Origin of the sequence: Gordonia namibiensis NBRC 108229 (assembly GCF_000298235.1) — a bacterium.
Classification (GTDB): Bacteria; Actinomycetota; Actinomycetes; order Mycobacteriales; family Mycobacteriaceae; genus Gordonia; species Gordonia namibiensis.
Genome location: NZ_BAHE01000033.1, coordinates 1 through 49930, shown reverse-complemented (window position 1 = coordinate 49930; position 49930 = coordinate 1). Strand labels below are relative to the sequence as shown.

Here is a 49930-nt window from a genome sequence, read left to right as displayed (position 1 = left end):
GGCGCGGCGGTGGGGGCGGCGGCAGAACCGTCGCCTTGCGGACAGCGGGACGGCCCGGCACGGGTGTGACGAGAGAAGCCGCCCGCACGGCACGCTCGCGAGCGGCGGGGACGTCGTCGGCGGTCGCGGTGACCACCCCCATGCGTCGGCGATGGTAGCTCTCGGGCTTGCCGAACAGGCGGATGTCGGTCTCGGGCACCGCGAGTGCCGCCGCAACGTTCTCGAATCCGATGGCGGGCTGGTCGAGCTGCCCGTAGATCACCGCGGACGCGCCGGGCGACGCCAGGGTGACGTCGACGGGCAGGCCGAGGATCGCGCGGGCGTGCATCTCGAACTCCGACAGCCGCTGGGTCGCCATGGTGACGAGGCCGGTGTCGTGCGGCCGCGGGCTCACCTCGGAGAAGTAGACGTCGTCGCCCTGGACGAACAGTTCGACACCGAAAACACCACGGCCGGCGAGCTTTCCGTCACCGAGCGCGGTGGCGATGCGTGCCGCGATCGAGGTCGCGGAGGCATGCGCGTCCGGACTCATCTCGTGCGGCTGCCAGCTCTCGACGTAGTCGCCGTTGATCTGGCGGTGACCGATGGGGGCGCAGAAATGCGAGGTCAGCAGCCCGGTCCGCGGGTCGATCGCGCGCACCGTGAGAAGCGTGATCTCGTAGTCGAATTCGATGAACCCCTCGACGATGACGCGGTTGCCCTGGACGCGGCCGCCGGTGTTCGCGGTCTCCCACGCCGCCGCGACGTCGTCGGGTCCGCGCAGGACCGACTGCCCCTTGCCGGAGGAGGACATCACCGGCTTCACGACGCACGGGAAGCCGATCTGCCGGGCGGCGACCGTCAGCTCCTCGAGGGTGTCGGCGAAGAGGTACGGCGACGTCGGGAGGCCGAGTTCCTCATCGGCGAGGCGTCGGATGCCCTCGCGGTTCATCGTGGCGACGACAGCGCTCGCGGTCGGGATGACCTCCGCGATGCCGCGCTCGGCGACCTCGACGAGCGCCTCCGTCGCGATGGCCTCGATCTCCGGCACCACGTAGGCGGGCCGATGCTTGTCGATGACGGCGAGCAGCGCTTCCGGGTCGGTCATGTCGATGACCTCGGCGTGATGCGCGACCTGCTGGCCGGGTGCGTTGGCGTAACGATCCACGGCGACGACCTCGACGCCGAGACGCTGGAACGCGATCACGACCTCTTTGCCGAGTTCGCCCGCACCGAGCACCATCACCTTGGTCGCCGTCGGACTCAGCGGCGTACCGATGACATCCGGCGGGCCGATCGTCGGCGCCGGCTGATCCGCGCTGGTCGCGCTCTCGCTGTTCGACGTCATTCCCAAATCCTACTTGTCGCCGGTGCGGGTTCTGCCACGGTGACACCCGGTTGTGCGGGGTCGTGGTGTGGCTCTCAACCGATGACCTCGTGCACGTAGCACCACCTCCAGCTCTCGCCGGGTTCGGCGGAGCGCATGACCGGATGGGTGGTGTCGTGAAAGTGCGCGGTCGCATGCCGGCGCGGACTCGAGTCACAGCATCCGATGTACCCGCATCGCAGACACATCCGCAGGTGTGCCCAGTGGTCCTCCCCGATCGCGAGGCAGCCCTCGCAGGAAAGCCTCTCGCCCGCCGGGGGTTCCGGCACAGGTATCGAGTCGTCCGCGACCGCGGCCAGCTCGGGGCAGCGCGCCGACGGGTCCGACGCGGCGTCGGCGTCGGGTGCCGGACCCGACGAGGCGTCGCCGCGGGACGAGAACCGGCGAAAGATCTGCATGTTCACCATTATCAACATGGCCGCCGGCGATTACAGTCGCTCGGATGAGTGCATCGCTTCTGGTCATCGCGGTCGTCGCGTTGGCGGTGGCTGCTCTCTGCCGTCGCTACGGGTTGTCCTCGCCGCTGATCCTGGTCACCGTCGGCCTGGCGATCGGTTGGATCCCCGGCCTGCCGACGCCGGAGCTGAACCCCGAACTCGTACTCTTCCTCATCCTGCCGCCACTGCTGTACTCCGCTGCCCAGGAGAGCTCGTACCAGGCGATCCGAGCACGCTGGCGTGGGATCGCGGCGCTCGCTGTTGGCCTACCGCTGGTGACGACGGTCGTCGTCGGGTTCGTCGCCCATCTGACCGTCCCCAACCTCCCACTGTCCGCGGCTCTCGTGCTCGGTGCCGTGGTCGCTCCTCCGGATGCGGTGTCGGCGCAGGCGATCGGCCGTCGCCTCGGACTTCCCCGGCCGGTCATGACTCTCCTCGGCGGTGAGAGCCTCCTCAACGACGCCACGGCACTGACCGCGTTCCGCATCGCCCTCGCGGCCGCCATCGGCCTGACCACGTCACTGGGCGAGGGGTTGCTGACCTTCGCCGTCGCGGCGATCGGCGGCCTCGTGGTCGGCCTCCTCTTCGGCATGGCGGTCTCGTGGGTACGGGTCTGGTTGACCGACCCCCCGATGGAGACCGCGATCGGCATCCTGGTGCCCTTCGCCGCCTATTTCGTCGCCGAACAGCTGCACTGCTCGGGCGTGATCGGCGTGGTGACGGCCGGATTGTTCCTCGGTCAGCGGTCGGTCCGCCTCGGCTACGCCACCCGGCTTCAGGACGAAGCGGTCCGCAAGTCCATCGACGTCATCCTCGAATCCTTCGTCTTCCTGCTCATCGGCGTCCAGATGCCGTTCATCATCGAGGGCGTCGAGGGCGAATCGTGGGTTCAGGTCGCCATCGATGCCGCCGCAGTGCTCACCGCCACGATCGTCATCCGGTTCCTCTGGGTCTACCCGGCAGCCTTCCTACCGGGGGTGATCTTCCGCGGGAAGCTCGGACCGGATCCGCGCCCGACACCGGCCTCGGTCTTCGTCGTCTCCTGGGCGGGGATGCGCGGAGTGGTCTCACTCGCTGCCGCCTTCGGCATCCCGTTGACTACCGAGTCCGGCGAACCCTTCCCGGCGCGCGCCGAGATCCTGCTCCTGACGTTCGTGGTCGTGGTCGGCACTCTCCTGATCCAGGGCACCACGCTGCCCTGGGTGATCCGGAAGCTCGGCGTCACCGGCGACGAGCGCGCGCAGGATCGTCTCGCCTATGCCGCCGCCCAGGACCGGGCCTCGCGGGAGGCCGAGCGTCGACTCGAGGAGATCGCCGCCGGCCTCGCCGACGACGACCCCAGCCGTATGCAGGTGGTCCTCATGCGCAAATGGATCACCTCGCAGCGCAATGTGGCGTGGGAGGAACTCGGCCGTGGCCCCGAGACGATCGGCGAGAGCCCCACCGCCGCAGGCTCCCGTATCCGCACCGAACTCCTGCACCTGCAACGCAAGGTGTTCATCGAGGAGCGCGACGCCGGGCGCATCGACGACGAGGTTCTGCGAATCGCGCTCCGCCGACTCGACTTCGCCGAGGGACAGGGCGACCGGGACGCCTGAATGCCCTTGAGTAGCCCGGAGCCTGCGGAACCCCTTCCCGCTCCCTGAGTAGCCCGGAGCCTGCGGAGGGCGTATCGAAGGGCGAAGGGTCATCCACCTGAACGATGGCGGGGAGTTCTGCCCATGTTCCAGACGAAAAACCTGCTCTAGCTTCGGTTTCATGACAACTACGCACACCCGCCTGGCCACCGCCGGCGCCTCACTCGTCCTCGCCGCCGGCGCGCTCGCCGCCGGCACGTCCACGGCCGGCGCCGCCCCGATCGTGCCGTCGTGCGACGGCAACCAGTACACCGTCACCTCGGTCGTGACCGCGAAGTCCGCCGCCACCATCTGCCAATGGGGCAACGGTGATCTCGAATACCGGGGCGTCGCACGCAGTTCGGGAAACACCCTGTGTATCCCGGTCTCCGGCGTGTTCGAACAGGAGAACGGCAGCGGCCGTTACTACTACGTCGCCTACAACAACGGGTACAAGTACTCCGTCTTCGACGGCCTCGGCCTCAGCATCGTCGGACCCGACGGCCTCCTGATCAGCTCCGAGGACGCCATCTGACCACCTAGCCGGTGTCCGTTTCCGCAGTCGCCTTCTCCCCCAGCGTGTTCTCGAGGGTCGCCGTGCGCTCCCCCGTGGCGGCCGCGTAGACGACCGTCTCGGCCGTCCGGCCGCGCAACGACAGGGTTTCCAGCTGGGTCCAGCGACGGGCTTCGGCCGGATCGGCGGCCTCGACCGCGCGTCCCGACGCCAACGGACTCGACGGGTCGCGTTTGGCGAGTTCGGAGAGCCGCGCACTCTCGTTCACCGGGTCGCCGATCACCGTGTACTCGAAACGTTCGATGGCGCCGACGTTTCCGGCCACGACGGCCCCGTAACTCACCCCGACCCCCGCGGACAGTTCGGGCACCTCGACCGCGAGGTCGGCGACGATGCGACGTGCCGCCGCGAGTGCCGCGCCGGCCGGGTCGTCGAGTTCGATGGGCGCGCCGAAGACCGCCAGGACGGCGTCGCCCTCGAACTTGTTGACGAGTCCGTCCTTGTCCTCGACGGCTCGGACGATCACGGCGAAGAACTTGTTGAGGATCTCCACGACCTCGGTCGGACGGCGTTGCGCGGCAAGAGTCGTCGAACCGATCACGTCCACGAAGAGGGCGGCAGCCACCCGCTCGGTGCCACCGAGCTCGGGATCCGACGACAACGCCGCCTCGGCAACCTCGCGGCCGACGTGGCGTCCGAACAGGTCGCGCATCCGTTCCCGTTCCCGCAGCCCCGAGACCATCGCGTTGAAACCCACCTGCAGGTCACCGAGTTCGGTGCCGTCGTAGACGACGAGGTCGGCGTTCTCGAGATCGCCCGAGGTCACGCGGTTCATCCCGGATCGCACCGAACCGATCGGCCCGGTGATGCTCATCGACGAGAGCAGCGTCAGCAGCAGACCGGTGAACAGGGCGGTGAGGCCCAGGACCGTCACCCCGATGAAGAGGTCGAGCTTCGACGTCTCGTCGCGCCCCACTCCGAATGCCACGACCAGCAGGATGCCGATGATCGGGATCGCCGACCCGACCATCCACGACACCACCGCCCGGGTCTTCACACCGGTGCGTTTGCGGCGGTGGAATCCGGCCGAGATCAGTTCGGCCACAATGGGCCGCAGGGTGAAGTCGATGAAGAGGTACGAGATGCCCACCACGACGACGCCGCTCATACCGACGACGAAGAGCGTCTTGGGGATCAACTGCGGGTCGGCGACGCCGTACATGATCGTCAGCATCACGGTGGCACCCGCCCAGAGCAGACCCTGCACCAGCGACAGTCGCCAGGGCAGGCGCATCGTGCGGCGCGCATCGCGCTTGGTCGGGGCCTCGTCGCGGATCGCCCACCGGAGATTCCGGACGCCCACCAGGGTGCCCCAACCGATCCCGATGACGAACGCGCCGAGGATGTACACGGGTACGGCGATGTAGTTCACCCACCACAGTTCGGCGGTGAAGACCGTCGGTTGCGGGATGCCCACGGCAGCCAGAGCGGTCGCGACGACGGCGCCGAAGATGTTCGCCACCACGATCGACGTGGTCAGCAGTGTCTGGATTCGAACGCGTTGCTTGACCCCGCTCTCCTCGACCGAGCCGAGCAGAATCGACCCGTAGTCGCGGCTCCCCCGCCTCGAACGCATGCCCAAGCTAATCACGACGACCGCGTCGATCGCCCGCCCCCGGACCCGCCGATTTAGGACGAACCGGACGATCGGCGGACGCGACCTGCAGGAACGCCTTAACCTGAAGCGACATCATCGTCATCAACGGCTCGCCGAAAGCAGCGTCATGACCGCATCCGATGTCCCTACCCGCCCAGCGCCGGTCGACATGTCCCGCAACCCGTTCCTCACCGGCGTCTTCGCCCCGCAGCGTGACGAGGTGGACGCCGTCGACCTACCGGTCAGCGGGGAGATCCCGGCCGACCTGCGAGGTAGCTACCTGCGCAACGGGCCCAACATGCGCTTCGACCCGATCGGTTCGTATGTGTACCCGATCGACGGGGACGCCATGGTGCACCGCATCAGCCTCGACGGCGGGCGTGCGTCGTATCGCAACCGTTTCGTCCGTACCCCGATGGTCCTCGCGGAAGAGGCTGCCGGACATGCCATCTGGTCGGGCATCACCGACGGTTACACCCCGTCGGCAGCGGAGGTCGGCGACGAGTTGGCGGGCACGACCCGCGAATTGCCCGACATCAACATCGTGCGTCACGGCGGGCGGCTGCTGGCGATGGCCGAGGCGGACCGCCCGTACGAGATCTCACCGGCCGATCTGGCGACCGTCGGGCGAACCGACTGTGACGGTGCAATGTTCGTCGGCAGCACCGCGCACCCGAAGATCGACCCGTCGACCGGGGAAATGGTGCTGTTCAACTACGTACTCGAAGCGCCGTACCTGACCTGGGCCGTCGTCGGTCCGGATGGCCGGGCGACTCGCAAGCCGACCCCGGTCGACGGGATCGACGCCCCGATCATGATCCACGACATGGCGCTGACCAGTCGCTACATCGTGCTGTTCGTGTGCCCGCTGGTCTTCGATTTCGCGTCGGTGATGAGCGGCGGGTCGTTGCTGTCGTGGCAGCCTCAGCGCGGGACCCGCATCGCACTGATCCCACGGGACGGCACCGCGGTGCGCTGGATCGACACCGACCCGTTCTGGGTCTGGCACTTCGCCAACGCCTTCGACAATCCCGACGGCTCGGTCACCGTCGACTACGTGGAGTGGACCTATCCGGGCGGCTTCTCCGACCAGCCCACGCCCGCGACGTCGTCTCTGACGCGGGCGGTGCTCCGGCCCGACGCCGGGATCAGCAAGACCGTCCTGAACAGCGCCGAACCGGACATGGAGTTCCCGCGCGTCGACGACCGGATGCTGACGCGGGAGCATCACCGCATCGCCACCGTCGCGAAGGGCCCGCGGGACGGCACAGATCTCGACAGTCTGTGGTTCCACGACCTCGCCGCCGGGACGGAGACGGTCTGGACCCCGGGTGCCGCGATCGGCGAACCGATCTACATCCCGGGCGCCGAACGCGATTACTGGGGCGCGATCGGCACCGACCCGACCGACATGACCTCGCGGTTCTACCTGCTCAGCGCCGACGCCCCGCAGGACGGCCCGATCGCCACCGTGGACCTACCGATCCGCGTACCCGCCGGACTACACGGCGCGTGGCTGCCGAACCCCTCCGCTGCCTGAGGTGCGAGGAGCGCGACAACACCACCCTCCGCTGCCCGAGGTGCGAGGAGCGATAGCCGCCGGGCTGAGCAGCGACGAAGGAGCGTATCGAAGTCGACGAGCCACGAAGGCCTGGTGGGACGGCGTCGCGGGCCCTTCGAGGCTCGCTTCGCTCGCACCTCAGGGAGCGAGGGGGTCGCTTCGCTCGCACCTCAGGGAGCGAGGGGGTCGCTTCGCTCGCACCTCAGGGAGTTAGTGGGTCGTAGCTCAGGCGATCGCGCGACGAACGATCGTCTGATCACGTCCCGGGCCGACGCCGATGCACGAGATGTGGGCGCCGGAGAGCTCTTCGAGCCGCAGGATGTAGTTCTGCGCGTTCTGCGGCAGCTCCTCGAACGTCTTGCACTGGGAGATGTCCTCCCACCAGCCGGGCATCTCCTCGTAGATGGGCTTGGCGTGGTGGAACCCGGTCTGGGTCATCGGCATGTCCTCGATGCGCTCGCCGTCGACCTCGTAGGCCACGCAGATCGGGATCGTGTCGATGCTGGACAGCACGTCGAGCTTGGTGAGGAAGTAGTCGGTGATGCCGTTGACGCGGGTGGCGTAGCGGGCGATCACGGCGTCGAACCAACCGCAGCGACGGGCGCGGCCGGTGGTGACGCCGACCTCGCCGCCGGTCTTGGCCAGGTATGCACCCCATTCGTCGAACAGCTCGGTCGGGAACGGACCGGAGCCGACGCGCGTGGTGTAGGCCTTCAGGATGCCGAGAACCGTGGTGATCTTGTTGGGGCCGATGCCCGCGCCCACCGCGGCGCCGCCGGCGGTCGGGTTCGACGAGGTCACGTACGGGTAGGTGCCGTGGTCGACGTCGAGCAGCGTGCCCTGCGAACCCTCGAGGAGCACGGTCTCGCCGCGCTCGAGGGCCTGGTTGAGCAGCAGCCGGGTGTCGGCGATGCGGTGCTTGAAGCCTTCGGCCTGGCCGAGGACCTCGTCGACGACCTGCGCCGGGTCGAGGGCCCTGCGGTTGTAGATCTTGACCAGGATCTGGTTCTTCAGTTCGAGGGCAGCCTCGACCTTCTGCGTGAGGATCTTCTCGTCGAGCACGTCGGCGACGCGCACACCCACGCGGGCGATCTTGTCCTGGTAGCAGGGCCCGATGCCACGACCGGTGGTGCCGATCTTCTTGTTGCCGAGAAAGCGCTCGGTGACCTTGTCGATGGCCACGTGGTACGGCATCAGCAGATGTGCGTCGGCGGAGATGAGGAGGCCGGTGGTGTCGACGTCGCGGTCCTCGAGTCCGCCGAGTTCGGTGAGCAGCACACCCGGGTCGACGACGACGCCGTTGCCGATCACGTTCTGCACGCCGGGGGTGAGGATGCCGGACGGGATGAGGTGCAGGGCGAAGGTCTCACCGGAGGGGAGTACGACGGTGTGGCCGGCGTTGTTGCCGCCCTGATACCGGACAACCCAGTTGATCGAGCCGCCGAGCAGGTCGGTGGCCTTCCCTTTGCCCTCGTCGCCCCACTGGGCGCCGATAAGCACGATCGCGGCCATGATTCAGGTACTCCTTTGTGTGGCGCGCTTGAACTGATCAGAACAAACCTCACCAACACTACTGTGTTCAGGCTCCCGATACCCTATCCGCGTGTCTTTCGCCCTGATCACCCAAGCCAGTCGCGCCGACGACAAGAAGGCGATCCGTGCCGCCGTGGCCGACGCCCTGTCCGATTCCGACGTCACCCGCCTCATCGTCGAACCTCGTGTGGCCGAACGATTCGCGCCCACCCTCGCCGAGGAGGCCGACACCTTCCTGGATCAGGTGGTGGCCGCCCTGATGACCTCCGAGCGGCTCGACGTGGAAGTGGCGTATGTCTCGGCGGAGGTGACCGCGGCGACCCGCCGATACCGGCTTCCGCACGGGCCGGCCGCCCGCGAGCTCGCCGAGAACGGCACCGCGAGCCCGGTGCCCCTCATCCGCGACGACGCCGCGACGGTCGTCCTCGGCAGCGCGCGTCACCTCGGCGCCGAGGGCGCCAAGCTGCACGGTGAGTCCTACGTCGACAGCGAGCGACTCTTCGACGGCGAGGTCCGGTCCATCCTCATCGAACCCACGCTCGAGGCCCCGGGTCTGCGTGCCCAGGTCGAGCGGTTCCTGCTGCCGGGCAAGTGGTTCGCCGGACGCGCGGTGCAGACCGGCGGCACCAACATCGTGGTCGAACGCGAGGGCGTCGTGAACGAACGCGTGCTGAAGCGGTCGACGTTCTACCGGCACGTCACCGATCTGCTGCTCGTCCGACCCTGACCGGACCCGGTCAGCCGACCGGGATCGGCGCCGGCGTCGGGGCGGTCTCGTCGCCGGCGGTCTTGGCGGCGGCTTCGACCTCGGCGTCGTTGCCGGTCGTCAGGTGCAGGTCGTCGCGGCGGATCAACGACGTAGCGACGACGCTGATGACCGCGGTGAGCACGAGATAGCCGGCGGCCAGCCACGGCGACCCGGAGGCCGCACCTATCAGCGCGGTCAGGATCAGCGGGGTCAGGCCCGAGGCGTAGATGCCGGAGAACTGGTAGACCACCGACAGGCCGGTGTAGCGGACCCGGGTCGGGTACAGGCTCGCGAACAGCGTGCCCTGGGCGCCGTAGAACAGGGCGTGGATCACGCCGAACACGATCACGAGCGCGACGGTGAACCAGACGAGGTTCTCGGTTCCGAAAAGGGCGAACACCGGATAGACCGACAGCCCATAGGCCGCCATTCCAGCGAGGTAGACCGGTTTGGCGCCGTACCGGTCGGTGAGCTTTCCGGATACCGGGAGAAGGACCGCCATCACGAGGGACGCGATCGTCACGGCCACCAGGACCGGGACTTTTTCCATGTCGAGTTCGCTTGTCGCATAGGCGATCGCGAAGACGCCCCAGGTGTTGAACGCCGATCCCTCACCCCAACGGGCGAGCAGGCCCAGCACCGTGTTGCGGGTGTTCGGCGGGAGCACGACCTCGCGGATCGGTGCCGTCGACTTCTGCGCGAGTTCGGCGACCTCGGCGAAGGCCGGCGTCTCGTCGACCTTGAGCCGCACCACGAAGCCGATGACGACGAGCACGATGCTCACGAGGAAGGCGATGCGCCATCCGTAGGTCAGGAACGCGTCGTCGTCGAGCGCCACCTGGAGGAGGGCGAACACCCCCGTGCCGAGCGCGAGACCGAGGGCGAGTCCGATCTGCGGGATGCTGCCGAACAGACCGCGCTTGCGATCGGGGCTGTGCTCGACCGCGAGCAGCACGGCCCCGGCCCACTCGCCGCCGAGCGCGAAGCCCTGCACGATGCGCAGCAGGAGAAGAAGGATCGGGGCGACGACGCCGACGGCCTCCGCGGTCGGCAGCACACCCATCAGCGCGGTGGCGATGCCCATCATGACCATCGTGATCGCGAGGGTTCGCTTGCGGCCGATCCGGTCGCCGATGTGCCCGAAGATCACGCCGCCGATCGGCCGGACGACGAACCCGACCGCGAAGGTCGCGAACGACAGCAGGGTTCCGACGAAGGAACTCTGGTCCGGGAAGAACAGCTGGTTGAACACCAGGCTCGCGGCGGTCGCGTAGAGGAAAAAGTCGTACCACTCGACGGTGGTGCCGAGGAGACTCGCGGCCACGACCGTGCGGAGTCGCTTGCGGCGCTCGGCGTCGGTCTCGTGAGCCGTCGGGGACGCGGAAGTCTGCTGAGGTGAGGCCATGACCGGCTTACGGTATCGGCGACGCGCCATTCCTCGTCGACTACGAATCAGCGTGAGCGAAAACCGCCGCGCGCTTGCGCGGCACGGCCTCCGACGTTCCGCGAGTCAGGACGCGAAGTAGTCGTCGAGGGTGACCATACGCAGCTTTCGCTGACGGATGATGTCGACCAGTTTCGGATAGACCTTGGTGACGGGATCGTGGTTGGCGTGGCCGATCACCACGGTCTGCGGCCGGAAGTATTTGCGGGCGCACTGCACGAGATACTTCTCGGTGATCAGGCCGGAGTCCGACAGTGAGCCGTACCAGAGTGTCGGCATGGTGTAGCCGAGATCGGCGGCCACCGCGTCCACCGACGCGTTGTGGTAGCCGAAAGGCGGCCGATAGTAGGGCGTGCCGTCGACGCCGTACTGGTTCTTCAGGAACCGCTTGGTCCGGCCGAGTTCGTCGGCGATGCCCTTGGCCGAGAGCTCGGTGAGCGCCGGATGCGTCCAGGTGTGGTTGCCCAACTGGATTTGTCCGGATTCGACGAGCGGCCGCAGTTCTGCGCGGTGGTCGGTCCATCCGTCGAACGAACCGGTCACGAAGAAGGTGAAGCGGGCGCCGGTGTCCTGGGCGAACTTCACGTAGGCGCCGATGACGTCGGAGCTGGCACCGTCGTCGACCGTGAGTGCGATGTGCCGGCCCTTGCCCGGCAGGCCGGTGATCGGCTCGTCGGGCAGCGGCTGGCGCGTGCCGACCGCCGGCGGCAGCAGCCCTGCAGGCGACACCGACGGCGTGGGCGAGGTGGGTGCCGGCGGGGTGGGCGTGGGTGGGGTCGGGGGCGTGATCTCGGCGGCCGGGACCGGCGAGGCGCAGCCGGACAGGGTGGTCGCGGTCAGGGCACCCACCGTGCCGGCCGCGAGTATCGCGAGGAAGTCGCGTCGTTCCATGCCGGGAATTTAAGGCATACCCGACATTTTCGACTCACCGACGCGGACTCACCACGTCATCTCGTCACGACATCGTCCCTGATCGTCGTTGTCGACCTGCACTGTGGCGTGCTCGAGACCGTGGCGGGCCAGGACGGCCTGCGCGGCGGGCAGCACCTCCGAGTTCGGCCGGGTGCTGCCCAGGTGCACGGTGGCGACGTCCATGCCGGTGGTCAGGGTCCAGACGTGCAGGTCGTGGACATCGTCGACGGTGGGGATACCGGCGAGGTCGGAGCGCAGCGTCTCCACGTCGATGTGTGCCGGCGCCTGCTGGTTGAGGATGCGCAGCGCGTCGATCGCCAGCCGGAGCGCACGCGGCACCACCCACAGGGCGATGAGGACCGCGACCACGATGTCGGCGTAGCCCCAGCCGGTGGTCAGCGCGACGATGCCGGCGATCAGGACCCCGACGCTGCCGACGGCGTCGGCCAGGACTTCGAGGTAGGCGCCGCGGACGGCGATGGACTCCTTGGCGTCGGCGCGGAGCAGGAGCATCACCCCGAGGTTCACCGCCAGACCCAGCAGGGCGACGATGATCAGCGTCAGGCCGGGGACCTGCGGATCGTTCCCGATGCGCTCGATCGCCTCGATCAGGACGAAGGCCGCGACTCCGATGAGCAGTACCGCATTGGCGACGGCGGTGAACACCTCGGCACGATGCCACCCGAAGCTACGGGTGTCGGTGGTCCGGCCGTGACGACCCAGCAGCAACGCGATCAGACCCATGATCAGTGCGACGACGTCGGTGAGCATGTGCCCCGCGTCGGCGATCAGGGCGAGCGAGTTGACCAGGATGCCGGTGACGAGCTCCACGACGAAGAACCCGCCGATGAGCGCGACCGCAAGCGCCATCGGCCACAGCCGCCGCTCCCCTGCGGCACCGGCGCCCGGGGTGTGGGAATGCGAATGTGAGTGACCCATGATGGCGGTCAATATATGCGGAAGTTCGCATATGTGGCAACAGGCCTACCGCGCTCCGTTGTGTCGGCCTCAGCTTCGGAGGGTGGCGAGCGCCGACGAGCGTCGTAGGCCGGCGATCATCAGCAGATCGACGAGCAGGGACCGGATCTCCGCGAGCAGCGCGGCCTCGGAGAGGTGGCTGTTCACGGCCAGGTCCGTCCGCGCCTTGCGCACGATCGAGCGGATGACGCGAGCGGCCTCGACGGGGTCGGGATCCGCGCCGGGATCGGCCAGCATCATCTCCCGGAGCACCTCGAACGCGCCGCCCACGTCGTCGATGATCTCGATGATCGCCGGCTGCACCCGCTCTCCGCGCTGGGTGACGGCCAGGGATCTACGCGCGATGATCCGGAAGTTGCGGACCGCGTTGTCGATCGGGTCGGCGGTCCTCACCAGTCGGTCGAGCCGGTCGCGCGAACTCCAGTACAGCGGCGAGATGCGGGTGACCTCGCGGCCGCCGGTCATGTCGGTGCGCATCTTGTTGATGGCCGCCTGAGTACCGCGCGCGGTCTCGAGCGCAGCGGCGATCGTGTCCGCATCGCCGGCGCGCAGCCCCTCGGCGACCGACCGCGCCGTGTCCCGGATGGTGAGCAGCACACCGGCCGCGTCTTCTCGCGCCCGGTTGGCCGGGTTCACCGGGAACAGCGCGGCCACGAGTATCCCGAGCACCCCGCCGATCAGCGCGTCGAGCGCACGATGGAATCCGGCGACCCCGCCGGGCGGCAGCAGGGTCGCGACCAGGACCGCCGACGACGCCGCCTGCATGGGGATCAGCAGCCCGTCGTCGAGCACGACCGCCAGCGACATCGCCAGGATGACGACCACCATGATCTGCCAGGCGCCCTCACCGACCCAGCCGATGAAGAGGTCGCCGACGAGGATGCCGATCGCGACGCCGCCGACGAGCTCGACCGACCGGCGCCAGCGGCGTCCCAGACCCAGTCCCAGCGATATGACCGCCGCAATGGGGGCGAAGAACGGGTCGGGGTGCGCGAAGACGTGCGTCGCGACCCACCAGGCGATTCCCGCCGCCAGCGCACACTGGACGATCGGGATCAGGGAGATCCTCAGACGACGAAGGCGTCGTCTCAGCGTTGCAGGCAGGGAGTCATAGACCCTGCGCGGGAACGAACCGCTCGCGGCTGCCGACATTCGACGAGTCGCGGGTTGGTCAGACCAGGCCGAGCTCGGCGGCCGCCCTGGGGTCGCTGTCGTTGAGGAGGTCGAGGCAGCGCACGTGCTCGTCCTCTTCCCCGATCAGTTCGGCGGCCCGGGCGAGAGCGCCTACGCATCGCAGGAATCCGCGGTTGGGTTCATGACTCCACGGGACGGGACCGAAGCCCTTCCAACCGTGCCGACGCAGCTGGTCGAGCCCGCGGTGGTAACCGGTCCGCGCGTAGGCGTAGGCGGCGATGACCGCACCGGTGTCGCCGGCCTCGCCGGCTGCGGTCGAGGTCTCGAGGGCCGCCTCGGCGAGATACGCCCAGGCGATGGAGGCGGTGGGATGGGCGGCCGCGACCTCGGCCGGGACTGCCCCGTTGAGCAGGTCCGACTCGGCGTCGTCGTCGCCGGTGAGCAGAACCGGTTGCGGGCCGAGGAGATCTCCGAAAGACGTCATGTACCCATTCAAGCATCGAGGCCGCTCGGGTGACCGCATCGACCGAATGCCGTAGTGCTGGACCTGCCGACGATTCGCTAGGGTGAATGGCGCAATCGGTCCTGCCACCGGGCTACTCGGTGGCCGGGCCGAAACCATGCGATGGGCAGAATGCGGGGTGATCAGTCGATGGCTCGATCCGACAAGCCGAGAGCCGCTGTCACCAAAGCACTTTCGACGCTGCGCCAGGCCCGGGACGAACGTCGTTCACGACGGAGCGGTCAATCGGGCGCCGCCGCCGGGCCGGCCGCGGCAACCCCTGGTGGCGCGAATGCACGTCGCGACCTCACCGGCCGACCCGACGCAGGTCCGGGCGACACACCGGACACCGCCCCGGCCCGGCCACCCGAACCCGCGACGGAAACCGACCGGGATTCCCGATCGCGTCCGGACATCGCGGACACCACCCCGGATACTGTTCCGACCGGCGACGACGCCGAGAACCAGAGCACCAGCAGAGAGGGCCACGAGCAAGCCGTGGACGATCCCACCCAGAACGACACCGCCGAGAACCGGGCCGACGACGCGGCGGACACCGGCACCGACGCTTCGGACGCGCAGGCCCCCGCGGAGAAGGCCCCGGCCAAGGCGCCGAAGCCCAAGGGTGGGCGCGGGATCGACGGTGCGACTCAGATCATCAGCCGCGACAACCTGCCGTCGCCGGAGGATCTCGAGGATCTGGACTCGATCGATCCTCTCGGCACCGATGACGCAGACACTCCCGATACCGAACCGGCCGACGCGGAGGAGGCGCCGGCCGAGCCGGTGAGCAAGCCCGCCCGCCTGGGGCCGAGCGACTCCAAGACCACGGTGATCCGCCGTGAGGATCTCCCCGACCCGAGCGAGCTCGAGGATCTCGACGACATCGATGCGACCTCCGCAGCGCCCGAGCCGCAGGCCGAGGCCGAGGAAGCCGACGAGGTTGCGGCCGACGAGCCTGAGCCTGCGGGGCAGGACGACGCCGCCGAGCCGGCGGACGCAGAAGCACCGGGCACGGACGAGACGGGCGCGGGCGAGACGGAGACCGCTGAGTCGACCGGAGAGGCCGCCAACGAGACGGAGATCACGGAAACCGCCGACGCTGACGACACCGACGAGTCCCGGGCAGGCGCGGCTGCGGTCGCGGCCGGCGCCGTGGGTGCGGCGGCCGCCGGTGCTGCCGTGGCCGGTGGTACAGACGAGACCGAGGACGAGAACCCGGGCGAGGGGGTCGCCGACCAGACCGACGCCGAAGCCGAGTCCGAGGATTCCGTCGCCGACGCCGGATCAAGCCCGGCAGCAGACGAAGCCGACACCGAGATCGCAACCGAGACCGAGGAGCCCTTCGAGTCCACTGACGAGGTCGGGGAACCCGCAGCGGAGCTCGAGCCGACCGAACCCGAGGTCGCCGAACCCGAGGTAGCCGAGCCAGAAGTCGCGGAGACCGAAGAAGCAGACGGCACCCCGACCGACGACGAGGCGCCGGCAGAGGCACCCACCGAGGCGATGTCGCTGGCGAACGTCGAGGACGATCACGCGACGGCTGCGCCGGCAGACGAGCCCGCCGACGACTCCGATGCCGCCACGAAGGTCATCCCGGCTGCGGCCGCGGCTGCAGGTGCGACAGCGGCCGGAGCCAAGGCAGCGACGCCGGACGAGCGCACCGACACCGTCCCCGAACCCGCGGTCCCCGCGCCGTCGACCGGTGAGTGGACGACCACGACCCAGCAGCCGCAGGTCATCCCCGGCAGCAAGCCGTCGAAGACCACCAAGAAGCGCGGCAAGGGCCCGCTGATCGCCGTCGTCGCGCTCCTCGTGGTGATCGTGGCGGCCATCGGCGGCATCTTCGCCTACCAGAACATGACGGCCACCCCACCGGCCGACGAGGCCGCCGAGGTGGCGCTCGACTACACGACCGCGCTGTACGAGGGCGACCTCGAGACCCTGCGGTCGGTCACGTGTGGTGAGCTGCACGCCTTCTACGAGGACTTCGACGACGCCGCCTACCAGAAGACCTACGACGCGCAGAAGGCCCGCAACGAGCTCGTCCAGACCCAGGCGATCAACGCCGTCCGGGTCGTCGAGGGCGGCGATCTGGCGGTCGTCGAGGTCGTCGCGGTGCACACGAGCTCGCCGGAGACCCCCGAGACGGTGACGCTGAACCTGCAGCGCGAAGGTGATGACTGGAAGGTGTGCAACCCCACGTGACCGGCGGTCAGGGGTGGGGTCCCCCGTCGACCACACCCCCGCCGCCGCCACATGCGCCGGACCTGCTCGGGTACGACGCCCTGGCGGAGTACCAGGAGCAGTCAGCGGACGTGCCCGTGTACTTCACCCCTCGGCGCCCGACACCGCCGACCACACCGCCGCCGGTGTCGAGCGGCCCGTCGCGGCGTATCCGGCCCACCCGCCCCGGGAGTACGAGTGGACGTTCCGGGTCACGCACCGATCCCGCAGTCCTCGTCTCCGCGCTCGTGATGATCGCGCTTGCGGTGGCGGTGATGGTCGGGTTGCTGACCTCCTGACCCGGGTCACCGCCGTTTCACCTCCCACCGTTTCACTTCCCCGCCGTTTCACCTCCCGGTTGTCGGGTAAGCGCCGGATCGAACCCACGTCGAGCCCGCTGCGTGGCACCCGCTGAACTCCCGGGAGGAACGCCATGCCCCGATCACTGGCCGACCAGACCGAAGACGAACTGGGTGGACGCCGCTCCGTCCTGAGCCGCCAGAAGCGGGACCACATCGAACTGGACCGTCTCATCAAGGCCGCCGAGGGCGCCTCCGGACACGACCGCGAGGCAGTTCTGAACGAGCTGTGCCGACTCGTCTTCCCCCACGCCTTCGCCGAAGAGGCCGTGCTGTGGCCGGCGATCCGCCGCCGCCTCGCCGACGGGGAGCAGCTCACGCTCGAGATCGAGAAGGAGCACCAGGCGATCAACGAGCTCTTCACCTCGCTGGAAACCCTTGACGTCGACTCCGACGAGCACCACCGGCTGTTCGCCGAGATCGTCCGTCTTCTACGGGAAGACGTCCGCGACGAGGAGGACGTCCTGCTCCCCCGGCTACAGGAGGCGACCGACCGCGACGAACTCGTGCGCCTGGGCACGTGGTGGCAGATCGTCCGGTCCACCGCTCCCACGCGGCCGCACCCGGTGGTGGCCCGACGCCCTCCGGGTAACGCGATCGCCGCGGCACCGCTCACCGCGCTGGATCGTTTCCGCGACCTGCTCGACGCGACCGCGCGCACTGACCGACCCTGGTCGTCGGCGGCTCGCTCGACCAGTCGCATCGTCGCGACCGCCGCGGGTGCCATCGAACACATCCCGCCGCTGACGCGGGGCGAACGGCCGGCGACCAGGACATCCCACGCCGGAAAGCACCGACGCTGACCCCGGCCGTGATCGACCGGGGCCCGAAAACAGTTCTGCCCGCACCCTCGAAAGGGTGCGGACAGAAGTGTCAGACGATCAGGCGGTCAGCGACTTGCCGTTCGACTTGAGGTCGTTGCACGCCTCGACAACACGCTCGCTCATGCTGGCCTCGGCCTTCTTGGACCAGCTGCGCGGGTCGTAGACCTTCTTGTTGCCCACGTCGCCGTCGACCTTGAGGACGCCGTCGTAGTTGCTGAACATGTGGCCGGCAACCGGGCGGGTGTAGGCGTACTGGGTGTCGGTGTCGACGTTCATCTTCACCACGCCGTAGCTCAGCGCCTCGTCGATCTCGCTCTTCAGCGAGCCCGAGCCGCCGTGGAAGACGAAGTCGAAGGGCTTGGCACCGTCGGCCAGACCCAGCTTCTTGGCGGCGACCTCCTGGCCGGTGTTCAGCACGTCGGGACGCAGCTTGACGTTGCCCGGCTTGTAGACGCCGTGGACGTTGCCGAAGGTGGCGGCGAGCAGGTAGCGGTTGCCCGAGTCGCTGGCGCCCAGTGCCTCGATGGTCTTCTCGAAGTCCTCGGGGGTGGTGAACAGCTTGTCGTTGATCTCGTTCTCGACGCCATCCTCCTCACCGCCGACCACGCCGATCTCGATCTCCAGGATGATGTTGGCCGCGCCCGCCTTGGCGAGGAGCTCCTTGGCGATCTCCAGGTTCTCGTCGAGCGGCACGGCACTGCCGTCCCACATGTGCGACTGGAACAGCGGGTTCTGGCCGGCGTCGACGCGCTCCTGCGAGATCTGCAGCAGCGGACGCACGTAGGTGTCCAGCTTGTCCTTGGGGCAGTGGTCGGTGTGCAGGCCGATGAGGACGTCGTACTTGGCGGCGACGACGTGTGCGAACTCGGCGAGTGCCACGGCACCGGTCACCATGTCCTTGACACCCTGGCCCGAACCGAACTCGGCACCACCGGTCGAGAACTGGATGATGCCGTCACTGCCGGCGTCGGCGAAGCCCTTGATCGCGGCGTTGATGGTCGACGACGAGGTGCAGTTGATCGCGGGGAATGCGTAACCACCCTTCTTCGCCTTGTCGAACATCTCGGCGTACTGCTCCGGGGTTGCAATGGGCATCGACGAATCCTCCAGGGTGTTGATGTGCTCTGGTGTTCGGGTTCTCTCGCCCACGGTTGATGGGCCGTGACGAGCAGCCGGACTTCCCGCGGCCGGACTTCCCTCAGTATGGCAGGTGCCACACCGGCGGGTGCGCCCACCATTCGGCCCCGGACCTGGGCAGGGGCACCCGTCCGTAGAATCGCGGTGTGCCTCCCCCTCGATGCCCGGCCCCGCCCGATGACGCCCCCCACGCCGGCCCCGGATCCGAGCGCCCCTCCGTCGCGACGGTGGCTGCCCACGTGGGTCGTGGCGCGATGATCGGGGCGGCCGAGACCATCCCCGGTGTCTCCGGCGGCACCGTCGCCTTGATCACGGGCATCTACCACCGACTCATCGCGTCGATGACGGCCGCGACCAACGCCCCGCTGCGTCTTGTGGGCCGCGAGCCGCGCGCAGCTGCGAAGGGCGTCGACTGGTGGCTGGTGGTTCCCGTGCTCGCCGGTATGGCAGTCGCCGTCGTGGCGATCGCCGGCGTGATGGAGAGTTTCGTCACCGAGCAACCGGTGTACTCGCGCGCCCTCTTCATGGGCATGATCGCGATGTCGGTGGCCATCCCGTTGCAGGAGATCCCGCGTGGGACCCTCACCGGCGCACGGTCTAAGGCGACGGCGGTCCTGATGTTCCTCGCGATGGCGGTTCTGGTCTTCGTCCTCTCGTCGCTGCCGCGTGGTGAGGTCGGCGATCCATCCCTGTTCCTCGTGTTCCTTGCGGCATCGGTCGCGGTCTGCGCCCTTGTCCTGCCGGGCGTCTCGGGCTCCTTCTTCCTGTTGGTCGTCGGCCTCTACGCGCCGACACTCGCGGCCGTCGACGGACGCAACCTCGTTTACCTGGGCGTTTTCGCCGCGGGCGCGGTCGTCGGCCTGGCTTCTTTCGTCCAGGTCGTGGAGTGGCTGCTGCGGAACCACCACACCTGGGCGATGGTCGCGGCGGCCGGCCTGCTGTTGGGATCGCTACGGGCGTTGTGGCCGTGGCAGGACCCTGCCGACGGGTCGCCGCTGGCGGTCGCCGACGACTGGCCGGGTGCCCTCACCCTGTTCGTCCTCGGTGCGGCCGTGGTGGCAGGCGTGGCCGTCCTGCAACGCAGATTCGCCTCGTCCGACGATCCCGGCCCGGGCGAGACCGGCTGACGCCCGGGGTCGCGTCCATTTCGATCCCGGTCTCGCGAGATTCCGCCCCCGTCCGGAGCGCAGGTACTCTTGGTTCCCGTGATCGACTCCGCGCTCGCCCAGACCACGACGAACGTCGCCCTCATGCCGGGTTTTCTCGACCCGGTGACCCTGCTCGGCTACTTCGGTGCCTGGGCTTTCTGGGGGTTGTTGCTGGTCATCCTCATCGAGTCCGGAGTGCTGTTCCCGGTTCTGCCCGGTGACTCGCTGCTGTTCGTCGCCGGCATGGTCGTCGCCGCGGGCGGCAAGGAAGGCATCGACAAGTTCGCCTCGCTCTGGCAGCTGCTGATCTTCATCCCGATCGCCGCGATCATCGGCGGCCAGATCGGCTACTGGATCGGCCGGTACATCGGCACCAGCATGTTCAAACCCGACGCCCGTTTCCTGAAGGAGCGCTACCTCACCGAGGCGCACGAGTTCTTCGAGCAGCGCGGTCCGATCACGATCCTGCTGGCCCGCTTCGTGCCGATCGTGCGCACCCTGGCCCCGATCGTGGCGGGTGCTGCGCGGATGAAGTACCCGGTGTTCTTCGTCTACAACGTCATCGGCGCCATCGTCTGGGGTGCCGGCATCACCCTGCTCGGCTACTGGCTGGGCCGCTTCGAGTTCGTCCAGAAGCTGATCGAGCCGATCTTCATCGCGATCGTCCTGGTGTCGGTCCTGCCGATGTTCATCGAGTGGTACCGACGACGCCGCGTGGCCAAGGCCGCGGCAGCCGCGGGTACCGACGCCACCGAGGCGAACGCCCCGTCGGTGGCCGAGTAACCGCACTCCGCGGACCGACCAGCACCTCTGGCGAGTGGCCTGAGTCCCCGGCGGGAGGCGTGTCGAGGCAGTGCTACCAGGCCTGATCCAGATCGGCGTGCTGCCGGACCCATGCGTGCATCGCGATCCCGGCAGCGACGCCGGCGTTGATGCTGCGGGTCGACCCGAACTGCGCGATCGACACCGTCATGTCGGCCTGCCGCTGCGCGTCGTCGCTGACGCCGGGACCTTCCTGACCGAACAGCAGCACGCATTCGCGCGGCAGTTCCACGGTCTCCAGCGGGCGCGATCCCGGTGTGTTGTCGACGGCGACGACCGCCAGCCCTTCTTCTCGTGCCCAGTCGATCAGGTCGCCGACCGTCTCGTGGTGCATGAGGTGCTGATAGCGGTCGGTGACCATCGCCCCGCGACGGTTCCAGCGGCGCCGTCCGACGATGTGGACCGCCGCGACGGCGAACGCGTTCGCGGTGCGCACGACGGTGCCGATGTTGGCATCGTGGGCGAAGTTCTCGATGGCGACGTGCAGCGGGTGCCGACGCGTGTCGATGTCGGCGACGATGGCCTCGCGCTTCCAGTACCGGTACGCGTCGACGACGTTGCGGGTGTCGCCGTCCGCGAGCAGTTCGGGATCGAGATGCTCGTCGTCCGGGACCGGCTCGTCGGGATGTTCGACGGACCAGGGCCCGACACCCACCGGCGGGCCGGTGACCCATTCGGTGGGGCCTGCGACCCCGGCGTCCGGATCGGGTGTGTCAGGCAAGGCCGAGATCGCTCAGCCCGAGCAGCGAGCGGTAGGGCACGCCCAGCCCGGTGATGACCGCGTCCGCTCCGGTCGCACGGTCGACGACGGTGGCGACACCCACGACGTTGGCGCCGATCTCGCGCACGGCCTCCACCGCGGTCGAGGGCGAAGCGCCCGTCGTGCTGGTGTCCTCGACGACGAGCACGTTGCGCCCCACGATGTCTGGTCCTTCGATACGACGCTGCATCCCGTGGGTCTTCGCGGCCTTGCGCACCACGAAAGCGTCGATGTCGCGACCGTCGGCATGCATGATCGACGTCGCCACCGGGTCGGCACCGAGCGTCAGGCCGCCCACGGCGACGTAGTCCCAGTCCGCGGTCAGCTCGCGCATCAGCGCGCCGATCAGCCGGGAGGCCTCGTGATGCAGGGTCGCGCGCCGGAGGTCGACGTAGTAGTCGGCTTCCTTGCCCGAGGACAGCGTCACCTTGCCGTGCACGACGGCGAGTTCGCGGACCAGTTCTGCGAGTCGCGCCCTCGCCGCAGCGTCGACCTGGGGCGGCGTGCCGTCGGAAACCGGACTTGACGAGGACATGCGACCACTCACTCTCGAACTCTCCGGCTGTCGGCCGGTGTGCATTGGATGACGATTACCCTACGGTGCCCGCGGGGGGCGTCGGATGAGCCCTGTCGCTCAGCTGCGGTGGCGATTGGGCCGCTCGCCGGCGTCCTCGGCCCGGCGGGGCGCCTCCTCGGACTTGCGCGCTGCAGACCCTCGGACCGGCATCGGAGCCATGCCCCGGCCCGTCGTCGACGAGGTACCGGTCGCCGGCGGTGGCTTGCGAACCGGGGCAGCCGGCTTGGCTGCCGGGGACGCCTCGGTTGCGGGAGCCGCCGCGGCCTGCCGACGGCGCTTGTCGCGCATCGACTCGGTCTTCTCGTCGGCGAGTTCGGCACGCGTGGGTCCGTGCGGGTCGCGAGGATCGGGCGAGTCCTCGGGTTCGCGCATCGGGGGAAGGACGCGCAGCAGGTCGGCGAAACGCCGGACCACCTCGAGGCCGGTGTTGAGCGTGGCGGGATCGTTGGTCAGCGGCAGCGAGCCGAGCGCCCAGTTGCCCTCGTTCCACAGCACCTCGACGAACGCCGGTGCCTTGTTGGCCAGGGCGACCATCCGCCGGTCGCACACGCGACGGGCGACGTCGAGGTTGTTGGAGAACATGACGCGCGGACCCATCGCACCGAGGAGTTCGACGTCCTCCTCGGCGGGTGCCAGCACGTCTTCGTGACGCAGGTCGACGACAACGGGCGACGGCGAGGACCGGCGGACGGCGATCACGGTCGCGGTCTCGGCGAGATCGAAGACGACGGTCTCCACGCCGCCGTAGCGGCCGTAGGCGACGTCGCGGACCTCGACGTGATCGGGGACGTTCATCGTTGCCCGACGAAACACCTTGCGCAGCTTGGTGTCCGTCTCGCGGAACTTGAACTCGTGCTCATCCCCCCAGATCGCACGCTGGTGCCGCGCGACGCTCGACCGCTGCCGGTCGAGCCACAACAGGACGCCGGCACCCGCGAGTGCCACGGCGGCGATCAGGAAATAGACGGTGGTCATCGCGCTACAGCCTACTATCGGCCGGGCCGCGAGGACGTCATCCGCCCTATCGTCGTGTGGCCGATATGTAGCCGCGTTCTTTGTCGACGACGTTGACCAGCGTCTCGGCGAGGACGCCACCGTCGGCGGCGTCGTCCAGCCCGACGTATCGGCGCAGGTTCTCGAGGACCTGTTCCGACAGCGCCTCACGCCAGCCGAGCGCGTCGCCGCTCATATGGGCAGAGATCGCGACACCCGGCAGATCCCACAGCTCGCTGTCGGCGGGCAGCGGTTCGGTGGCGAACACGTCGAGCGAGGCCGCGCCGAGGTGCCCGGACCGCAGCGCGTCGATGAGCGCAGGCTCGTCGACCAGTTCGCCGCGGCCCACATTGATCAGGTGCGCGCCCGGTTTCATCGCCGCGAGCACGTCCGCGTCGATCATCCCGGCGGTCTGCGGAGTCAACGGCGCGATGGTGACCACGTTGTCGAAGTGGCCGACATGGTCGGCGAGATCGGCTGTGGCGATGACCCGACCGAAGTCGGGGTCCGACTCCCGCGCGGTGCGACCGCCGCCGACGACGTGCATCCCCACGGCACGGAGCAGCTGCGCGGTCGCGCGACCGATCCCGCCGGTCCCGATGACGAGGGCCGAACTCCGCGACGTGCCGACGGTCTCCCGGTGCTTCCAGACGTGATCGCGCTGCAGGGCCATCGACTCGTGTAATCGCTTGTCGCGGGCGAGGATCGAGGCGAGAACGAACTCGGCGATGGGCCGGTCGAAGACACCGTGCGCGTTGGTCACCACCACGTCTGACGCCTTCAGCTCGTCGAAGAGCAGCGAGTCGACACCCGCCGCGCAGACGTGCACCCACCTCAGCGATGCGGTCGCCTCACCCCAGTTGTCGGCGAGCGCGCGAGAGAAGAAGTCCCACAGCACCAGTACGTCCGCACCCGGGAGCGCCCCCGCGAGATCGTCTGCGACGCAATGGCGTATCTCGGCGAGCTCGGCGAGCTGATCGAGGTTCGATGGCGGCGCGACACCTGGGGCACCGAGGAGCGCGAGGACCGGACGTCGGGTGCTCATGCGGCCACCGTAACCCCGACACCCCTCCGCGCGTCGAGTAGCAGCGACACCCCCTCCGCTCGTTGAGTAGGCGACGCACCCCCTCCGCTCGTTGAGTAGGCGACGCACCCCCTCCGCTCGTTGAGTAGGCGACGCACCCCCTCCGCTCGTTGAGTAGGCGACACCCCTCCGCTCGTTGAGTAGGCGACGAGCGCAGCGACGAGCCGTATCGAAGCGAGCCCCCGCACCACCTTCGCTCGTTGAGTAGGCGACACTCCCTCCGCTCGTTGAGTAGGCGACGAGCGCAGCGAGGAGCCGTATCGAAGCGAGCCCCGCACCACCTTCGCTCGTTGAGTAGGCGACGAGCGCAGCGAGGAGCCGTATCGAAGCGAGCCCGCACCCCCACCGCTCCCTGATGTCGCCCACCTGACGACCGGTCGACGTCAACCCGACCGGCAGACTTCGATCGACGTCTGCCGGTCGAGTTGAGGTTCGGCGGTCGGGATCGACGCTGTCACTCCGAGACCCGACTGTCCCCAACTGTCACATTGTTGACAATCGGACGATCTGCCGTCACGGTGTACCCATGACTGCAGGCGTTGACTCCCCCACCCGCACCTACCAGACGGCCTCCCTCAGCCCTGCGCTCAAGCAGGCGACGCCCGTCGTCGTCGACCATGCGCTGGGATCGTGGATCCACGGCACCGACGGCCGCGACTACCTCGACTTCACCACCGGCATCGGTGTCACCAGCACCGGCCACTGCCACCCGCATGTCGTCGAGGCCGCGCAGGCCCAGTGCGCGAAGGTGATCCACGCCCAGTACACGACCGTCATGCATCCGCCGCTGCTCGAGCTGACCGAGCGCCTCGGTGCGGTCCTGCCCGCCGGTCTGGACTCGGTCTTCTACGCCAACTCGGGTTCGGAGGCCGTCGAGGCCGCGATCCGGCTCGCCCGGATGGCCACCGCAAAGCCGAACATCATCGTCTTCCAGGGCGGTTTCCACGGCCGCACCGTTGCGGCCGCGAGCCTCACCACCGCGGGGACCCGCTTCTCGGCCGGCTTCTCCCCACTGATGAGCGGCGTGCACATGGCGCCGTTCCCCTACGCGTTCCGCTACGGCTGGGACACCGACACCGCCGTCGACTTCGCCCTGCGCGAGCTCGACTACCTCCTCCAGTCCCGCGTCGCACCCAACGACACCGCCGCATTCCTCATCGAACCGGTCCTCGGCGACGGCGGCTACCTGCCGACGCCGCCCCGCTTCCTCCAGGGACTCCGCGAGCGCGCCGACCGTCACGGCATCCTGCTCATCATCGACGAGGTGCAGGCCGGATTCGGTCGCACCGGCAAGTTCTGGGGCCACCAGCACGCCGAGGGCCTGACCCCGGACATCATCATCACGGCCAAGGGCCTGGCGTCGGGTTTCCCGATCTCGGCGATCGCGGCGTCCACCGAGCTGATGAGCAAGGCATGGCCTGGCTCGCAGGGCGGAACCTACGGTGGCAACGCGGTGGCCGCGGCGGCTGCGATCGCGACCCTCGAGGTCATCGAGGCCGAGGGACTCGTGGAGAACGCCCGCGTGCGCGGGGAGCAGCTGCTCGCCGGCCTGCGTGAGGTGTGCGCGCCGTTCCCGGGCATCGGCGACGTCCGGGGCCTCGGCCTGATGGCCGGCATCGAATTCGTCTCCACCGATGCCGCCGGCAACAGGGTGCCCGACGCCCCTGCCGCTGTCGCGGTGCAGCAGGCCACCACTGCACAGGGGCTGCTGACGCTCACCTGCGGGCCGTCGGCCAACGTCGTCCGCCTCATCCCCGCGCTGGTCGTGACGGCCGACGAGATCGATCTCGGTGTCGCGCGGTTCGGCGCGGCGCTGCACGCCGCACTAGGTTAGGCCGGTGGACATCGCAGACGAACTCGCCGATCTCGGCATCGACGCCGACGCCTCACCCCGACGTCTGGCTGAATACTCCTACGACGCCTCGAATTACCGCATCCCGCCCCGGGCCGTGACCTTTCCGCGGTCCGGGCGCGAGGTCGCCACGATCGTCGCGCGATGCCACGACCGAGGCGTCCCGGTGATCGTGCGCGGCGGCGGTACCTCGATGGCGGGTAACGCCATCGGCGACGGCGTGGTCATCGACCTGTCCCGTCACCTGGATCAGGTGGTGTCGGTCGATGCCGAGACCTCCACCGCCGTCGCCGGTTCGGGCATCGTGCTCACCACTCTCGCCGCACAGGCGCGGACGGCGACGGACGGCCGACTGACCTTCGCCCCCGACCCGTCGTCGGCGTCCCGGGCGACCCTGGGCGGGGCGATCGGCAACGACGCCTGCGGAAACCACTCCGTCCGATACGGACGCACCAGCGATCACGTGATCGAACTCCAGCTCGTCACCGCCGACGGGATGCTGCTGACCGCGACACGCGACGGGTTGTACGCCACCGATCCCCACGACCGCGAGGCTGTGGCGCGGGCCGCCGAGATCACCGCCGCGCTACGAGAACTCGCGTCGGACAACATGGCGATCCTGCGCACCGAACTGGAGACCATCCCCCGCCAGGTTTCGGGCTATCACCTCGCACGACTGCTACCGGAGAACGGATTCGACGTCGCCCGCGCGCTCGTCGGGAGCGAAGGAACCTGCGCGATCGTGGTGTCTGCAAAGGTGCACCTCGTCCCGGTCGCCACCTCCCAGCTCCTGCTCTGCGTCGGCTATCACTCCCCCGCCGACGCCGCGCGCGATGTCCCGGCGATTCTCCCGTTCGCGCCGTCGGCCATCGAGGGCATCGATCGCAAGATCGTCGCGACGATGGCAGCCCGCCGCGGCCGGGACACGGTCGCGGGCCTTCCCGAGGGTTCGGCCTGGCTGTTCATCGACGTCGACTCCGAGAGTGCCCAGGCACAGGGCGAATCCGATGTCCCGGCAACCGCCAAACGGCTCCTCGACCACTTGCGCGGCCAGGGTCGGATGATCGACGCCACCGTCGTCGACGACCCGGCTCGTCGTAAGGCACTGTGGCGCGTCCGCGAGGACGGCGCCGGGTTGTCCTCACGTCTGGCCGACCCCGACGACGAAAGCGTCGGCGGCAACTACGAATCCTGGCCCGGCTGGGAGGATGCGGCGGTCGCCCCCGAGCGTCTGGCCGATTACCTCGACGACTTCGCCGAACTCCTCGACCGGCACAGTCTCACCGGTGTGATGTACGGCCACTTCGGTGCCGGCTGCATGCATGTCCGCATCACGTTCGACCTGCGCACCCCCGAGGGACGCACCGTGATGGACAACTTCTGCACCGACGCCGCGAGACTGGTTGTGCGGCACGGCGGTTCGTTGTCAGGTGAACACGGCGACGGCCGGGCCCGCTCGGCCCTGCTGCCGGTCATGTACTCGCCGGCGATGATGGCCGCCTTCGCCCGCTTCAAGTCGATCTGGGACCCGACGGGGAACCTCAACCCGGGCAGCATCATCGACCCGCCGTCCATCACCGCCGACCTCGCTCTCGCCGACGTCCCCCGGCGGACCTGGCCGACCACTTTCGACCTCGGCCACGGTTCCCGAAATGCGCCCCTGGAATCCGCCCTCAGCAGCGACGCTGCTGACGATACGTCGGCGGCGGCCCCCTCGGGGGCGGATGTCAGGGGCGGTTTCGAGGCCACGCCCGAACTCCCGCTCCTCGATCCCTTCGTCCACGCCGTCCAGGGCTGCATCGGTGTCGGCCGGTGCCGCGCCGACACCGGCGGCGTCATGTGCCCGAGCTACCGGGCGACCCGCGACGAGAAGGATTCGACGCGAGGGCGTGCCCGCGTCCTCCAGGACATGGTGCGCACGGCCCCATCGGTCGACGAGGGCTGGCGCTCACCCGAGGTCGCCGACGCCCTCGAATTGTGCCTGTCCTGCAAGGCATGTTCGACGGATTGCCCGACCGGCGTCGACATGGCCACCTACAAGTCGGAGTTCCTCGACCACCACTACCGCCGCCGTCTGCGCCCGCTGTCGCACTACTCCCTGGGTTGGATGCCGGCCTGGATGTCGGTGGCCGGCACGGCTGCGCCACTGATCAATCGCGCACTGTCGTCGAAGATCAGCGGTCTGGCCGCACGCGCCGGTGGCCTCGACCCTCGCCGGACGATGCCGGCCTTCGCGACCCGGCGCGCCCGCAAGGCGCATCTCGACGACCTCGCCCCGGTGACCCCGACCTCGCAGATCATCCTGTTCGTCGACTCCTTCACCCGCGCCTTCCGGCCGCAGGTGGCCGCCGCCGCCGCGGAGGTCCTGGGCGCGACGGGCGAACAGGTCGGCTGTTCCGCGGAGAACTGCTGCGCCCTCACCTGGATCTCCACCGGGCAGTTGGGCAAGGCGCGCAAGACTCTTCGACGCACCGCCGCGAGTCTCGACGACGGCACCGACCGACCCGTCGTGGTGCCCGAGCCGAGTTGTGCTGCCGCACTGGCCAAGGACCTGCCCGAACTCGTCCCCACCGACAGCGCACGTCGTGTGGCCGCCCGGGTACGCAGCTTCGCCGCCCACCTCCCGACCCTGCTCGACGCGGGATGGCAACCGCCGTCCCTGCCGGACGAGGTGACCCTCCAGACCCACTGCCACGAGTACGCGGTCTTCGGCGCACGAACCGGCACCGCCGCTCTCGAAGCACTCGGCGTCAGCGTGCACTCCGCCGACGGATGCTGCGGCGTGGCGGGTAACTTCGGCTTCGAGAAGGGCCACTACGAGGTCAGCATGGCCGTCGCGGAGAACGGACTCGCACCCGCGCTGCGCGACGACCCGAGTCGTCCCGTCGTCACCGACGGGTTCAGTTGCGCGATGGCGGTAGAACACCTCGCCACGGTCGACGACGGACTGGCCGATGCACGCGAGATACGCGGCGTCCACCTCGCCGAACTTCTCACCTCCACGACCCGACCCCCGACAACGCCCGACGAACCGAGGAGAGCCCGATCATGACGGCCATCGCCACCACCCAGGTCCCCGACGCCATCTCGTCCATCCACACCGATCTGTTCATCGACGGTGAATGGGTGCCGCCCGCCGCCGGCGACCGGTTCGACGTGCTCAATCCCGCGACCGGCGAGGTGCTCGCACAGGTGGCCGACGCCGACGCGGCCGACGCCCGCCGCGCACTCGAGACCGCGGCCGCGCATCAGGCGGAGTGGGCGGCCACCTCGCCGCGCAGCCGCAGCGAGATCCTCTACCGCGCATACGAGCTCATCATGAGCCGGGTCGACGAGATCGCCTCGGTGATGACGGCCGAGATGGGCAAGCCGCTCGCCGAGGCGAAGGGTGAGGTCGCCTACGGCGCCGAGTTCTTCCGGTGGTTCGCCGAGGAGGCCGTGCGTATCGGCGGCGACCACACCACCACCGGAGATGGCGGGACCCGCATCGTGGTGAGCAAGCAGCCCGTCGGCCCCTGCATCCTGATCACGCCGTGGAACTTCCCGCTGGCCATGGGAACCCGCAAGATCGGGCCGGCCGTCGCGGCCGGCTGCACGATGGTTCTCAAGCCCGCCGAACTCACCCCGCTGACAACGCTTCTCCTCGCCGACATCCTCGTCGAGGCGGGTCTACCTGCCGGCGTGCTGAATGTCGTCACCACCACCGATCCGTCGACGGTGGTCACCGAGTGGATGGAGAGCGGACTGGCCCGCAAGGTTAGCTTCACCGGCTCGACCGAGGTCGGCAAGACGCTGCTGCGGCAGGCCGCGGGAACGGTCATGCGCACCTCCATGGAGCTCGGCGGCAACGCCCCGTTCATCGTGTGCGCCGACGCCGACATCTCCTGCGCGGTGGACGGACTCATGCTGGCCAAGATGCGCAACACCGGCCAGGCGTGCACCGCGGCTAATCGGATCTTCGTGCACCGCAGCGTGATCGGCGAGTTCACCGAGCAGTTCACGGCGAAGATGGCCGCACTGAAGGTCGGCGACGGCGCCGCCGACGGAACGCAGGTCGGGCCGCTCGTCGAGCCCAAGGCCGTCGCGAAGGTTGCCTCACTCGTCGACGACGCGGTGTCCAAGGGCGCCTCCGTGGCCTGCGGCGGAGAAGCGCCCGAGGGCCCCGGCTTCTTTTACCCGCCGACCGTGCTGACCGGCGTAGGGCTCGACGCCGACCTGGTGCGCAACGAGATCTTCGGTCCGGTCGCGGCGATCATCCCGTTCGGCGACGCCGACAATCCTCTCGACCCGGCTGCCGACGACGAGGTGATCTCCCTCGCCAACGACACCGCATGGGGTCTCGTCGCCTACTTCTTCAGCCAGGACGTCGACCGTTGCGCTCGCCTGTCGGCAGCGTTGGAAGCCGGTATGGTCGGGGTCAACACGGGCATCGTGTCGAATCCGGCCGCACCGTTCGGCGGTGTCAAGGAGTCCGGTCTCGGCCGTGAGGGTGGCCGCGTGGGCATCGAGGAGTTCCTCGACATGAAGTACACGGCGACGCCGATCCGCCGCTGAAGACGTTCGCTGACAAGTCAATCGCCGAATGGATCGGCCCTCGAACCACCGACGTGTGAGCAAGGAGTAGCAAGCCCATGTACCTCGGTGCTCAGCTGTTCACCGACAGCGAGTACGAACAGCGCCTGACGAAGGTCCGTGAACTCATGGACCGTCAGGGGTTGTCGGCGATCATCGTCACCGACCCGGCCAACATCTTCTATCTGATCGGGTACAACGCGTGGTCGTTCTACACCCCGCAGATGCTGTTCGTCCCGATCGAGGGTGAGATGGTCTTCTACGCCCGGGAGATGGATGCCCGTGGCGCGCACCGCACGACGTGGTTGCCCGACGACCAGATCGTCGGCTACCCGGAGAGCTATGTGCACCGACCCCACGTGCATCCCTTCGACTGGGTCGCGTGGTCACTTCGTCAGCGACACGCGATCGCGCCGGCCTCACGCGGCGGCTCGGTCGGCCTGGAGATGGACTCGCACTTCTTCTCCCCCAAGGCCTATCGCGCACTCCACAACGCGATCCCCGAGTGGAAGCTGGTCGACAACTTCGAGCTCGTGAACTGGGTGCGGTCGGTGAAGTCCGAGGCCGAGGTCCAGCTGATGCGTCAGGCCGGGATGGTGTGTTCGGAGGCGATGCGTGCAGCGATCGACACGATCGACGTCGGTGTGCGGCAATGCGATGCGGCGGCGGCGATCTCGCAGGCACAGATCACCGGGACCCCGGATTACGGCGGCGACTACCCGGCGATCGTGCCGATGATGCCCACCGGCGCGGCGGCCGACACCCCCCACCTCACCTGGCATCAGGGAACTTTCGTCGAGGACGAGGCGGTGGTCATCGAGCTGACCGGCGCCCACAACCGGTACCACTGTCCGCTCGCACGGACGGTGTCGTTGGGTACTCCGCACAAGGAGCTCGACTATGTCGCGAAGGCGACCGCCGAGGGCCTGAACAACGTTCTCGAGGCGATCAAACCGGGGGTGGCGACGCGCGAACTCGCCTCCACCTGGAACTGGACCCTGGCCAAGTACGGCCTCGAAAAACCCTCGCGCCTGGGGTATTCGATCGGTATCGGGTACCCGCCGGACTGGGGCGAGCGCACCATAAGCATCCGCTCCGAGGACGAGTCCATCCTCGAGACCAACATGACCTTCCACATCGTCTGCGGAATGTGGATGGAGAACTACGGTTTCGAGCTCTCCGAATCGGTGCGGGTGAGCCCGACCGGCGTCGAGTGCTTCACGTCGTTCCCGCGCGAACTGATCCAGAAATGACCATCGACAACCCAACTGCTGCCTGAGGTGCGAAAAGCGCACGACAACCCGACTGCTGCCTGAGGTGCGAGGAGCGCAAGCGACGAGCCACGAAGGCCTGGAGAGACGAGGTGCACGACATGACCACAACGACCGAGACTGTGAACGACGTACGGCATTCCGGCCCCACGCTGCCTCTGGCCGGCCGGTCGAAGGACCTGGTCGGATCGATGATCGACTCGTCGACGTCCCTGCTGGCCGCCCAGTCTCATGACATCGTGCGCTTCGCGATGGGTTCACCGGCCGACGAGGCCGTTCCCGCCGACGAGTTCCGTCAGATCGCCGGCGAGATCCTCGACCACACGTCGTTCACCTACGGCGCCACCGAAGGCGAACCGCGGCTGCTGCAACTGCTCGTCGACTACCTCGCCACCACACCCGACCCGTCGACCCACGACCGTCTGGTGATCACCACCGGCGGCATGCAGGGCCTCGACCTCGCCTGCAAGCTGTTCGTCGACCCCGGCGACCTGGTCATAGTCGAGTCCCCGACGTACACCAACGGGAGCGCGACCGCGCTGTCCTACGGCGCACAATTGCTCGAGGTGCCCGTCGACGACGACGGTATGCAGGTCGACCAACTCGCCGATCTGGTGGCGCACACCCACAAGACCCCGAAGGCGATCTACACAATCCCCACGTTCCAGAACCCGTCCGGCGTCACGATGTCGGAGGAACGCCGCCGCGAGCTGTTGCGTCTGGCCCACACCTGGGGTTCGGTCATCATCGACGACGATCCGTACGGACTGCTCCGCTTCGCGGGCACCGACATCCCGACCTTCCAGACGCTGAGCCCCGGTGATCCGCTGATCTTCTCGGTACGGACCTTCTCCAAGATCCTGGCTCCCGGCTGGCGCGTCGGCTGGGTCGACGCCGATCCGTCGTTGCGGCAGCTGCTCATCAACGGTAAGCAGGCCATGGACACCTGCACCAACGTGCCCAACCAGCACATCGTGGCCGAGTACATCGCGCGCGGTGGCCTCGAGGACCACCTCGCCGGCATCCGGTCGCTGTACCGCGAACGCAAGGACGCCATGCTCGCCTCCATCGCCCGTCATCTCGGCGACCGCGTCGTCACCACCAACCCGGAGGGCGGCTTCTTCCTGTGGGTGACGCTGCGGGAGGAGTTCGCCGAGATCGACACCCGGGAGCTGTTCGAGATCGCCCTGGCCGACGGCGTCGCCTTCATCCCGGGCCCGGCACTGTCGCCGGGTGGCCGGTTCCGCAACTCGATGCGTCTGTGCTTCGCATCGAGCACGCCGGACCGGATCGACGAAGGTATTCGACGCCTCACGTCCAGTCTTGAGAAGATGGCACGGTGAGCGGTGAACACAATCCTGAGCTGAGTCCGACCGAGCGGTCGATTGTCGATCTGATCGACGAGGCCGCGATCACCGCGCTCACGACGGCGCTGGTGGAGGCCCCGAGCGAGAATCCCGGTGGTACCGAGGGCGCCGCCGTCGAGGTCTTGGAGAAGGCGTGCCGCGCGCTCGGGTTCGACGTCGACACCCACGAGGTGGCCGCCGGGCGGCCGAACCTGATCGCCACCCTCCCCGGCGGCGACGGCCCTGGCCTGATGTTCCTGGGCCACTCCGACGTGGTCCCCGCGGGCCCGAACTGGACCGCCGACCCGTACATCGTGCGGAACCGCGACGGCCGGCTCTACGGGCGCGGTACCACCGACATGAAGGGCGGGATCGCGTCCGTCGTGGCGGCCATGAGCGTGTTGTCGCGCGCACGCGACCACGGGGTCGAACTCTCCGGCCCGGTGCGCCTGGTGTGCACGGTCGACGAGGAGGAGCACGGCATCGGCGTGCGCGACTTCGTCGGCCGTCCCGCCGATCACGACTTCCTCGGCTGCATCGTCGCCGAACCCACCGACATGCAGATCGTCCGCGGCTGCCGGGGTGCGTCGTACATCGAGATCGACGTGACCGGTCGCGCCGCACATTCCGGCCGTCCCGCCGACGGACGCAGTGCCATCAATGCCGCCGCGGCGATCGTCGAGATCATCCGCGCCGACCACGAACACCTTCACGAGACGCTCGACGACCTGCTCGGCTGCGGCACCTGGAACGTCGGCACCATTCAGGGCGGACAGGGCATCTCGGTTGTCGCACCGACCTGCTCGCTCGGCATCGACCGTCGCCTGATGCCCTTCGAGGACCCGCATGCCATCGCCGAGGATCTTCGGAAAGCCATTCGCGACAAGAAGATCGACAGCGACGGTATCTCTGTCGACGTCCGCGTCACCATGGAGATGCCCGGTTTCGCGACCGCGGCGGATCACCCGCTCGTCACCGCTGCGGTCGGCTCGGTCACCGACGCCGGCACCGCGACCTCGGTGGGCGGATGGAGCGCTGCGTGCGACGGCGGTTTCGTCAGCCGCGATCTCGGTATCCCGTCGATCGTCCTGGGCCCCGGCAACATCAACACCGACGCACATCAGCCCGACGAGTCGGTCGCCGTCGCAGATCTCGTCACTGCGGCAAAGGCGTACACGCTCGCCGGGCTGAGGTTGCTCGGCTAGGCCTCCGACTCGGCCAGCTTCTTCTGCAGCTCCCGGAAGTCGTTCTCCTTGCTGGGGATCTCGGTGCCGCGGATCGAGCAGCCCGCGGTCTCCTTCAGGAACAACAGCGCGACCATGCCGATGGCGCAGGCGCCCATCATGTACACGGCCGGGAAGAGGTTCCAATCGGTGCTCTCCACGACGGCATCGTTGACCAATGGCGCCGTACCACCGAAGGCAGCGGTCGCGACGTTGTAGGAGATCGCGAAGCCCGCGTACCGAACCTGGGTCGGGAACATGGCCGGGAAGGTCGCCGAGATGGTGGCGAGCTGCGGAATGTAGAGCGCGCCGAGGATCACGAAAGCCACGATCGCCCAGACGAATCCCTGGCCCATCAGCCAGTACAGCGGTAGCGCAAGGACGAACAGGCCGACCAGCGATCCCCACCACATCGGTTTACGCCCAGTCGAATCCGACCACCACCCGAAGAACGGGATGAGCAACATCATCACGAGCTGCCCGATCAGGTTGACGACACTCGCCGACGTCTCGGTCAGGTTGATGGTGTTCTGCAGGTAGGTCGGCTGGTATGCCAACAGTGTGTAGTTGGCGACGTTGAGCGCGATGACCATGCCGAACATCGTGATGATCGGTCGCCGGTAGTTGACGAGCAGATCCTTGAACCGGGTCCATGCCGAACCCTTGATCTCGTCTTCCTGCTCGAGCTCCTGGAAGACCGGGGTGTCGTCCATCTGCGAGCGCAGATACAGACCGATCAGGCCCATCGGCAGCGCGAACAGGAACGGGATGCGCCATCCCCACTGGTCCATCTGCGAATCGGAAAGCCCAAGCTGCAGGAGCAGGACGAATGCCGTACCGCTGCAGAAACCGGCGAGGGTGCCGAACTCGAGGAAGGAACCGTACTTGCCGCGCTTGTTGTCCGGCGCATACTCGGCCATGAACGTTGCCGCACCGCCGTATTCGCCACCGGTCGAGAAACCCTGGATGACGCGGAGGAGGATCAGCAGGATGGGCGCCCATACACCGATCGACGCGTGGGTGGGCAACATGCCGATGAGCGCGGTGGCACCCGAGATCAACAGAATCGTCATGGCGAGAACCGATTTGCGACCGATGCGGTCGCCGATGGGTCCCCAGATCATCCCGCCGAGCGGACGGAGCACGAAGGAGATCGCGAAACCCAGCATGGTGCCGATGGTTCCGAAATCACCGGGGAAGAAAGCCTGGGTCAGGTAGACCGAGGCGGCGGCGTAGACGCCGTAGTCGTACCACTCGGTGGCGTTTCCGATGGCCGAGGCACCGATGGCCTTGTGGAGTAGTTTCCGTCCCTCGGGTGACTCCGGGTCCGGGGCGAGCTGCTCATAAGTGTCCGCTGGTGTCGTGTCGCTCATCTACGCTTCCTGAATGTCATCGGGGGCCGTAACCCGCCCCGCGCTAGGTCATTCCCCGTTGGTGGACCCCTGTGCACGGACGGCAGGCTGCTCGACCATCCATGGACATCCGGATCGCAAGCGATCAGCTTCCGGACGCGGTGAGATCGCCGGCGTCGTCGCCGTCACCGATCAATCGACGCAGCCCGTCGGCCATGTGCTCGATCATCAGCGCATCTGCCTTGGCAGAATCCCCCGCAGCTATGGCGTCCACCAACGCCTGGTGTTCGTCGATTCGTTCCTTTCCCGATGAATATGTTCCTCGCATGGCTCGCAAGCACATTCGTGTCTCCACGAGGATCGTCTCGTGCAGACGCGAAAGGCGCTGGCTTTCCGCGAGTTCCACCAGCGTCTGGTGGAATCCCATGTCCGCCTCGGCCATCCCGGCCCCGTTCGGCTCGTCGACGAACGCGCGCATTGCGTCCACGGCCTCGTCCAGCGCGGCCACCGCCTCTGGCTCGCGGTGCGCGATGACCTGTTGTACGGCAGCGCGTTCCACCGCCGTGCGCGCGACGTACATGTCGCGGATGTCGTCTCTCTCCATCGAGACGACGAACAGGCCCCGGTTGCGATGACTGACGAGCAGCCCCTCCGCGGTGAGACGTTGCATCGCCTCACGTAACGGACCGCGGCTGACGCCCAGGTCTGCAGCGAGACCTGACTCCGTCAGCTGCGACCCGGGTGGGAAGTCTCCGTTCGCAATGGCATTGTGCAACTTACGCGCGATGATCGCCGGTGTCGACTCCTGCACCAGTGGCGTAAGCACGCGGCGGCGCGTCGAACCTCCACGTTTCCCCTGGTGAGAAGTGGTACGTCGACCTCCCGGGCCGTCCACGCCCGGGTCGTCCCCATCCACTGTGATCGCCACCGTCATTCCTTCTTTCTTACCGCTCCAAGCGCGCATAGGTGAGCGTTTCACCCCGCGCGCCGCCCATCCAGACGTCGTTGCAAGCCGCCGCAAAGTCTTCCAGGCCCTCCGTGATGGTGGCGAACACGTTCCCCGGTACCCAGCCGACATCGCCGTTGACCAGCAGGTTGTTTCTTCCGTAGAAGACTGCGAGGTCGATCAGCAGCCGATGTTCGGCCGGCGCGGATGTGGGATCGTACCCATATGCGGGGTTGTCCAAAACACCGTCGAAGGTGAAGTAACACAAATCGCCCGGGATCGGGGTGATGGTAGTGTTCTCGGCACCTGGTTCCATCGGCGCGAATGCCGGTAGCAGCGTGTAGATCTCGTTGCGCGCGAACTTGCCGTGGAACACCTGGCCGCCGAGTGGCAGCGCGTCCCAGACCGCCGCGGCCGTCCGCGGCGCCTCGGCGTCGAGCATCCTCGCCACCGCCGTCACGCCTCGTTTCTCGAGTGTCACGGTGATGAATCGTTCAGCTGGCTCGGTCACGGACGATCTCCCAACATCGTGAAGCCGGCGGCCGCCTCGTAGGCCGCCGCGACCCGTAGCACGGTCGTATCCTGGTGTCGCGCAGCGACGAACTGCGCACCGGTCGGCAAACCGTCGACGAATCCACTGGGTACCGTGATCGCCGGTTGCCCCGTGAGATTGAACGGATAGCTGTAGGGCGTCCATGACGTCCAGTCCGGTGACGCCGACTCTTCCGGAACGGTGCGTCCGGCCTCGAAGGCAACCGTGGGCATCGAGGGTGTGACGAGCAGGTCGAACTCCTCGTGGAAGAGACCCATCGTGGTGCCCATCTCCATACGCAGCGCATTCGCGCTCACGAAATCGCCTGCGGTGAAGTCCCGGTGGCGTTCTAGCGCCTGGAGAAGCAGCGGATCGACCTTCTCCTCTACGCCCGGTCCGAGCCCTCGCACCACCACGTCGGCCCCGGCGAACCAGATGGTGTGGTACGCCCACGCCGGGTCGTCCCAGCCGAGGTCCACCTTCTCCACCGTGGCTCCGAGCTGTTCGAGCACCGACACGACGCGATCCGTATTGGCCTGCACTCCAGGATCGTTCGAGCCGAAGCCGAGATCGGAGCTGTACCCGATCCGCAGATCGGAGAGGTCCCGGACATCGGCGATGGCGGCCGCTGTGCTCTCGGTCGGGGTCGGCAGCGCGGACCAGTCCCGCGGATCGTGCCCACTGAGGACGTCGAGCAGCAGCGCGCAGTCGCCGACGGTCCTGGTCATCGGCCCGACGTGCGCGACCGGGGCAAACGGACTCGGCGGGTACATCGGAACCCGGCCCAGCGTGGCCTTGAATCCGACCACGCCGCAGTACGCGGCCGGTATGCGTATCGATCCGCCTCCGTCGGTTCCCACCGACAGCGGGCCGAGTCCGGCCGCCAGGGCCGCGGCAGAACCGCCGCTCGATCCGCCGGATGTCCGCAGCGTGTTCCAGGGGTTCCGGGTGATTCCGGTGCGCGGACTGTCGGTGACACCTTTCCATCCGAACTCCGGCGTGGTGACCTTGCCCAGCATGACCGCGCCGGCCTCGCGGAGTCGCGCGACCGCGGGGGCGTCGGTGTCCCAGACCATCTGATCCGGCTCGATCATCAGCGAGCCGCGCAGCGTCGGCCAGCCACGGGTGAGCAGCAGGTCCTTGATACTGACCGGCACCCCGTCGAGCGGGCCCAGTGGCGTGCCGGCCCGGAAACGCTCGGTGGAGTCCCGCGCGGCGGCGAGTGTCGAGTCCCGGTCGACGAGGCAGAATGCGTTGACGGACGGGTCGACCTGGTCGACGGCGTCGAGCAATTCGAGGGCCACCGCCTCCGGCGTCAGCTCGCCGGTCCGGTAACCGTCGGCCAGTTCGATCGCGCTGAGCCAGCGTGCCGTTCCCGACATACGCCCCCTCGTCTGTCGAAGTTGGTAGATTGTTGACAATCTACCTTGGAGGTGTGCGAGTGACAACCACCGTCGCGATGCTCTATCCCGGTCATGCTGCCGAAGACGACTACACACTCATCGAGTCCGCACTTGTGGCCTCCGGCGCAGCGGTCCGACTGCCGGTGACCATCACCGAGATCGAGTCCGACGACCACACCGTCGATGCCATGGCCGCGGTCGGCGAGCAGGAGCGTCTCGCCGAGGGCCTCCGACGCGCTCAGGTCGACGAGCCGGCGTCGGTGATGTGGGCCTGTACCTCAGGGAGTTTCGTCTACGGCCTCGACGGCGCCCGCCGCCAGGTCGCCGATATCGCCGTGCTCGCCGACCGTCCCGCGTCGTCGACCTCACTGGCCTTCGTCGAGGCATGTCACCATCTCGGCCTGTCCCGGGTCGCGATCGCCGCGACCTACCCCGCTCCCCTGGCCTCACGGTTCATCGGATTCCTCGACGACGGCGGCATCGAGGCGGTCTCGCTACGTGCCAACGACATCGAAACCGCTTCCGAGGCCGGAATCCTCGACGGCGACAGCCTTTTCGACATGATCGCGGCCGCCGACCATCCCGACGCAGAGGCGATCCTGATCCCCGACACCGCCCTGCACACCGCGATGTGGATCACCGGACTCGAAGAAAAGTTCGCCAAGCCCGTGCTGACCGCCAATCAGGTCACCGCGTGGCAGGGCCTGCGTCTCGCCGGGATCTCCGCGGTCATACCGGAATTGGGGACTCTGTTCGCCCGTTGACGGTCAGTCGATGACCGCCTTGGCCACCGTTATGCAGGTGGTGATCCACTCGCGATCGTCGGCGGTGAGATTCCGCGACGCCTTCTCCGCATCGTCGATCGCCCAGTGCGCGTTGAGGATCATGCGGACGGTGACCCAGTCGCGCGCACGGTCCGGGTCGAGGCCTGCGGCGTCGACGATCGTGTAGAAGCGCGATCGGATCACCCACCGCGGGTCCCCGCGTCGGCGATCGAGCAGCTTCCACAGCATCGGCGCGGGTTCGTAGTGTGGGTCCCCCGACATCGGTTTCGGATCGATCGCCAGCCACCGCTGCCCGCCGGACGGCGCCGCCAGCACGTTCTCGTGGTGGAGGTCGCCGTGGACGACGACGCCGACCGTCGCCGCGTCGGACAGGAAGTCCCGACCGAGCGAGAGAGCCTGTTCCACAAACCTTCTCGGGACCGGTGCATCCCGGGGCATGGTCTCGAGCCCCTCGAGCCACCGCTCGAGGTGTCGGGTGAGGGGCGTCATCCGTCCGGGAGCAGGTATGTGCAGGATGCCGTACAGGCCGGCGACGACCCGACACGCCTCGTCGTCGTCGACAGAGGTGAGGTCGGTCCGGTCCAGCCGCTCCAGGAGCAGGGCGCGTCGCCGTGGGTCGGCGCGCAGCATCCGCACCGCACCACGACCGGCCCAGTGCTGCAGGCCGAGTGCTTCCTGGGCGCCCTCGTCGTCGCCGTCGAAGGCGACCTTCAGGACCGCATGCCGGCCGTCACGACCGATCACCGGGATCACCAGTGACTCGAACCCGTGCCACAGTTCTTCCCCGTCGCGGCGGAGTTCCCAGTCGGCGAGAAGGGCTTCCGCAACGGCGGGCAACCGGCGGAGCCAGTCCACCCAGGCCGGCCCCAGCTCCGACTGGCGCGCCAGGCCCGGCGGGATCCGAAGGACTACTGGTCCCCCGCGGTGATCGCGAGACCGATGGTTCCGCCTGCACCCCGCCGCAACTTGCTGCTGAAGATCAGGACCCTGGCCAGGAGACCGTACTTCTCGATGAGCTTCTTGCGAACGTGCGCGGTGCCCTCGGCGTCGAGCACCACCCCGGTGCCGGACACCGGTTCACCGGAGAGTTTGCTACCGCGCGCATCGGTGGCCTGGACCACCACCTTCGGATTCCGCTTGAGGCGCTTCACTTTCCACGACTCGCTCTCGGTCCACACGAGTAGTCGGTCGCCGTCGAGCACCGCCCACACCGGCGAGGACACCGGGGTGCCGTCCTTGCGGTAAGTGGTGAGCTGCACGTACTTCGCAGATCCTGCCTCGCCGAATGTGTTCGTCGAATCCTGTGAGGTCATGCCGCAATGCTACGGGCGAACAATGACTGAGCGTGAGCTGTCGACCAGTCCGCGGGTGTGATCTCCCCGCCGAGCACACCGGCATCGCAGAGCGTCGCCCACGCGGTCACCTGGTTGGCGGAGAGGACCGGTTTGCCGAGCTCGGCCTCGAGGTCGGCGAGGATGTCGTAGGTCCACAGATTGGTGCAGGAGACGAAGACCGCATCGGCGTCGGGATGGTTCGCGGCACGGATGAGGTCTGCCGTCACGTGGTACGGGATCTTCCAGATCTCGTGATCACGGCCGAGGCCGGCCTGGGCCACGACGCTCCGGCCGGATTCGGCGAGGAAGTCGCAGAGCAATCCGGTGAGCGCCGCGGTGTACGGCGTTGCGACGGCGAGGGTGCCGATGTTCATCGTGTCGAGCGCCCGGATCAGCGCCTCCGATGTCGTGACAGCCCGCTCCGCGCCGGCGGCGAGCATGCAGTTGGAGATCTCGATCGCGCCCGCCATCCCGTAGACGAAACTGCCCGACGCACATGCGTAACCGAACGTCCGTGGCCCGACCGACGAGACAGCCCTGACGGCCGCCGCGATCTCGGCGTGGTTGTTGAGATCCCGGCACAGTTCGACGTCGACGGGCGCGTCGATGTAGCCGGTCCGCGTGAAATACAACGAGACCGAGTCCGGCATCCAACGCCACAACTCCCGGTCGAGAGCCATGTCGAACGGGCACACCATACCGATGCCGATTTGGGCGTTCATGCTCCGGATGATGGCACATTGTTTGATTGTCTACAATCGCTGCCGGAGTGCGACACTCACCTCGTCCCGAATGACGCATTCATAGGCGTGATCGTTGACGATCCCAGTCGCCTGCATCAGTGCGAACATCGTGGTCGGCCCCACGAAACGCCAACCACGCTTCTTGAGGTCCTTCGACATCGCGATCGACTCCGGCGAAATTGTCATCGAGTTCGGTACGTGATCACCGGCGGGGGCATATCCCCAGAAGTACGACTCGAGCGAACCGTATTCGTCGATGAGGTCGATGGCCCGCTGTGCGTTGTTGATCGCCGCCTCGATCTTGCCGCGGTGCCGGATGATGCCCGCGTCGCCCAACAGACGCATGACATCGGCGTCGGTGAACCGCGCGACCTTCTCCACGTCGAAGCCGGCGAAGGCGGCCCGGAAGTTCTCCCGTTTGAGCAGGATCGTGCGCCAACTGAGGCCCGACTGGAAGCCTTCGAGGCACACGCGCTCGAACAACGACGTATCGTCGGTGGTCGGGAATCCCCATTCGGTGTCGTGGTAGGTGGTCTCCGGCTCGCGGCCCGCCCAGAAGCAACGCAGCCGACCGTCCGGCCCCGCTATCGTGTCCTCGGACATACGTCTCCTCTCGTGGCGAGGAGGCTACGGCACGGTCACGACAGATGGCCGCCGTTATCGTTCCGTTACCAAGGATTTCGAAAGCATCCCGTTGTGTCTCTCGATGGTCACTTTCTGCCGGCGCCCGCATAGCGTTGAACTCATCGCACCGAGAGCACTCCGGCACCGACGCCCAACCCCGCTCCGGAAGCGTGACAACCCCACTGCGCCAAGGAGTTTCGTGATGCATGAATCCGACCTGAACAACCTCCTTGCCCGCGTGGCGACCGGAGACATGGACGCCTTCGCCCAGTTCTACGACGCCACCTGTGACCGGGTGTACGGCATGACACTGCGAGTGTTGCGCGACCCCGGCTACAGCGAGGAAGCCACACAGGAGACCTTCCTGGCCGTCTGGCGCAACGCCGAGACCTACGACCCCCGCTCCGGTTCGGCACTGTCCTGGATTCTGACCCTGGCTCACCGTCGGGCCGTCGACCGCGTCCGGTCGGAGTCCGCCGCGACCCGACGCACCGTCGCCTACGGCATCGCCGACACCGCCCGCGAGGTCGACGACGTCAGCGAGTCGGTCGAACGTCGCGAGATCGCCCGCCTGATCCACACCGGGCTCGAGAGCCTCACCCCCATCCAGCGGCAGGCCATCGAGCTGGCCTACTTCCACGGCCTCACCTACCGCGAGGTCGCCGAGCACCTCGACGTCGCGCTCCCCACGGTCAAGTCACGCATCCGCGACGGCCTCATCCGGCTGCGTCAGACCGTGCCGGGCCTGGCCGCGACCGGCTAGTCCCGCTCCCGCGCTGAAAAGCACCCCTGAGAAACGCCCCTGAAGAACGCCCTCCACGGGACCGCCGTCGACATGGTGTCGACGCCGCCTCTCTGGAGGGTTTCTTTCAGGGGCGTTTTTCGTCGGGCGGCCGAGTACGCGGCGGTCACACCTGCCCGTACGGATGCCATCCGTTGTGGTTCCACTTCCCACCGCGGCGTTCGCGGACCTCGCGCAGACTCGTGCCGACGTACCGCTGCTCCAGTTCGGCATCCGGCGCGCCGGTGTAGACCCACCGTTTCGGGTCGAGGTTTCCGTCGGCGTCCTGGTACGCCTCCCAGTAGTCGACGCGGTGCACCGCGCGCACGATGTCCTCGGCGAAAACCAGGACCGGGAGGTCGGGCACAGTGCGATGGGGTCCGGCCCGCCAGCCGCTGCGCGCCCACTCGTAGATCTGTTCGGCGCCGGCGTCGGGTCGCGCGGAGTCGTCGACCTTCACCAACACGCACGGCTCGGGCAGCGGAGGTGCGAGCGGCGCCGCGTACTGCAGCACCATCTCGTCGAGCTGGATCGCGCCACTGTGCACGCTGTTCGTCAGCGGGAGTCGTGCCAGATCAGCGAACTCGACCGTGAACTTCTGCACATACGATGCCAACGCCTCGGCAGAGTCGACGACGTCGTCGCCGTGGCGGAGAATCCAGTGCTCCACACCGAAACCATCGGCGTCGATGTCTCGGATGCGGTCCTCGGTCGAGGTCCAGATCGCCGACGAGTCGGCCTCCCCCACCGCTTCCGCGGCATCGGGCGTGACGCCGGCCAGCGCCGCGCGGGCGTGGTGGTGGACGCGGTTGCCGCGTCCCGCGCCCACGTAGAACACGGACGCATCACGCGGATCGACCAGTGCGTAGATGTAGACGCCGAGCACCGACTGGACCTCGAGGGGAACGGGTTTGGGGACGCCCGGCGCCGCGACCCCGACCGGCCGCAAGAGGTTGAGAACCGCATCGACCACCGTGGGACGCACACCGAGTCCGCCTCCGCGCAGACCGCCGATGATGACCTCGCCGGCGCGCTCACGGTCGACGAACCGTCGACCTGCGTGGGCGTCGATCGCGCGCACGACGTCGACGACCTCGGCCTTCCGCGCTCGCGCGTCCCGGGAGGCGGATCGCTCGTCCTCCGGGTCGAGCATCTCCGCGAAGGCCGTCGACTCGAGGAATTCGCCGAGCGCGGTGACCGGCAGCTCGACGGCATCCATCCTGCTCATCGCACGCCCCCGACGACGCGGAGAGGAGGTGGCGTTCGGTTCATGGTGGCGATGATGCCAGCACGCAGCTCGCGAGAGTGATTAGACTCGAACTCGTGCCAGCCTTCAGCCCCCTCGAATGGCCGGTGTTCCGCCAGCTCCGGTCGGGCGACGTCTTCGGACGCGGACCGGCCGTCACGTCGGCGAGGACACGGGCCATCGAGCCGCGGACGGCCACCGCCGACCGGGTGGTGCAGAGCGTGTGCCCGTTCTGCGCGGTCGGATGCGGGCAGAAGGTGTACGTGAAGGACGAGCGTGTCGTCCAGATCGAAGGCGATCCCGACTCCCCGATCTCCCGCGGCCGGTTGTGCCCCAAGGGGGCGTCGAGCGAACAGCTCGTCAACAACCCGCTACGCCAGACCACGATCCGCTATCGGGCGCCGTACGCGACCGAGTGGCAGGACCTCGACCGCGACACCGCGATCGACATGATCGCCGACCGTTTCCTCGAGGCGCGGCGCCGGGGATGGCAGGACCGCGACGACGCGGGCCGTCCACTGCGTCGGACGATGGGCATCGCGTCGCTGGGCGGCGCCACCCTCGACAACGAAGAGAACTATCTGATCAAGAAGCTCTTCACCGCGGCGGGCGCGATCCAGATCGAGAACCAAGCCCGCATATGACACTCCGCCACGGTTCCCGGTCTGGGGGCCTCGTTCGGACGCGGCGGCGCAACGCAATCACTGCAGGACATGGCCAACGCCGATTGCATCATCCTCATGGGTGGAAACATGGCCGAGGCACACCCGGTGGGTTTCCAGTGGGTCGCTGAAGCAAAGTCCCGCGGTGCGCGCATCATCCATGTCGACCCGCGGTTCACGCGGACCTCGGCGGTGGCCGACAAGCACATCTCGATCCGTGCCGGCTCCGACGTCGTCCTGCTCGGCGCGCTGATCAACTACGCGATCAGCCACGAGAAGTACTTCCGCGAGTACGTGGTCGCCTACACCAATGCGGCGACGCTGGTGTCGGAGGACTTCCGCGACACCGAGGATCTCGACGGCCTCTTCTCCGGATTCGACGCGGAGACAGGCGAATACGACGCCAGCTCGTGGGCCTACGAAGAACCGGGACCGAAGTCCGCCGACGGAACGGTGGATTCGCCCGGCGGGCCGGACACGGGTGCGTCCGCCACGGACCGAGCGGTCGGCCACGAACACGGTTCCGGCGGACCGCCCCTCGAGCACGGCGCCACGTTGCGCGACGAGTCGCTGGAACACCCGCGGAGCGTCTTCCAGATCGTGCGGCGGCACTACTCGCGCTACACACCCGAGATGGTGCGCGACATGTGCGGCATCTCCGTGGAGGACTTCGAGTACCTCGCCCGGTCGGTCACCGACAACTCCGGACGTGATCGCACAACGTGCTTCGGCTACGCGACCGGTTGGACCCAGCACACCTTCGGATCGCAGTTCATCCGCGCCGCGTCGGTGTTGCAACTCCTCCTCGGCAATGTCGGACGTCCGGGTGGCGGCATCATGGCGCTGCGCGGCCACGCGAGCATCCAGGGTTCGACCGACATTCCCACGCTGTTCAATCTCCTGCCCGGCTATCTGCCGATGCCGTCTGCAGGTAAACACGACACCTTCGACGACTACATCGAGGCGATCACGTCGAAGAACGAGAAGGGCTACTGGGCCAACGCCGAGGACTACATGGTGAGCCTCCTCAAGGCCTGGTTCGGAGATGCCGCGACCGCCGAGAACGATTGGTGTTTCGACCATCTCCCACGCCTGACGGGTCCCGCCGGCACCTTCCAGACGACGGTGGACATGCTCGCCGACAAGGTCGACGGCTATTTCATCCTCGGGCAGAACCCCGCCGTCGGCTCGGCCAACGGGCGCCAGGCGCGGATGGCGATGTCTCACCTGAAATGGCTCGTGGTGCGCGATCTCAACATGATCGAGTCGGCGACGTGGTGGAAGGAAGGCCCGGAGATCGACTCGGGTGAGTTGCGCACCGAGGACATCGCGACCGAGGTCTTCTTTCTGCCCGCCGCCACCCATGTGGAGAAGGCCGGCTCGTTCACCCAGACCCAGCGGATGGTGCAGTGGCGCCATCAGGCTGTCCAACCGCCCGGCCAGTGCCAGAGCGAGATGGACTTCTTCTTCGAACTAGGGCGTCGCATCCGCGAGCGTCTCGCCGACTCGACCGACGAACGTGACCGGCCGCTGCTCGATCTCACCTGGGACTATCCCGTAGACGAACACGGGAACCCCGAACCCGAGGCCGTGCTGTCGGAGATCAACGGGTACCACGTCTCCGGACCCGATGCCGGCAAGAACCTGACGTCGTACACCGAGATGGAACGGGACGGCTCGACCGCCGGCGGTTGCTGGATCTACACCGGCGTCTATGCGGACGCCCACAACATGGCGGCTCGACGCACTCCCCAGGGTGGCGGCGGCGTCACGCAGCACGAGTGGGGCTGGGTGTGGCCGGCGGACCGTCGGATCCTCTACAACCGCGCCTCCGCCGATCCCGACGGCAGACCGTGGAGCGAGCGTAAGCGGTACCTGGAGTGGGACGCCGACGCCGGCCGCTGGGTGGGCCCCGACGTGCCGGACTTCCCGGTCGACCTCGCCCCCGACGCCCAACCGGATCCGTCGCTCGGCGGCGTCGCCGCGCTGTGCGGCGACGACCCGTTCATCATGCAGGCCGACGGCAAGGGTTGGCTTTTCGCGCCCCGCGGACTCGTCGACGGCCCGCTCCCGACCCATTACGAACCCCAGGAATCGCCGGTGGTCAACTCGCTGTATCCGCAACAGCAGTCGCCGGCGCGGGTGCTCTTCCCACGCGAGGACAACCTCGACGCCCCCAGCGGCGAGATGCCCGGCGCCGATGTGTACCCGTTCGTCTTCACCACCTACCGGCTCACCGAACACCACACCGCGGGCGGAATGAGCCGCTGGACGCCGTATCTGTCGGAACTCCAGCCCGAGATGTTCTGCGAGATCTCCCCGCAACTGGCCGCCGAGCGCGGACTGAGCAACGAGGGGTGGGCGACGATCATCTCGCCGCGCGGTGCCATCGAGGCGCGTGTCCTGGTGACCGACCGGATGACACCGTTGACCATCAACGGCCGTCAGGTGCACCAGGTGGGCCTTCCGTACCACTGGGGCGTCGGCTCCGACGCCGTGGTCAGCGGTGATGCCGCCAACGACCTGATCGGGGTCACACTGGATCCCAACGTGCAGATCCAGGAGTCGAAGGTCGGTTCGTGCGACGTGGTCGCCGGCCGTCGACCCCAGGGCGCAGCCCTGATCGAACTGGTACGTGCGTACCAGGAGCGTGCCGGAGTGACGACCGAGACCGACAACCAGCACATCACCGGAAAGGCGGAGGAGTAGATGGGGCAGCTGTCCGGACCGACCGATCCGACCTCCGACGTCGGATGGCACACGCACGAGAACCGGAGGGGATTCTTCACCGACACCTCGATCTGCATCGGCTGCAAGGCCTGTGAGGTCGCCTGCAAGGAATGGAATTCCAACCCTCGCGACGGCGACCTCGAACTGACCGGCATGTCGTATGACAACACCGTCGCGCTCGGTGCCAGCACATGGCGACACGTCGCTTTCATCGAACAGAGCGCCGACCGCATCGCCGAGGCCCGCGAGTCGGGCCGTGCACTGGTCGGACTGGGCATGCCGTCCATGCCCGGCGATGAGGGGTTCGGTGGTGCCGACCGGCGAGACCCGTCGGCCGGTACCACCGGAGACGGAAATCTCACGCCCCCGGACACCCCCGAGTTCCGCTGGCTCATGTCCTCCGACGTCTGTAAGCACTGCACGCACGCCGGGTGTCTCGACGTGTGCCCCACCGGAGCGCTGTTCCGCACCGAATTCGGGACCGTGGTCATCCAGGACGACGTCTGCAACGGGTGCGGAACATGCGTTGCCGGTTGCCCGTTCGGCGTCGTCGAACGCCGCGCCGACGGTACCGCCGCGCCGACGACCCGATCCGGGGAACGCAAGGGCGAACAACCCGAGGTGCCGAAACGCGGCGTCGCACAGAAGTGCACGCTCTGCTACGACCGACTCCTCGACGACGAGACGCCCGCGTGCGCGAAGACCTGTCCCACCACGTCGATCAAGTACGGCGACCACGACGACCTCGTCGCCGACGCCCAGACCCGCGTCGCGCAACTCCACGAGCAGGGTATGACCGAGGCGCGTCTCTACGGCGCCAATCCCAATGACGGTGTCGGCGGTACCGGTTCGGTGTTCCTGCTGCTCGACGAACCCGAGGTCTACGGTCTGCCACCGGATCCGCGCGTGTGCACCGCCGATCTGCCGTCGATGTACAAGCGGGCCGGTGTCGCGGCGGTGGGCATGCTGGCCGCGGCCGCCGTGTCGTTCCTGCGAGGTGGCCGGTGACGTCGTCGGAGTTCGACTCCTTCCGGCCCCCGGAGCCGCCACGGCGTCGCGGGCGCGGACTCGGCCGCGGCGGTAAGCGCAAGCAGCGCAGAGGCTTCGGTCAGGGCGAGGGCACCCGCGAGATGCCGATGGTGCCCGACGCCGATTTCACCTCGTACTACGGACATCCCGTCGTCAAGCCGCCGCCATGGGACGAGAAGGTCGCCGCTTATCTGTTTCTCGGCGGCGTCGCCGGAGGCTCGGGCGTGTTGGCGGCGGGCGCACAGCTCACCGGCCGGGACGAGTTGCGCCGTAACGCGCGGCTCGGCGGACTCGGCGCGGTGGGGCTCGGCGCGATCGCACTCGTCGCCGATCTCGGACGCCCCGACCGGTTCTACAACATGTTGCGCACGTTCAAGGTGACCTCGCCGATGAGCGTCGGTTCGTGGATCCTCTCGGCGTTCAGCGGTGCCCTCGGCGTGGCGGTGGTCGGCGAGATCGACCGGATGACCGGTTCCCGGTTGCCCCTCGGCGTGCTCCGCCCGGTGCTGCGTGCGGTCGAGGCGCCGGCCGGGCTGGCCGCCGCGGTCGCCGGTCCGCCGCTGGCCGTGTACACCGCGGTGCTGCTGTCGGACACCGCTGTTCCCACCTGGAACGCCATGCACCGCGACCTGCCGTTCGTCTTCGTGAGTTCCGCCAGCCTGGCGTCGAGCGGTCTGGCGCTGGTCGCCACCCGGACGTCACAGGCCGGACCCGCCCGGACCCTGGCCGCGCTCGGTGTCGTCGGCGACCTCACCGCGATGCGGGTCATGGAGAGCCGCATGGACCCGGTGACGGCCGAACCGTTGCACGACGGCAAGGCCGGAAAGCTCCTGCGGTGGAGCGAACGGCTCGCTGTCGCGGGCGGCGTCGGCGCCCTGGTCAGCGGACGCTCCCGGCCGGTGGCGGTCGCGTCGGGTGTCGCACTGCTCGCCGCGTCGGCCTGTACGCGCTTCGGCGTCTTCGACGCCGGGATCGAATCCGCGAAGAACCCGCGCTACACGATTGAGCCGCAGAAGCGACGCCTCGCCGCCCGACGCGCAGCCGGGATCACCGACGACTCGATCACAACCGGACCCGCTACCGAATCCTGAGCCCCGCCCCGCTGCTGCTCCCTGATCCGAAAGAACGCGTCGTACCCAGGTCCGAAAGAGCGCAACAACGCCACCC

Annotated in this window: 43 protein-coding genes; 20 read left to right on the top strand and 23 right to left on the bottom strand. The window is 68.1% G+C overall.

Features of this window, described 5'->3' with window-relative positions:
* Both purT and GONAM_RS16825 read right to left on the bottom strand, forming a co-directional pair.
* Window positions 1-1327: formate-dependent phosphoribosylglycinamide formyltransferase (gene purT / locus GONAM_RS16830; protein WP_006867960.1), on the bottom strand; the 1327-nt coding region annotated here is incomplete at its 3' end.
* Between the two features lie 74 nt (window positions 1328-1401).
* On the bottom strand, window positions 1402-1764 hold the full coding sequence (locus GONAM_RS16825; protein ID WP_006867959.1) for a UBP-type zinc finger domain-containing protein: 363 nt from the start codon (window positions 1762-1764) through the stop codon (window positions 1402-1404).
* Window positions 1765-1808: 44 nt separating this feature from the next.
* On the opposite strand from GONAM_RS16825, the gene GONAM_RS16820 reads away from it, so the two are divergent.
* On the top strand, window positions 1809-3401 hold the full coding sequence (locus tag GONAM_RS16820; protein WP_006867958.1) for a Na+/H+ antiporter: 1593 nt from the start codon (window positions 1809-1811) through the stop codon (window positions 3399-3401).
* A 160-nt stretch (window positions 3402-3561) separates the two neighbouring features.
* The gene (locus GONAM_RS16815) at window positions 3562-3954 is read left to right on the top strand and encodes a hypothetical protein (RefSeq protein ID WP_006867957.1); all 393 of its coding nucleotides are present in this window, start codon (window positions 3562-3564) and stop codon (window positions 3952-3954) included.
* A gap of 4 nt (window positions 3955-3958) precedes the next feature.
* Here GONAM_RS16815 and GONAM_RS16810 read toward each other — a convergent pair whose 3' ends face one another.
* Window positions 3959-5569 (bottom strand): adenylate/guanylate cyclase domain-containing protein, encoded by a 1611-nt coding sequence (locus GONAM_RS16810; protein WP_006867956.1) that lies wholly within the window; start codon window positions 5567-5569, stop codon window positions 3959-3961.
* Window positions 5570-5717: 148 nt separating this feature from the next.
* Here GONAM_RS16810 and GONAM_RS16805 point away from each other — a divergent pair, with 148 nt between their 5' ends.
* Window positions 5718-7130: a carotenoid oxygenase family protein gene (locus GONAM_RS16805; RefSeq protein WP_040536773.1), complete on the top strand. Its 1413-nt coding sequence runs from the start codon at window positions 5718-5720 to the stop codon at window positions 7128-7130.
* Between the two features lie 246 nt (window positions 7131-7376).
* Here the strand turns inward: GONAM_RS16805 and GONAM_RS16800 are convergent, their stop codons facing one another.
* Window positions 7377-8663, bottom strand: a complete 1287-nt coding sequence (locus GONAM_RS16800; protein ID WP_006867954.1) for an adenylosuccinate synthase — start codon at window positions 8661-8663, stop codon at window positions 7377-7379.
* Between the two features lie 91 nt (window positions 8664-8754).
* Here GONAM_RS16800 and GONAM_RS16795 point away from each other — a divergent pair, with 91 nt between their 5' ends.
* A complete protein-coding gene (locus GONAM_RS16795) occupies window positions 8755-9411 on the top strand; it encodes a hypothetical protein (RefSeq protein WP_006867953.1) in 657 nt (218 codons plus the stop codon).
* 10 nt (window positions 9412-9421) lie between these two features.
* Here GONAM_RS16795 and GONAM_RS16790 read toward each other — a convergent pair whose 3' ends face one another.
* From GONAM_RS16790 to GONAM_RS16770, 5 genes are all read right to left on the bottom strand, one after another.
* A complete protein-coding gene (locus GONAM_RS16790; protein ID WP_051992595.1) occupies window positions 9422-10837 on the bottom strand; it encodes an MFS transporter in 1416 nt (471 codons plus the stop codon).
* A gap of 105 nt (window positions 10838-10942) precedes the next feature.
* Window positions 10943-11767, bottom strand: a complete 825-nt coding sequence (locus GONAM_RS16785; RefSeq protein WP_006867951.1) for a polysaccharide deacetylase family protein — start codon at window positions 11765-11767, stop codon at window positions 10943-10945.
* A gap of 48 nt (window positions 11768-11815) precedes the next feature.
* The gene (locus GONAM_RS16780; protein ID WP_006867950.1) at window positions 11816-12727 is read right to left on the bottom strand and encodes a cation diffusion facilitator family transporter; all 912 of its coding nucleotides are present in this window, start codon (window positions 12725-12727) and stop codon (window positions 11816-11818) included.
* A gap of 69 nt (window positions 12728-12796) precedes the next feature.
* On the bottom strand, window positions 12797-13918 hold the full coding sequence (locus GONAM_RS16775; RefSeq protein WP_006867949.1) for an FUSC family protein: 1122 nt from the start codon (window positions 13916-13918) through the stop codon (window positions 12797-12799).
* A gap of 19 nt (window positions 13919-13937) precedes the next feature.
* Window positions 13938-14384 carry a DUF3151 domain-containing protein gene (locus tag GONAM_RS16770; RefSeq protein WP_006867948.1) on the bottom strand — a complete coding sequence of 149 codons (447 nt, stop codon included), beginning with the start codon at window positions 14382-14384 and terminating at the stop codon, window positions 13938-13940.
* A 168-nt stretch (window positions 14385-14552) separates the two neighbouring features.
* On the opposite strand from GONAM_RS16770, the gene GONAM_RS16765 reads away from it, so the two are divergent.
* The 3 genes from GONAM_RS16765 to GONAM_RS16755 all read left to right on the top strand — a co-directional run bounded on the left by GONAM_RS16765 (window position 14553) and on the right by GONAM_RS16755 (window position 17790).
* Window positions 14553-16610, top strand: coding sequence for an Rv0361 family membrane protein (locus GONAM_RS16765; protein WP_006867947.1), 2058 nt, complete (start codon window positions 14553-14555; stop codon window positions 16608-16610).
* Complete coding sequence (locus tag GONAM_RS16760; protein ID WP_006867946.1) at window positions 16607-16927, top strand: hypothetical protein; 321 nt, start codon at window positions 16607-16609, stop codon at window positions 16925-16927. The genes GONAM_RS16765 and GONAM_RS16760 overlap by 4 nt, the downstream gene beginning before the upstream one ends.
* A gap of 134 nt (window positions 16928-17061) precedes the next feature.
* Window positions 17062-17790 carry a hemerythrin domain-containing protein gene (locus GONAM_RS16755; protein ID WP_006867945.1) on the top strand — a complete coding sequence of 243 codons (729 nt, stop codon included), beginning with the start codon at window positions 17062-17064 and terminating at the stop codon, window positions 17788-17790.
* Between the two features lie 78 nt (window positions 17791-17868).
* On the opposite strand, the gene fbaA is transcribed toward GONAM_RS16755, so the two are convergent.
* Window positions 17869-18906 (bottom strand): class II fructose-bisphosphate aldolase, encoded by a 1038-nt coding sequence (gene fbaA / locus GONAM_RS16750; RefSeq protein ID WP_006867944.1) that lies wholly within the window; start codon window positions 18904-18906, stop codon window positions 17869-17871.
* A 188-nt stretch (window positions 18907-19094) separates the two neighbouring features.
* Here fbaA and GONAM_RS16745 point away from each other — a divergent pair, with 188 nt between their 5' ends.
* Window positions 19095-20075, top strand: a complete 981-nt coding sequence (locus GONAM_RS16745; RefSeq protein ID WP_006867942.1) for a DUF368 domain-containing protein — start codon at window positions 19095-19097, stop codon at window positions 20073-20075.
* A 78-nt stretch (window positions 20076-20153) separates the two neighbouring features.
* Window positions 20154-20879, top strand: coding sequence for a DedA family protein (locus GONAM_RS16740; RefSeq protein WP_040536772.1), 726 nt, complete (start codon window positions 20154-20156; stop codon window positions 20877-20879).
* Window positions 20880-20952: 73 nt separating this feature from the next.
* Here GONAM_RS16740 and GONAM_RS16735 read toward each other — a convergent pair whose 3' ends face one another.
* The 4 genes from GONAM_RS16735 to GONAM_RS16720 all read right to left on the bottom strand — a co-directional run bounded on the left by GONAM_RS16735 (window position 20953) and on the right by GONAM_RS16720 (window position 24293).
* Window positions 20953-21639 (bottom strand): TrmH family RNA methyltransferase, encoded by a 687-nt coding sequence (locus GONAM_RS16735; RefSeq protein WP_006867940.1) that lies wholly within the window; start codon window positions 21637-21639, stop codon window positions 20953-20955.
* The gene (gene pyrE / locus GONAM_RS16730) at window positions 21632-22213 is read right to left on the bottom strand and encodes an orotate phosphoribosyltransferase (protein WP_006867939.1); all 582 of its coding nucleotides are present in this window, start codon (window positions 22211-22213) and stop codon (window positions 21632-21634) included. The genes GONAM_RS16735 and pyrE overlap by 8 nt, the downstream gene beginning before the upstream one ends.
* 99 nt (window positions 22214-22312) lie before the next feature.
* Window positions 22313-23230 carry a TtfA family protein gene (locus tag GONAM_RS16725; protein ID WP_006867938.1) on the bottom strand — a complete coding sequence of 306 codons (918 nt, stop codon included), beginning with the start codon at window positions 23228-23230 and terminating at the stop codon, window positions 22313-22315.
* Window positions 23231-23276: 46 nt separating this feature from the next.
* Window positions 23277-24293 (bottom strand): D-2-hydroxyacid dehydrogenase, encoded by a 1017-nt coding sequence (locus GONAM_RS16720; RefSeq protein WP_006867937.1) that lies wholly within the window; start codon window positions 24291-24293, stop codon window positions 23277-23279.
* 565 nt (window positions 24294-24858) lie between these two features.
* On the opposite strand from GONAM_RS16720, the gene GONAM_RS16715 reads away from it, so the two are divergent.
* From GONAM_RS16715 to GONAM_RS16690, 6 genes are all read left to right on the top strand, one after another.
* Complete coding sequence (locus GONAM_RS16715; protein WP_006867936.1) at window positions 24859-26166, top strand: aspartate aminotransferase family protein; 1308 nt, start codon at window positions 24859-24861, stop codon at window positions 26164-26166.
* A gap of 4 nt (window positions 26167-26170) precedes the next feature.
* Window positions 26171-29236: an FAD-binding and (Fe-S)-binding domain-containing protein gene (locus tag GONAM_RS16710; RefSeq protein WP_006867935.1), complete on the top strand. Its 3066-nt coding sequence runs from the start codon at window positions 26171-26173 to the stop codon at window positions 29234-29236.
* On the top strand, window positions 29233-30738 hold the full coding sequence (locus tag GONAM_RS16705; protein WP_006867934.1) for an NAD-dependent succinate-semialdehyde dehydrogenase: 1506 nt from the start codon (window positions 29233-29235) through the stop codon (window positions 30736-30738). The genes GONAM_RS16710 and GONAM_RS16705 overlap by 4 nt, the downstream gene beginning before the upstream one ends.
* Window positions 30739-30815: 77 nt before the next feature.
* Window positions 30816-32009, top strand: a complete 1194-nt coding sequence (locus tag GONAM_RS16700) for a M24 family metallopeptidase (protein ID WP_006867933.1) — start codon at window positions 30816-30818, stop codon at window positions 32007-32009.
* A gap of 119 nt (window positions 32010-32128) precedes the next feature.
* Window positions 32129-33370 carry an aminotransferase-like domain-containing protein gene (locus GONAM_RS16695; RefSeq protein ID WP_040536776.1) on the top strand — a complete coding sequence of 414 codons (1242 nt, stop codon included), beginning with the start codon at window positions 32129-32131 and terminating at the stop codon, window positions 33368-33370.
* A complete protein-coding gene (locus GONAM_RS16690; RefSeq protein WP_006867931.1) occupies window positions 33367-34578 on the top strand; it encodes a M20 family metallopeptidase in 1212 nt (403 codons plus the stop codon). Before GONAM_RS16695 ends, GONAM_RS16690 begins: the two co-directional genes overlap by 4 nt.
* Here the strand turns inward: GONAM_RS16690 and GONAM_RS16685 are convergent.
* The 4 genes from GONAM_RS16685 to GONAM_RS16670 all read right to left on the bottom strand — a co-directional run bounded on the left by GONAM_RS16685 (window position 34575) and on the right by GONAM_RS16670 (window position 38808).
* Window positions 34575-35969: an MFS transporter gene (locus GONAM_RS16685; protein WP_006867930.1), complete on the bottom strand. Its 1395-nt coding sequence runs from the start codon at window positions 35967-35969 to the stop codon at window positions 34575-34577. The genes GONAM_RS16690 and GONAM_RS16685 overlap by 4 nt on opposite strands.
* Window positions 35970-36093: 124 nt before the next feature.
* Window positions 36094-36882 (bottom strand): GntR family transcriptional regulator, encoded by a 789-nt coding sequence (locus tag GONAM_RS16680; RefSeq protein WP_006867929.1) that lies wholly within the window; start codon window positions 36880-36882, stop codon window positions 36094-36096.
* Between the two features lie 10 nt (window positions 36883-36892).
* Complete coding sequence (locus GONAM_RS16675; protein WP_006867928.1) at window positions 36893-37405, bottom strand: DUF3830 family protein; 513 nt, start codon at window positions 37403-37405, stop codon at window positions 36893-36895.
* A complete protein-coding gene (locus tag GONAM_RS16670) occupies window positions 37402-38808 on the bottom strand; it encodes an amidase (RefSeq protein ID WP_006867927.1) in 1407 nt (468 codons plus the stop codon). Before GONAM_RS16670 ends, GONAM_RS16675 begins: the two co-directional genes overlap by 4 nt.
* 59 nt (window positions 38809-38867) lie before the next feature.
* Between GONAM_RS16670 and GONAM_RS16665 the strand changes: the two genes are divergently transcribed.
* Window positions 38868-39593 carry a maleate cis-trans isomerase family protein gene (locus tag GONAM_RS16665; RefSeq protein WP_006867926.1) on the top strand — a complete coding sequence of 242 codons (726 nt, stop codon included), beginning with the start codon at window positions 38868-38870 and terminating at the stop codon, window positions 39591-39593.
* A 3-nt stretch (window positions 39594-39596) separates the two neighbouring features.
* Here GONAM_RS16665 and GONAM_RS16660 read toward each other — a convergent pair whose 3' ends face one another.
* From GONAM_RS16660 to GONAM_RS16645, 4 genes are read right to left on the bottom strand one after another with little or no spacing between them, the layout of a single operon-like run.
* Window positions 39597-40469, bottom strand: coding sequence for an aminoglycoside phosphotransferase family protein (locus GONAM_RS16660; protein WP_006867925.1), 873 nt, complete (start codon window positions 40467-40469; stop codon window positions 39597-39599).
* Between the two features lie 53 nt (window positions 40470-40522).
* Window positions 40523-40927, bottom strand: coding sequence for a PPOX class F420-dependent oxidoreductase (locus GONAM_RS16655; RefSeq protein WP_006867924.1), 405 nt, complete (start codon window positions 40925-40927; stop codon window positions 40523-40525).
* Entirely contained in the window at window positions 40924-41670 is a 747-nt protein-coding gene (locus GONAM_RS16650; RefSeq protein ID WP_006867923.1) for a maleate cis-trans isomerase family protein, read from the bottom strand. Before GONAM_RS16650 ends, GONAM_RS16655 begins: the two co-directional genes overlap by 4 nt.
* Before the next feature lie 30 nt (window positions 41671-41700).
* Complete coding sequence (locus GONAM_RS16645; protein ID WP_006867922.1) at window positions 41701-42294, bottom strand: DNA-3-methyladenine glycosylase I; 594 nt, start codon at window positions 42292-42294, stop codon at window positions 41701-41703.
* 223 nt (window positions 42295-42517) lie between these two features.
* On the opposite strand from GONAM_RS16645, the gene sigK reads away from it, so the two are divergent.
* Window positions 42518-43078: an ECF RNA polymerase sigma factor SigK gene (gene sigK / locus GONAM_RS16640; RefSeq protein WP_006867921.1), complete on the top strand. Its 561-nt coding sequence runs from the start codon at window positions 42518-42520 to the stop codon at window positions 43076-43078.
* 145 nt (window positions 43079-43223) lie between these two features.
* Here sigK and GONAM_RS16635 read toward each other — a convergent pair whose 3' ends face one another.
* The gene (locus GONAM_RS16635; RefSeq protein ID WP_006867920.1) at window positions 43224-44315 is read right to left on the bottom strand and encodes a GIY-YIG nuclease family protein; all 1092 of its coding nucleotides are present in this window, start codon (window positions 44313-44315) and stop codon (window positions 43224-43226) included.
* Window positions 44316-44419: 104 nt separating this feature from the next.
* Here GONAM_RS16635 and fdh point away from each other — a divergent pair, with 104 nt between their 5' ends.
* The 3 genes from fdh to nrfD are packed head-to-tail and all read left to right on the top strand — an operon-like array spanning window position 44420 to window position 49854.
* Complete coding sequence (gene fdh / locus GONAM_RS16625; protein WP_174310947.1) at window positions 44420-47713, top strand: formate dehydrogenase; 3294 nt, start codon at window positions 44420-44422, stop codon at window positions 47711-47713.
* A complete protein-coding gene (locus tag GONAM_RS16620; RefSeq protein ID WP_006867918.1) occupies window positions 47714-48742 on the top strand; it encodes a 4Fe-4S dicluster domain-containing protein in 1029 nt (342 codons plus the stop codon).
* Window positions 48739-49854, top strand: coding sequence for an NrfD/PsrC family molybdoenzyme membrane anchor subunit (gene nrfD, locus GONAM_RS16615; RefSeq protein WP_006867917.1), 1116 nt, complete (start codon window positions 48739-48741; stop codon window positions 49852-49854). The genes GONAM_RS16620 and nrfD overlap by 4 nt, the downstream gene beginning before the upstream one ends.
* Window positions 49855-49930: the final 76 nt, after the last annotated feature.

What these genes read in the sequence shown, in the direction of transcription:
- GONAM_RS16825 (WP_006867959.1), bottom strand. Translation starts at nt 1,764, where the DNA reads ATGCAGATCTTTCGCCGGTTCTCGTCCCGCGGCGACGCCTCGTCGGGT.
- GONAM_RS16820 (WP_006867958.1), top strand. Translation starts at nt 1,809, where the DNA reads ATGAGTGCATCGCTTCTGGTCATCGCGGTCGTCGCGTTGGCGGTGGCT.
- GONAM_RS16815 (WP_006867957.1), top strand. Translation starts at nt 3,562, where the DNA reads ATGACAACTACGCACACCCGCCTGGCCACCGCCGGCGCCTCACTCGTC.
- GONAM_RS16810 (WP_006867956.1), bottom strand. Translation starts at nt 5,569, where the DNA reads ATGCGTTCGAGGCGGGGGAGCCGCGACTACGGGTCGATTCTGCTCGGC.
- GONAM_RS16805 (WP_040536773.1), top strand. Translation starts at nt 5,718, where the DNA reads ATGACCGCATCCGATGTCCCTACCCGCCCAGCGCCGGTCGACATGTCC.
- GONAM_RS16800 (WP_006867954.1), bottom strand. Translation starts at nt 8,663, where the DNA reads ATGGCCGCGATCGTGCTTATCGGCGCCCAGTGGGGCGACGAGGGCAAA.
- GONAM_RS16790 (WP_051992595.1), bottom strand. Translation starts at nt 10,837, where the DNA reads ATGGCCTCACCTCAGCAGACTTCCGCGTCCCCGACGGCTCACGAGACC.
- GONAM_RS16785 (WP_006867951.1), bottom strand. Translation starts at nt 11,767, where the DNA reads ATGGAACGACGCGACTTCCTCGCGATACTCGCGGCCGGCACGGTGGGT.
- GONAM_RS16780 (WP_006867950.1), bottom strand. Translation starts at nt 12,727, where the DNA reads ATGGGTCACTCACATTCGCATTCCCACACCCCGGGCGCCGGTGCCGCA.
- GONAM_RS16775 (WP_006867949.1), bottom strand. Translation starts at nt 13,918, where the DNA reads ATGTCGGCAGCCGCGAGCGGTTCGTTCCCGCGCAGGGTCTATGACTCC.
- GONAM_RS16770 (WP_006867948.1), bottom strand. Translation starts at nt 14,384, where the DNA reads ATGACGTCTTTCGGAGATCTCCTCGGCCCGCAACCGGTTCTGCTCACC.
- GONAM_RS16765 (WP_006867947.1), top strand. Translation starts at nt 14,553, where the DNA reads ATGGCTCGATCCGACAAGCCGAGAGCCGCTGTCACCAAAGCACTTTCG.
- GONAM_RS16755 (WP_006867945.1), top strand. Translation starts at nt 17,062, where the DNA reads ATGCCCCGATCACTGGCCGACCAGACCGAAGACGAACTGGGTGGACGC.
- fbaA (WP_006867944.1), bottom strand. Translation starts at nt 18,906, where the DNA reads ATGCCCATTGCAACCCCGGAGCAGTACGCCGAGATGTTCGACAAGGCG.
- pyrE (WP_006867939.1), bottom strand. Translation starts at nt 22,213, where the DNA reads ATGTCCTCGTCAAGTCCGGTTTCCGACGGCACGCCGCCCCAGGTCGAC.
- GONAM_RS16725 (WP_006867938.1), bottom strand. Translation starts at nt 23,230, where the DNA reads ATGACCACCGTCTATTTCCTGATCGCCGCCGTGGCACTCGCGGGTGCC.
- GONAM_RS16720 (WP_006867937.1), bottom strand. Translation starts at nt 24,293, where the DNA reads ATGAGCACCCGACGTCCGGTCCTCGCGCTCCTCGGTGCCCCAGGTGTC.
- GONAM_RS16715 (WP_006867936.1), top strand. Translation starts at nt 24,859, where the DNA reads ATGACTGCAGGCGTTGACTCCCCCACCCGCACCTACCAGACGGCCTCC.
- GONAM_RS16705 (WP_006867934.1), top strand. Translation starts at nt 29,233, where the DNA reads ATGACGGCCATCGCCACCACCCAGGTCCCCGACGCCATCTCGTCCATC.
- GONAM_RS16700 (WP_006867933.1), top strand. Translation starts at nt 30,816, where the DNA reads ATGTACCTCGGTGCTCAGCTGTTCACCGACAGCGAGTACGAACAGCGC.
- GONAM_RS16695 (WP_040536776.1), top strand. Translation starts at nt 32,129, where the DNA reads ATGACCACAACGACCGAGACTGTGAACGACGTACGGCATTCCGGCCCC.
- GONAM_RS16685 (WP_006867930.1), bottom strand. Translation starts at nt 35,969, where the DNA reads ATGAGCGACACGACACCAGCGGACACTTATGAGCAGCTCGCCCCGGAC.
- GONAM_RS16680 (WP_006867929.1), bottom strand. Translation starts at nt 36,882, where the DNA reads ATGACGGTGGCGATCACAGTGGATGGGGACGACCCGGGCGTGGACGGC.
- GONAM_RS16670 (WP_006867927.1), bottom strand. Translation starts at nt 38,808, where the DNA reads ATGTCGGGAACGGCACGCTGGCTCAGCGCGATCGAACTGGCCGACGGT.
- GONAM_RS16655 (WP_006867924.1), bottom strand. Translation starts at nt 40,927, where the DNA reads ATGACCTCACAGGATTCGACGAACACATTCGGCGAGGCAGGATCTGCG.
- GONAM_RS16650 (WP_006867923.1), bottom strand. Translation starts at nt 41,670, where the DNA reads ATGAACGCCCAAATCGGCATCGGTATGGTGTGCCCGTTCGACATGGCT.
- GONAM_RS16645 (WP_006867922.1), bottom strand. Translation starts at nt 42,294, where the DNA reads ATGTCCGAGGACACGATAGCGGGGCCGGACGGTCGGCTGCGTTGCTTC.
- sigK (WP_006867921.1), top strand. Translation starts at nt 42,518, where the DNA reads ATGCATGAATCCGACCTGAACAACCTCCTTGCCCGCGTGGCGACCGGA.
- GONAM_RS16635 (WP_006867920.1), bottom strand. Translation starts at nt 44,315, where the DNA reads ATGGATGCCGTCGAGCTGCCGGTCACCGCGCTCGGCGAATTCCTCGAG.
- GONAM_RS16620 (WP_006867918.1), top strand. Translation starts at nt 47,714, where the DNA reads ATGGGGCAGCTGTCCGGACCGACCGATCCGACCTCCGACGTCGGATGG.